Consider the following 57,671-nt stretch of genomic DNA (forward strand, 5'->3'; position numbering starts at 1 on the left):
TGGCTGGTTCAGAGTTTCCTCCATTGACCAATATTCCTTACTGCTGCCTCCCGTAGGAGTCGGGCCCGTGTCTCAGTGCCCGTGTGACTGGTCGTGCTCTCACACCAGTTAATGATCGAAGGCTTGGTGGGCCATTACCCCGCCAACTACCTAATCATACGCACACCCGTCTTCTAGCGTGTTGCCACTATAATATCAGTGAGATGCCTCACCAACATGTTACGGGGTATTAATCCAAATTTCTCTGGGCTATCCCCCACTAAAAGGAAGGTTGTGTACGTGTTCCGCACCCGTTTGCCGGTCGCCGGCGGACCGAAGTCCCCGCTGCCCCTCGACTTGCATGTATTAAGCCTGCCGCTAGCGTTCATCCTGAGCCAGGATCAAACTCTCCGTTGTAAATGAGTTTGATTGCTGACTATTAAAAATTCTCAAGAAGAAAAATTAACGTGTCAAAAATCGAATGTTATTTGCTTTTTGACTTACCTTTCGTGTCACTCTATTTAATAGAGTAAATTGATTGTGCTATTGTTTCCAAACTTTCAAAGAACTTTAATCAATTTGCTAACCAGCTAATATGCCAATATGCCAATGATTGAAGCGATAATTATGGTTATGAACCACCAGACCTAATGTCATTATCAAATATCTAAAGAACTAATTTCTAAACTTAATGAGCGTAAAATACCATCCCGATCTCTCATCATCCGCGGGCCAATCACTCAAATTACTATAAACTTTCTGAAGAGCTAAACAACTTCCGTAACCGTTGTTTTTAATTGGGATTGCAAAGCTAGTATCTTTATTTCAATCTGCCAAATTTTTTCGAAACTTTTTTGAATTTATTTTTGAAGAACTACACTCAAAAAACATCACTCAAAACCTCTCTAAGAACTAACCGATTCAGTATTTTCGGACGGCAAAGATAAGGAAATCTTTTCGAAACTTAACCAACTTTTTTCAATCTTTTTTTTCAAGACGCAGACTCAACTGCAAGGTGGGAAATAAGCGGAATGCTTAAAACTTAAGACATTCATTATTAATTTGTTATTCAGTACCCTAAGGGTTTTTCTAAGAACTGCTTCCGTTAACCAACTCCCAAACGGGATGCAAATGTAAAAGCTTTATTTTAATTCACCAAATTTATTTTTAATAAATCTCCCCAACCTACTCATTACCAAACTCCTACAAACACTTTAAGAACTGCATTACTCACTAACGGGGTGCAAATATAGAACTCTTTATCACAACACAAAACTTTTTACCAAATTTATTTAAAAAAATATTCTCAGATCATTAACCATTTACTATTCACCGTCACCCTCCAAACACCTCGTTATGCTGCTCTGCCACTCTTATAAAAGTGGTTCGTTTAGTTAATTCTTTTAGACGGCCCGCCCCTACATAGGTACAGGTAGAACGAATGCCACCCAGCAGGTCTTTTAGCGTATCAGCCACCGCCCCCCGGTACGGGATCTTCACTGTTTTACCTTCCGATGCCCTGTAGTTGGCTACTCCGCCAGCGTGCTTGTCCATTGCAGTTTTTGAGCTCATCCCATAAAATAACTTATACTTTTCATTGTTCTCCTCAATCATTTCTCCCCCGCTTTCGTCATGTCCGGCCAGCATACCGCCCAGCATCACAAAATCAGCTCCTGCACCAAAGGCTTTGGCTACATCGCCCGGCACTTTGCAACCACCGTCAGAAATGATCTGTCCACCGAGGCCATGCGCCGCATCTGCACATTCTATAATAGCCGACAACTGGGGATACCCCACCCCCGTTTTAACCCTGGTGGTACATACCGAACCAGGACCTATACCCACTTTAACGATATCGGCACCGGCTAACAGCAACTCTTCAACCATCTCTCCTGTTACCACATTACCGGCGATGATCGTTTTATCAGGATACAGGCTGCGCGTTTGTTTTACAAATTGTACAAAATGTTCTGAGTAGCCGTTGGCTACATCGATACAGATAAAGCTAAGTTGCGGATACCGGCCCATTAATATTTGCAGCTTGTCCGCATCAGACTTACCAGTGCCGGAGCTTACGGCGATATACTGGCAGAGCTCTTTACCACTGCCATCTAAAAAAGCACCCCACTCTTCTGTAGAATAATGCTTATGAATAGCAGTAATCATTTTTTCGGCAGACAGTGCCCGGGCCATATCGAAAGTTCCCACAGTATCCATGTTGGCTGCGATAACCGGTACTCCGTTCCAGGCTTTCCCTGAATGTAAAAACGTAAAACCACGTTTCAGTTCTACATCGGCCCTTGTTTTTAACGTAGATCTTTTAGGGCGTATCATTACATCTTTAAAACCTAATTTAAGTTCATACTCTATTCTCATATCACGCTGATTTATTGAAATAACAGAAAAGATATTCAAATTATCTGACTTAACCGGTTCATGATCCTTTAACAAAATGCAAAAGCCGGGCAAAAAAAACAGGCCGCCTCTGACGAGACAGCCTGTTTCACAGCTTTTGCTATAATTATTTCTTACCAGCTGCTGCTTCTTCCTGTTTTAATTGTCTTGTCATTACAACAGAAGCAACAGGAATACGAGGAGAGTTCAGTATTTCCATATCCGGAGCTACGATGTCCTCTACTCTTATATTTTCGTTGATCTCAAGATTATCAATAGGAACTTCAATTGTTTCAGTTAAATGCTTTGGTAAAGCTTTCACTTTAACCGATTTAATTTTAGAAACAAATCTACCACCGGCTCTTACACCTTTAGAGGTACCTGTGTATTTAAGAGGTACAGTAGCTATAACCTTCTTATCTTCTACCAGTTCTAATAAATCTACGTGAATTAACGCATCTGTTACTTTGTCAAACTGAAGATCTTTCAAAATACATCTGTAAGTTGCTCCATCCACTTTAACTTCTGCTATCTGGAAGTTAGGTGTATACACTAAAGGCTTAAACGCTGCAGCAGACGCACTGAAGTTTACTTCTTTAGCACCCCCGTAAATTACAGCAGGCACATTTCCCTGAGAGCGAACCTGGCGGGTGGCTGACTTGCCGAATTCGGTCCTCAGTTGTCCTTCGATTGTAATTGTTTTCATTTGTTTTTATTTTGTTTTAATATTTACTAACTCGTTCTAAGGTTGGAGTGCACAAATAAGCTTGTGATACTCTTGTTTTCGAAAGCATGCTTAATAGCTACAGCGAATAATTCTGCTACCGAAATTACTTTTATTTTAGGGCTTTCCTTTTTCAACGGGATGGTATTACAAACTACCAATTCCTCTAACACACTGCTCTCTATATTCTCGTAAGCCTTACCGCTCAACAAAGGATGCGTTATCATGGCTCTTACACTGTTAGCTCCCTTTTCTTTAATAAGTGATGCACATTTGGCCAATGTACCTCCCGTATCGCAGATATCATCAATGATCACCACATCTTTTCCTTCAACATCACCAATCAACCGCATGCTTGCTATCTCGTTGGCACGCTTCCGGTGCTTGTCACAAATCACCATATCAGCGTTAAAATAACTTGCAATTTCCCTGATCCTATTGGTTGCTCCCACGTCAGGGGCCGCAAAGGTAAGGTTTTTTAATTGTAACTTTTCAATATAGGGAATGAACACCGCATGGCTGTCCAGGTGATCCACCGGAATATCAAAATAGCCCTGTATCTGCGGAGCGTGCAAATCCATAGTTACAATACGATCGGCTCCTGCTGCGGTAAGCATATTTGCTACCAGTTTACTACCAATTGCTACCCTTGGGCGATCTTTCCGATCCTGCCGGGCATAACCATAGTAAGGCAAAACAGCTATTACTTTATAAGCCGAAGCCCTTTTGGCAGCATCAATCATCAGCAGTAATTCCATCAGGTTATCAGCCGGAGAATAAGTGCTTTGTACCAGAAAAATATAGTCTCCTCTTACACTTTCCAGGTAATTGGGGGAAATCTCACCGTCGGCAAAGCGTTGAATGCTAAGCTTTCCGGGGTCGCAGCCAAAATGTTTTGCTATTTCTACTGCCAGTGCTTCGGATGCTGTTCCCGAAAATATTTTAGCAGCATGGGGAATCGATTGAGCTTTATGCATTGTATTCGTGGATGAGCGGCGAAGATATTTTTTTTATTCAACTTATGAGGTTGAATCACATTTTTTTTTGAATGCCCGATATACAGGGTCCTTATATTTCAGGAGAAAACCTGTTACCTGCTTTTTCAAAACCAGCCATCGCCACTACATACAGCTTACTCTTTACCTGAAAAGTACGCTAACTAAAATATTCGTATTTTTAGGATAATTTATGAAATTGAAGAACACCATTAAAGAATGGCCAAGGGATGATCAGCCAAGGGAAAAGCTAATAGCCATTGGCGCCAATAACCTGAGTAATTCGGAGTTGCTGGCGATACTGATTCATAATGGAACCCGTGAAAGATCTGCCTTAACCCTGGCCAAAGATATCCTGAAGTTAGGTAATGACGACCTGAATGAGTTAGGCACCATCAGTATAAAACAGCTTACATCTGTGAAAGGTATCGGGGCAGCGAAAGCCATTACAATAATGGCAGCTATGGAGCTCGGCAGAAGACGCCAGATGGGGCGCATGCCCCATAAGCAGCGGTTCACCACTTCTAAAGAGATGGCAGATTTCCTGAAAGAACGGCTCAAAGACTACCAGCACGAAGTTTTTGCCGTCATTTACCTTAACCGGTCCTGCAAAATTTTAAGCTTTGATATTATCAGCACCGGAGGCATCACCGGAACGGTTGCCGATCCCCGGGTTATCTTAAAACACGCCCTCGAAAAAAATGCGGTCGGTCTTATTTTAAGTCATAACCACCCTTCAGGAAGCCTGAAGCCCAGTAAAGCTGATGAATACCTGACTGAAAAGATCAAACAGGCAGCTGCCTTTCTTGACATTAAAGTGCTGGATCATGTTATCGTAAGTGATGCCGGGTACTACAGTTTTGCCGATGACGGGCTGCTATAATTAACGGCTAAAAGACATTTTATAGTCTACTTTTATTTTACCCGAAGAAATATCATTGAGCTTTCTTTTGAGCAACTGCCTTTTTAACGCCGGTAAATGGTCGATAAACAATTTACCTTCAATATGGTCGTATTCGTGTAAAATCACCCTGGCTGTAATACCCGTATAGGTATCTGTATGTGTTTGAAAGTTTTCGTCTTCGTACTCAATAGTAACCGATTCCGCTCGGGTAATATCTTCTCTTATCTTAGGTATACTTAAACAACCTTCGTTATAGGCCCATGGTTTCCCATTCAATTCTTTTACGTAGGCATTAATGAATACTTTCTTTGCGCCCTCATCGCCCGGGTATTCCTGCTTTTCTTCCTCATCTTCCATTGCTTCAAAGATCTGCACAGAATCAACCACAAACAATCTTATTGATTTATTGATCTGAGGTGCAGCCAAACCCACGCCATTACTGGCATACATGGTTTCCCACATATTGGCAATTAATTCTTTTAAGCCGGGATAATCAGGCCCTATCTCTTCTGCTACTTTTCTTAAAACGGGATTGCCGTAAGCTACTATTGGGAGAATCATGGCGGCAAAGGTACTGATTATTGTGAATAGGTAGCAATGAGTGATGAGTAATGAGTTCCAGACAACCAAGTCGCCAGGTAGCAGCGCCATCGTACGATCACCTGTTTAAATATTCCTGGAGCATAATGGTGGCGGCGATTTCATCTACCAGGGCTTTATTACGCCTCTGCATTTTTTTCAACCCCATCTCCAGCATTGCATCTTTAGCCATTTTGGAAGTGTAACGCTCATCCACCATTTCGAGCGGCATTTGAGGAAAATGTTTTTTCAGGTTTTTGATCGCTTTCTCAACCAACGGCGTGGCATGGGTATCCGTATCGTCCCAGTTTTTGGGCATACCAATAATAATTTTTTCTACCGGTTCTTTGACAAAGTAGTCCTTCAAAAAAGATATCAACTGTTTCGATTCAATAGTGGTCAACCCGGTTGCAATGATCTTCAACGGATCCGTAACGGCTATCCCGGTTCTTTTCAGACCGTAATCTATACAAAGCAATCTTGCCATTATTTAGGGATTTATAGTCTGGTAATGATGTACAAACAAATCTACAACAACAAACACCGCAAAAACTACTGAAGCAATTCCGTTAGCGGTCATAAATGCCAGGTTTACCCTGCGCAGGTCGTTAGGCTTTACAATGCTATGCTGGTAAAAAAGCATGCCGGCAAAAACAGCAATCCCCCCCCAATATAACCATCCAAACTGTCCGATAAAACCGGCAATGATCACGCAGGTGGCGCTTAACACGTGCAACAACTCTGAAACACGCAAAGCTTTCTTTTTACCCAACACAGAAGGGATGGAATACAGATCGTTGTTTTTGTCAAACTCCTCGTCCTGCAACGCATAAATGATATCGAAGCCACTAACCCAAAAGATAACGGCAAAAGAAAAAAGTATGGGCAACAGATCGAAGCGCCCCGTTACCGCCAGGTAAGCGCCTATTGGCGCTAAAGACAACCCCAAACCCAACACCAGGTGACAAAGAGGTGTGAACCGTTTGGTATAGCTATAACCCAGCACCACTGCCAGGGCGATGGGTGAAAGATAAAAACAAATGGAATTGATAAAATACGTACAGACCACAAATAGCAGCGAGTTGATAATGGTAAACCATAAAACCCTGTCGGCCTTTAATATACCGGCAGGAATTTCCCTTACGGCCGTGCGTGGATTCCTCGCATCAAAGCTCCTGTCGAGATAACGATTAAAGGCCATGGCTGCACTGCGGGCAAATATCATACACAATATAACCAGTAAAAAGAGATACCATTTTTCCTTAAAAAAAAGACCAACTGAAGCCTGTTCTCCCGGCCCCTGTAGCCACATCACCCCAAGAAAAAAACCAATAATAGCAAAGGGCATTGCAAAAATGGTATGCGAAAATTTGATAAGGCTTAAATACTTTTTAGCGGTTGACATCTGTTTCTTTTTTTAATATTCTGCTTACCAGTTCCCATAATACAACACCCGCTGCGGTGGCTATGTTCAGTGAGTGCTTCATACCCAGCTGCGGAATCTCAATACAGCCGTCACATAAGCCGATGGTAGTTTGGTCTACACCTGTAACCTCGTTACCCAAAACTATTGCTATCGGTTCATGGGTTTCCCAGGCTAAATCGTGAAGATGCGTACTTTTTTCTACCTGTTCGATAGCATATACCTTGTATTTTTTTTCTCGTAAATTGGCTATTGCTTCAGCAGCACTGGCAAAATGGGTCCAGCTTACTGAATCTTCAGCACCCAGGGCTGTTTTTTTTATTTCTTTATGTGGTGGTTTTGCAGAATAGCCGGTTATATAAATGGCTTCCACCAGAAAAGCATCACTTGTTCTGAATACGCTTCCTACATTATAGGCGCTGCGTATATTCTCAAGGACTACGATAATCGGAATTTTGGCAGATGCTTTGACCTCATCCACTGATTTGCGGCCTAATTCCTCCATACTTAACTTTCGCATCGCGCAAAAGTAGTAATGAAAATTGAAAAAGTTAAAGGTTTAAAGTTTAAGAGGGTAAGCGTCTTACAAACTCAAAAAAAATCCGGCTGCGGTTAACAGCCGGACTAAGGATAAGATATGGGTTTGGTTAGTGTAAAACTCTTTTATCTGCCGGTGCCGAGGCCGATATTATAAGCTAATCCTACGCCAATAATACCGGTATTGTATTTTTGGGACGCGTTGCCTACGTTTATCGTGCCCTTGTCTCCTGTAAATACTTTTGAATAATGGGCAAAAATGTTCCAGTTGCGGTTATGGTAACCTACTTCGGGCTTTAAATAAAAGCCTCCGTCAGGACGGGCAACTGAATAATTTGGCTCTACTCTTTTATCACCCGTAATAACACCATAACCTAAATCAGTGCCGATATAAATACCTTCAGCCTTAGGGTAGTATCTTACTAAAGCTGCTACTGGTACTACGCCGAAACTGTTGTTATCTAATTTGGCGCCGTTAACATCATTTTCCTTTCCGAAATGATGCTGATATCCTGTAGCCACACCTAAACCGAAATGAGGTGTTACCAGGTTTTGATAAGCTACATCCAGGCCAGCGGCTGCCGCCGAATTATTGGATGGAACTGACGCACCAGCCAACGCGCCTATTTTGATCATATTCTTCATGCTTTGTGCGTGTACCGCTGCTGTTGTAAATAATAAGGCCGCTCCGATTAAAATTGCTTTTCCTGTTTTCATCAGTATACTTTTTAGTTTTCAAATATTGTGTAACGATGTGTCTGAAGTTTTCTTAAAAGAAAATAATCATCTGTTCACCGTCACTACAGATTTTCGCATACTTAGACAAACGACGTGCCAATATGGTTGCATCACCGTCAAAACAAATATGAATCAGGCCTTTATAATATGCAAGCAATTTTTTATCATGAGGTTTGATGTTCCCGGCTATTTATTCTTTATTACAGCGTTTCCAATGGCACAATTGAGGCATTTTCTCAGGCTGCAATACTGTGCCTTCAATTCAACTAACGCCTGTGAGTCATACGCATTCTTATTTAGAACTCCTAATTGTTGAAAACCTCTTGTTATTGAATTTTTCTCCGCCCCTACCGCTTCCAGCCATTGCAGCGCTTTCTCTTTTGTATCCCCCTTGTGATGTTTGTTGCCGTAAGCAAACAACATGGGCACTACCGTATTAATGATAAGGTTATTGACCATGTCCTCTCCTATTGCCTTTTTCAGGAACTTAGGATCATCAATTAAAGTGTAATGATAGTTCCAGAAATCATTAGGAGCAACCTCAAACCATTTTTTTACCACCGCAAGTTCGGGCTCTTCTACAATACGGGAAAAAAGATGGGCCGAATTATGTATCAAAGCGGCTAATTGAGCCAGACGGATCGTTGGAAAATTACCGGGCCGCATCCTGAGAAAATGTATTGGGAAGACAACCGGCCGAAGTTTGTATTTTATTTTTAAGAAATTATATTCCTTGTCCAGTAATAATACATATTTATCCTGGTACTTTGCCCTGTTTAAAAGCCCGGCCTGTCCCAGCAATATAGCCTCTAATTGTATCAGATTGGTTTTATGCCGCGCCAGCAATTTTACAGAAATACTTTTTGCAATAGCTTCAAAAGTCTCTGCATTGGTTTTTGTTCCGAAATTACGGGCCAGCAGCCACCAGAAGCTTTCCTCCCAGTGCTGTTTATTGCGGGACAAATAATCGTCTATCAGTGTTGCTTTACGATGGAGTCTTTCGGCTACCAACCTATCTTTCCAACTGCTTATGATCAGCCTATCTACTTTATGTATAAGTCCTTCACAGGCAATAAACCGTTGAGACATCATCAGGCTGTTGTAACGTCTTATAAGGATGCCCGGTATCAACCCCGAAAGTTCCAGCACCGGCAGGTTATTGCCGGTCACATCGTCTTCATACACTACATGAAGGATAACATTTTTATAATTATCATCCCGGCTATGCCCATGCTTTAACCAGTCGGAAGTTTTGATATGTAACTCAACAGTTCCCGCCCAAAGGGTACGTCCTATTTTAACTTTGGCATTACTGAAATCGGGCCCCTGATTGGTATTGAGGGTGCCGGGATGAATAACCTCTACAGGATCGCCCTGTACAGTAAACAGGTTTAGTTTATTGAAGTATTGAAATCTCCATATAAACTGCAGCAGGTTTTCGTTCATAGGTATCTTTTATAGGTGATTGATCTCCCTATAAAGATACTAAATATTAGCCAATGCCTGAACAACCCTGTTAACAGGCAGCCCCATTACATTATAAAAATCTCCTTTTATTGACTGGATACCTACCACACCGATCCATTCCTGGATGGCGTAGGCACCTGCTTTATCATAGGGTTGATACTTCTCTACGTAGAACAATATCTGTTCGGGCGTCAGCGGGTTAAATGTAACTTCCGTTACATCTGCAAAAAGCAATTGTTTTGCTCCTTTTAGAATAGCAACTCCGGTTACCACCTGGTGCATCTTTCCCTGTAATTGAGTCAGGGTATGAACAGCTTCCTGTTGGTCAGCAGGCTTGCCTATAACTTCCCCGTTCAGTACCACTACCGTATCTGCTGCAATAATTATTCTGTCCTTACCAACTTCCTCCTGTACAGCTTTTGCCTTCTTCAATGCAATATTTATTGCGGCTTCGGTACTTTTTACACCAACAGGAAAAGTTTCATCCACAGGTTTTACTATTACTTCGAAAGCTATTTCAGCCCACTCCAGCAATTGCTTTCTGCGGGGCGATGAGGATGCCAGTACAATTGAATTAGCCATAAAAAACTACAAATAAATATAAAAAAGCAACATCGATAAAATACCGGTGAGCATCGCCATTTTGGTATAGCGGCTTAGTTGGTGGTAATCGGATGTTGATTGCGCGCTAAGCAGCTTTTTAAAAATGTATAATAGCGGCAAAACAATAGCTGCAAAACAATACACTACTGCCCACCACCATCTGAATTGTAAAACATAGAACTGTATAACCAGTAACATGATGATCAGGATGGTCAGCCATACCGTAACATACACCTTGGTAGCGTTAATACCCCAAACGATCGGCATAGTCTTGCAGCCAAACTTCTGATCGCCCGGCATATCCTCTATATCTTTCACCGCCTCTCTTATAAGTGAAATAATAAATGCGAACCCCGCATATAGAATTGCAAACCTGAATAACCTTATCTGCCCGGGGTCATTGTGACTAAAGGCATGCTGAAAGGAATACTTCGAAAGAAAAATGATGATGATCGTCCAGGCTGTTAGCAAGGAAACAATGATATTCCCTATCAACAGGTCTTTTTTAAATCTCGCAGAATAAAACCATAATAAAATTACACAAACCAGGTTGGCGATCACCAGGTACCACCGTGCAAAAACATTTACAGCGACGGCTGTACAAATAATGCCTGCGGCGCTCAAAGCCAGATGCCAGGCCAATGCCCAGCGGCGACTCAGTTTTCTATCCAAAATCATTTTGTCCGGCTTATTTACCAGGTCTATATTGATATCAAAATAGTCGTTGATAATATACCCTGCCGCCGCTATAAAAACAGAAGCTGCCACCAGCAAAACAAACTGGAAAGTATTGTGTTCCGGAATCGTTCCCGCATAAACGGGCCGGTAAATACAAAACTCAAAGACCACTTGTGTCAAAATAATGAACACGAGGTTAGGCCACCTGATGAGTTTTAAAAATGGCTTTATAAGCGCCATAAATAATTGTTGATTATCCGGAAATTCATGACTGTATCATCAGGTTGAAGCAACTGAAGGTACAGTGTCCCAATGCCCGTTTATTTTTAATACCTTTTCAATAACATCCCTCACGCAGCCATCTCCTCCTTTTTTCAAAGAAATATACCGGGCTACTGCTTTAATATCAGCAACTGCATCTGCAGGACAGCAACCTACTCCGACCTTATCAAATACAGGCAAATCCGGCATATCATCTCCCATGAACAAACAGCGGTCCAAATCTAAGCCTTGTTCAACTGCCAGTTCTTCCACAAACGTCCCCTTATCTTTTACACTAAAGAAAATATGTTGTATACCGAGGTAGTTCATTCTTTTTTCAACCGCACTTCGGGAGGAACCACTCACAATAAAAATTTTATACCCTTTTTTTATTGCCAACTGTAAAGCATAACCATCTTTTACATTCATAGTACGCGCCATTTCCCCGCTTTCCAGTACCAATACCCTTCCATCGGTAAGTACACCATCTACATCAAAAATAAAAGTAGTCACCTTTTTAAAACTGCTTAAAACATTCATGCATACCTGTTTTGTTCATTTTTCCGAGAAAGGTCTCTTTAAATACGCTCTTTCTTTTCCACAAAAAACCTTCGAGCATGCAAATGTAGGCCAATGACTAATGCCAAACATTAATCCAATTGGTTCAGTGGCCGGCCTAAAATGCTTTCGGTTAAAAACTCGTATAGTTTTAGTAATTGCGGATGCTTCTCCAGCAAAGCCCGGTGTTTATTAATGGTTTGCATATCCCCCCTCACTGCCGGACCTGTTTGCAGGTTTGAAGGGGCAGCATCATGAAGCCTGTAAAATGTATTGTCAATTAATGGCAGCAGCTCTGTAAATTCAATACCTTCTTTTTTACAATAAGCTTCAGCCAAAGAGAATATGTGATTAGAAAAATTATTCACCAGTACGGCACCGATATGCAGCTTGGTTCGCTTATCGAAATCGGCGCTAAAGGAGGCTTCTTTGTATACCGACCGGGCCAGTTTATTTAATACATTTTTTGTTTGTTCATTTGCCGCTTCAATATATATAGGTATCTCTGGTATCTGCTCCTGCTCCTTACGTAAACTTTGTAAAGGATAGAAAACACCGTAATTATCCGTTATCTCTTTTAACACATCCATTTTTACAGCGCCGGCCGTATGCGCTACTACTTTTCCGGGCAGTCTCAGGTCATTGGCTACATTTTCGAGCGCATCATCAGCCACTGCAATAATATATACATCTGCATCTTTATTAATAAGGCTCGAATAGTTGGCCGATTCCGTGTTCCACTCATAGGCTAACTCTGAAGCAGCGCTGGCATTCCGGCTCAATATCTGTACAATATGATGGCCGGCTGCAACGAATTTTCTTCCCAATACGGCAGCTACATTACCCGACCCGATAATTATGATATTCATTATATAAAGATACCAATTAGAAAAGCAAACCCTGTGATTTACAACAACTCTTATACTAATAATCATGACCGGAAGAACAACAACAGGCTTTTATTTGACCCGTATCAATTTTAAATCGTCAATTCACCAGCGAGATACTCTAACTATTAACTTCGTAGCGGCATGAATGTACAAGGAATTATCATTAAGATCTTCCGCGCAAGATTACAGTTATTGGCTGCTGTTTCTAAGAAAAGAGCAGGTAACGAGGCTTTTCGCATTTTTTGTACGCCTTATTTCCGGATGGCTTATAAAGGAAACCAGTTCGAAAATGCCGAACGATTGTCTTTCAAATCCGGTACTATTAATACAGTAGGTTATCGCTGGAATAAAGGCGGAGATAAAAAACTGCTTATTGTACATGGTTTCCGATCTGCCGCAGCTAATTTCCTTCATTTTGTAGACCCGTTGATTGAAAAGGGGTATGAAATTGTAGCTTTTGACGCTCCTGCGCATGGATTAAGTGAGGGTAAAAGCCTTAATGCTATAGAGTATAAAGACTTTATTGCCTCATTACACCAGCAATTTGGTCCTTTCGATGCCTTTCTTTGTCATTCATTCGGCGGACTGGCAGTAAGTATGAACCTGGCGGAACTGCCGGAAAACTCCAATATTAAAACCGTACTCATCGCCCCCGCTGCTAACTCCAGGCAGTTAATTGAATTCTTTTTTAAAGAAATGCATATTAAGGATAAATTGGTAAAGGAACACTTTTATGCAAATATTCAGCGGCTTAGTGGTAAAAACATTGAATGGTTTTCAATCGCCAGGTGCGCCGGTAGCATTCAAGGACCTGTTCTTTGGATTCACGATAAAGATGATGCTGTTACTCCTGTTCAGGACGCTTTTGACATTCAGCAAACCCAACCAACGAACTTCCATTTCCTCTTCACTTCTAACCTTGGTCATCGCCGCATTTACCGGGACAAAGAGGTGGTTGTAGCCCTTATTAATTTTCTGTAAAAAAAGGGCGAAAACCTGCATATATTTATAAATAAGTGTGCATTTATAAAAAATGTACTAATCTTGTTCCCAAAAATCCGGCTGAAATACGTTTATTTTACCCGGATGCAGCACTTGCCGGTTCAAGGCTGAGGGGGAAAATGATCGACATGGGATCGGCTGTGTCCAAAAACTATAATTAAGAGAATTTAATAAATGGCTAAGAATTTACTGATAGTGGAGAGCCCTGCAAAGGCCAAAACAATTGAAAAGTTCCTGGGTAAAGATTTTCAGGTAAAAAGTTGCTTTGGGCATATACGCGATCTGGAGAAAGCAGGTATGGGGATAGATATAGAACACCAATTTAAGCCCCGTTACGTAGTTAGCGATGGTAAAGAAAAAGTAGTAAGGGAGTTGAAATCGCTGGCAGGTAAAAGTGAAGAAGTGTGGTTAGCAACGGATGAGGACCGTGAAGGAGAAGCCATTAGCTGGCACTTATGCGAAGTATTGGGCCTTAATCCTGATACCACCAAAAGGATTGTTTTTCACGAGATCACTAAACCAGCCATCAGGGCTGCGGTTGAAACACCGCGTAAGCTGGATATGAACCTGGTAAACGCGCAGCAGGCCCGCCGGGTACTGGACCGCATCGTGGGGTTCGAACTCAGTCCGGTATTGTGGCGTAAAATAAGCGTAAAAAATAATTTAAGTGCGGGACGTGTACAAAGTGTTGCGGTTAGGTTGATTGCCGAAAGGGAAAGAGAGATCAACTCTTTTGAAACGCAGAGCAGCTTTAAACTGGAAGCTGTTTTCACGGCTACAGACGCCACAGGTAAACAAATTAATTTCAAGGCTGAAGGGAAACGGTATGCTGATAATCAGAGTGCCGAACAGTTTTTACAGTCCTGTATTGGCGCCGGTTATACAGTGAGCGATATACAGGTAAAACCCGGCAAACGCACACCTGCAGCACCTTTTACTACATCTACCCTTCAGCAGGAGGCCAGCCGGAAGCTTGGCTACAGTGTTAGTAAAACGATGCTGGTGGCCCAACAGTTATATGAGAACGGACATATCACTTACATGCGTACTGATAGTGTTAATTTAAGTGACACGGCATTAGGCGATATCACGAATACGGTGAAAGGAATGTATGGTGAAAATTATCACCAGTTTCGTCGCTATAAAAACAAGAACCAGAGTGCACAGGAAGCGCACGAAGCCATTCGCCCTACCTATATGAACAATACAACCGTTGAAAACCCCGAGTGGAAACGGCTGTACGAGCTCATATGGAAAAGAACCATGGCCAGCCAGATGGCTGATGCCCAGCTGGAGAAAACGACCGCATCTATCGATATTTCTACCAATAAGGAGCAATTGACTGCTTCAGGCGAAGTGATCAAATTTGAAGGGTTCCTGAAAGTTTACAGGGAGGACAGAGATGAGGAAGACATCAATGAAGATGAATCTGCGGAAGGCATGTTACCGCCTTTGCAGGTAAAACAAAACCTGCCATTGGTACAAATGACGGCCACAGAAAGATTCACACGTCCTTCTCCGAGATATACAGAAGCTTCGCTGGTAAAAAAACTGGAGGAGCTGGGTATTGGAAGACCTTCTACCTATGCGCCGACTATTTCTACTATTATCAAAAGAGAATATGTAGAAAAAAGAGATAAAGAAGGGACAGCGCGTAATTACCAGTTGCTCACGCTAAAAAATGAGCAGATAGCAAAAGCAACGCTGACCGAGAATACCGGTGCAGAAAAGGCCAAGCTGTTCCCCACTGACCTTGGGTTGGTGGTGACGGACTTTTTAAAGCAATACTTCGATGATATCATGGATTATGGGTTTACCGCCCGCATTGAGAATGAATTTGATGATGTAGCAGAAGGAAAACTACAGTGGAACAAAATGATCGATGATTTCTATAGTCCTTTCAAGGAGGACGTAGATAAAACCATCGAAACTGCAGAACGTATCAAAGGGGAAAGAGAACTTGGTGCTGATCCGCAAAGCGGCAAGCCTGTTATTGCCCGTATGGGACGATTTGGCCCTATGGTACAGATAGGAAGTGCAGAGGAAGAAGAAACACCCCGCTTCGCGTCATTGCAGAAAGGACAGAGCATTGAAACCATTACGCTGGATGAAGCGTTAGACCTCTTTAAGTTACCTGCTGTACTGGGTGAATATGAAGGAAAAGAAGTTTCGGTAAATATTGGCAGGTTTGGGCCTTATGTTAAACTCGGAGAAGATTTCATCTCTATTCCTAAAGGAGAAGATCCGTTTAGTGTAAACCTAGACAGGGCTATTAGCCTCATCAAAGAAAAACAACAGGCAGATGCGCCTATTGCAGAATTTGAAGGAAAGCCGGTAACAAAAGGAAAAGGGCGTTTTGGGCCATTTATTAAATGGAACGACATGTTTATTAATGTGCCCCGCCGTTACAATTTTGATCATCTTTCTGCACAGGACATTAAAGAGCTGATCGAAACCAAGGTAGAAAAGGAAGCCAACCGTTTTATACAACAATGGCCCGAAGAAAAAATTGCGTTGGAGAACGGCCGATGGGGACCTTTTATCCGCTTTGGTAAGAAAATGATCAAGCTGGGTAGAAAGGAAGATGGAGAAAAGTATACTGCAGAAGAGCTTACCGGTGTGCCGTTAGAAGACGTTAAAAAAATGATTCTCGCAGACGACCCCAAAGCTTTTGATAAACCGGTAAAACCTGCCCGTCCGGCAGGCGGGGCTGCTGCCAAGAAGAAGACAGCCGCTAAGAAAAAGGCTGCTCCTAAAAAGAAATAAGGAATTACAGTAAATCAATCGTAATCCTGTCAATTGCGCCGCGTTGTTATGTATCTTTACAAGGTATAACAACGCGTTTTGTATTATTCCCAACATTAAACCATCACAAATGAAACAGTTATTTTTCATCGCTGCACTCGTAACGCTTTTCAGTTTTACCATTGCAGACCCTATATCCGATAAAGACCGAAAGGATTTGCTTTCATACCGAAAATCGGCAGCAACTTCTTTACTTTCTGCCGTTAAAGATCTTAGCGAAGCTCAACGCAACTGGAAAGCCAACGATTCGAGCTGGAGCATTGCCAATTGTATCGAACATATTACACTTACCGAAAAATCAATCTTCGACTGGGCTATGGCTACGTTAAAAGAGCCAGCTGATGCATCAAAAAGCGCTGAAATAAAAAATACGGACGAGCAGATTAAAGCGATGATTGAAAGCCGTGATCACAAAGCTAAAGCTCCCGAGCCTCTGAAGCCAATCGGCAAACTGGGCAACACGGAAAAGGCCTTAAAAACATTTGAAAAGCAAAGTTCAGGTCTAAGCGAATACATACAAAATACCAGTGATGATCTACGCCATCATTACGCGCAAACCCCGGTTGGCACTGTAGACGCGTATCAGCTGCTGTTGTTTTTAACGGCGCATACCAAAAGACACACGGCCCAGATCCTGGCTATAAAAGCTGATCCGGCTTTTCCGAAATAATTAAATCAGTTACGCAAAAAGAGATGCCATCCGGGATTTCCGGATGGCATCTCCTATATAGAACCTTGCTATAATTGCTGAGCTAACAATACCTGGTCGATGCGCTGAATGACACCATTGATATGATTAATATCGTTTGTAGCGCCTGGCAACGGACTCAGAACAACCTTGGAAGCAGTGGCATTGCCTACGCCTTTTACAGTAGCTTCAGTAACCCCCGCCGGACCTAAAACTCCTTTAAATATAAGACCAGGATGCGTTTCAAGCGCTGCATTGACCAATGTTGGCTGACTGGCGCCTGCAACAGGAAAGTTAAACGTAAAATTTCGGTACCCGATTGTAGGAGTCTCGGCAGTGGTAGCAGTTTTAGGCTTTCCAGGCTTTCCTACAATATGATAGGCCACCACTCCCTGTAATAACTGTGGCGTAATTTCTGCTGCCAATAGCGCTCCGTATGTTTCGATTGAGGCAGGATTCGAAATTATTGTAACGCCATAGGTAGTAACCAGCCCCTGTGCAAATAGTGATGCAATAGCTGGCTGTGTGCCTTGATCAATAAGCGCCTGTGCGATTAATTTAACAAGTATTTCTTCGAAAGCCGCATTCGTAGGAGCCAGAACCGTAAAATTAGCATTAGGTATAGCCAGAATACTTTGAAATTGTCTGGCAGGCTCAACACCCATATCAGCCCTTAAAATCGCAGCCCTGAAATAAGTATAACTACCTCCGCTATTCATTGCTATCGTTTGCCAAAGCACCTGCGTTGGTGGTAATAGTGCTGCATACATTTTATGCATAATACCATTTGCGGTAGCGATATCTGGAGTAACTACGGGTATATTATTTACAAATGCCGCTGTTCCCTGTTTACCCATAAAAATGGGCATCCTGTAACCCGGGGGCAGGTCGGCGGAAGGCGGCGCCAGAACGAGAGCACTTTGGAGGTACATATTAAAAGCCGGTGTTAACGGTGCAATTCTACTGGACGTAAGCGCTTCGCCTCCTACCATATGATATTTCAGCATCGTATCCAGCTGTCCTGCTCTGAAAAAACTTAATGAAGACGGGTCTGCAGGTAATCCTAATGCCTGGAAAGATCGCAAAAGCGCAGGGTTATCCGGTGCAAAAAAAGTTACTGTTCCCTTTGGATTACCGAGGATATCAGAAAGCTTCCCGGTTGTACTATTGAAGGTACTGGCCTTTTCTACTGCCGCTTTCAAAATAGAGTATTCGGAAGCATTCAATTTCTGCAGTATCGTTTCGCCATCCGTTGGTGGTGTTGGTTCCAATGGTACCGCCTGGGGCAATTCTTTATTGCAAGCCTGTACCAATAATAGTCCCAGTAGCATTTGCAGGCCTCTTCTGTTCAGGAATTTATTAACAACGATCATGATGATTATTTTTAGAGTAAGTGCTGATTTCACAGCAAATTAAAGGTATATGCTACATAGTACAATCCGCCAATACTCGGATTACCAATGGCATTGGTGTAATATTGGTTAAACAAATTATTTGCACCCAGTTTTAATTGGGATTTGATAGATGGCAGCCTGTAAAGCAATGCAAAATCAACCGTATGGATGGGATTTAATGTACCAGAAGCAAAATCGCCTTCGAAATCAACTTTATCTTGCCATCTCCAGTTAATGTTAAAGCCCATCAGGTTTTTAGGACCAAAGCCAGAATTGCTTAAACCCAGTACCGTTCTGTATTTGGGCGCATTAAAAGAGGAGCGGAAATTATTGGGCACATCCCGAATTTCGTCGGAAGATACGCTTCCGTTCACTGAAAAGTTAGCAGGCAGCCTCCAATCCAGGCCAATAGCCCAACCAAAAGTTTTCACTTTAACGTCGGAATTTACTACTACAGATATTCCTCTGTAAGAGGTTGGATTAGCAGGATCATTAAACTGTACTACGTCGCGCCTGCCAATAAAGTTCTCATATTCCCCGGTATAAACATAAGCATCCACGAAAAGTTTTTTTGCGATCAACGCCTTATATCCCAGTTCATAGCTTACTACGCTTTCGGGTTTTACTTCTTTGTAAGTAACGGGTATACGATTGGCGGGGTTAGCGATAAATTCCGGAGCAGATAAACCAGGGTTATTAATAAGGTCATAAGCTTCCCATATTACTTTATTCCCCCCAATTAATGTTCCGCTCCCTACCGTTAGGTCGATCCACTGTTGCTGGGTACTGGGAAAACGATAAGCGGTCTGGTAAGACAGGCGGATATTATGATCTTCAGCAGCTTTAATAACCGCTGTAACCCTGGGGGTAAATTTTCCTTTGAAATATTCATTTTTATCGTATCGGCCCGAAGCGGTCAATTTCAACCGGTTCCTGATAATTTCCCTTCCTACCTGAACATAAGCTCCCACCTCATTTATTTTTATAGGTCCATTTACTTCATGAAAAAGCGTGTTTTCACTGTTCAATACAAACTGCCTCCAGTTTCCTCCGGCTAATAATTCTACCGCATTATTGATCAAAGGTGAGAGATTGTATTGACCTTCTGCTACGTATAAATCAGATTTATCCAGAAATAGGCCCCCATTTTGATAAATGGGTTTTAAACGTACTTCATCCCACAATTTATTAAACTCTGCTGAACCTGCCTGCGGACGGCCTACATCGGCAACTACCCTGGCATTGTTATGCGCTTCCATGTCGCCCATACCCGCCATCTTTGCATTCAGGTAAGCAAAACCATATTGCTGAAACCATTGTGCGCTGGGCTTCCACAATTCATTGAATTGGCGGGCTGTAGCTGTTAAATTGTGTGACTCACCTGCATTTTCCTGCGTGGTGTAAGCCCGCAAAAACCAGTCGTCTGATTTAAATTCCAGTTTGTACTGGCCGATCCTCAGATCTTTTAAAGAGTAACGATCACTTCCTGTATAAATAGTATTACCTGTACCAAACTGCCCCATCAACGAAGCTTCCACTTTGGGTGTAATTTTATAATGCAAGGCGGCTCCTACTTTAAAATTTACCGTGTTAGGATCGGCTAATTCGTCTTCTGTATACCCCGTTCTTGAAACGGGTATATTTTCTGGCATCTGGTTTATGTAAGACTGCCAGAAGGGGACCTGGGCCCCAATAGCATTTAGTACAAGGGAACGCAGGTTAATAGTTGTTTCGTCACCATATACGTTGATACCATCATAGTTAGGATCGGTTTCGCGGGTTCCGTCTTTTATGACACCATTGGTACCCACTCTTCCATAATTACGGTAGTCGCGGGCTAACCAGTCTCTTGCATGTATATATTCTGATGTGATCTTATAGGCAAACTTATCGGATACCTTCTGTGCCCATCGCGCAGCAAAATTATAGTAAGGTGAAGTACCCCTGTAATCATTACCCACGTTCATTACCCCGCTTTTAGCCTGAAAAGAAAGGCCTGTATAGTTAAATGGATTTTTACTATTGATCAGCAAGGTGCCGTTCATACCGCCCGAGCCGTACAGCGCAGAAGACGCACCCGGCAGTAATTCCATACTTTCAACATCTAATTCAGACAAACCCACCACGCTTCCTACAGCAAAATTCAACGCTGGAGCCTGGTTGTCGATACCATCCACCTGTTGATTGAACCGGGTATTACCACTACCTGCAAACCCACGTGTGGTAGGTGAAGTAAAGGTTAGTGATGCGTTCACTATATCCACGCCTTTCAGTTTACCTATTATATCATAGTAGCTGGCCGCCGGTGTATTTTTAATAGCTGCAGCACTTACCCGTTCTACTGTAACAGGCGATTCCAGCAAACGCTCGCTAAACCGGGATGCCGACACTACAATCTCCTGTCCCAACATTGGTTTCAGAGATACTATCAGGAACGAACTACCCGTTACCGATATATCTTGTGTTTCAAAATTTACCGAACTGATCGTTAAGGTAACCGGTAAAGAAGAAACAGTAATCTGGAATTCTCCCTGTTCATTGGCAACCGCCCCCTGTGTGCTGCCTTTTAGTATAATGGAGGCGGCAGAAATGCCCTCACCATTCTCAAGGTTTTTTACTACTCCCTTAATAGTTTGAGCAAAGGAAATGGTTGCAACAAGACATAGGAAGCCGGTTATGGCAGGCAATCGTAATGCAATTCTCATAAAATACTGATTTGTTTGGACAATTGTTCTGTTAAAGTAACACTTGTTAGTTTAATTTCAAAAAAATTATATGGACGGATACCGGGATGGGGATTCTGGTTTCGTGACGCGGGTGGTGGATGCTTGGATACTACGGGATGCCGGATACTGGTTAAATGGTTAACTTGTTAACTAATGGCTGTATGCCCGATAGTGTGGACATGATGTTTGATATTTGTTATAGGGTTTCTGTTATTTTTGCGCAATGTCTGAATTAAACTTTCCCCAACAAACTAATTTCTACCGCGGTAAGGTTAGAGATGTATATACCATAGATAACCGCTTGCTGGTGATGATCGCCTCTGATCGTATTTCGGCATTTGATGTCATATTACCCGAACCTATTCCCTTTAAAGGACAGGTATTAAACCAGATCGCTGCATACATGCTGAATGCAACCAAAGACATTTGCAAGAACTGGCTGCTGGAAACGCCTACGGTGAATAGCTCTGTGGGACAAAAATGCGATCCATTTAAGATTGAGATGGTAGTGCGCGGCCATTTAACAGGACACGCCTGGAGAACTTACAACAGTGGTAAAAGGATCTTGTGTGGCGTTGCCCTGCCGGAGGGACTGAAAGAAAATGACGCCTTTCCAACCCCTATCATCACACCAAGTACCAAGGCCAGTGAAGGACATGATGAAGACATCAGTAAGGAAGAAATTATCGCGCAGGGACTGGCAACTGCCGGTGAATGGCAGCAACTGGAAGAGCTGGCATTGTCTTTATTTAAACGCGGCCAGGAGCTGGCATTAAAACAGGGATTGATACTGGTGGACACCAAATATGAGTTTGGCAAACTGCAGGATGAAATTGTATTGATGGATGAGATACATACACCTGACAGCTCCCGCTATTTTTATGCAAATGGCTTTGAAGAACGCCAGCAGGCAGGAGAAAAACAAAAACAGTTAAGCAAGGAATTTGTAAGAGAGTGGCTGATTGAAAATAATTTTATGGGTAAGGAAGGACAACAGGTTCCGGAGATGAAAGAAGACTGGATCAATACCATTTCCAAACGCTATATAGAGCTATACGAAAAAGTAATTGGCGAAGCATTTCAACCTCAGAAAGTAAGCCAGGAAGAGCAGCTAGAAAAAATATCAAATGCATTGAGTAAATACTAACGAACAAGGGCCGCAAAATTTGCGGCCCTGTTTTATAGAGAACGGATAAACTACTTATTTGATCACGGGCGAACGTCTTTGCATCTGGATAGCATTTTTCTTAAAGGAAGCAACATAACCCTCGCTATCTTCTTTACGTATTACAGAGTTAATAGCATCATTCCGATATCTGAAAAACTCATCAACTTCCAGCCTGATGTTTCTGCCAAATGTCTTATTGTATACAGAACGGCTTCCTCCGGCTTCAAAATCGCCGATAAGAACGTCATTAACTTCCGGCCATAACCCCGCATCGCTATCCACACTATACACTACTGCATATTGCCCATCGTAATCCATCTTAACCACCGAGTAAGGAGAGTTCACCTCCGAAATATAGGTTACTATTCCTGACTCATCATTGTTACGGGGATTATCATCATAATAATCTCTTTTTGTACAACTTGCCAATAACACGATTCCGGCAAAAAGCACCAGCGATATAGAAATAAATCTTTTCATTTTTATAAGTTTAGTAGTTTTAATTAATATTGTTTGCTTCTTTGTTATATAGAGTATTAAAAAAGTCCCGGGGTTTGTCGTGCATTGTTAAAAAACTTATAATAAATATTCATGCCAACAGCCCCAATTTGTAAACTTGATTCGGTTATATGAAAAAAGTAATTCTATCCATCATTTGTACCAGCTTTATGCTTTCAGCCCATAATTTATTAGCGCAGCGCCTGATTATCGGAACCTATACAAATAATAATGCAAGCAAAGGCATCTATGTATTTGATTTTAATGCAGCTACAGGAGAAGGCGAAGAAATAAATGCTGCTCAAGCGGGCAACCCTTCCTACCAGGCCGTAGATAAAAAGGGCAATTTCATATACAGTGTTAATGAAAGCAATGAAGGCAAGATATCTGCTTATAAATATGATAGGTCTGCCGGGTCTCTATCGCTGGTCAATCAGCAGTCCAATAATGGCAGCGCTCCCTGTTATGTAAGCATTGACAAAACAGGCAAATGGTTGTTTGCAGGTAACTACAGCAGCGGTAATTTAACGGTGCATCCTATAAAACCAGACGGAAGCATTGGTCCCATTCAGCAGGTGGTACAACACAATGGAAGCGGCCCAAACAAAGGCCGCCAGCAATCACCACATGTGCATTGCACCTACCTGTCGCCTGACAACCGTTTTTTATATGTACCCGACCTGGGTATTGATAAAGTAATGATCTATCCTTTTAATGCGCAAACGGGTAGGTTAGATACAGCGCAAAGCAGTGCGATTGCCATTGCGGCAGGGGGTGGTCCCCGGCATATTGTATTTACTACAAACGGGAAATTCGGCTATATCATTGAAGAGTTGTCGGGCGCTATTACCGTTGTTACACGCAAGGGCAACCAGCACTCTATTCTTCAACAAATTAACAACCTGCCTGCCCAATTTAATGGCGCCAGTGCTGATATTCATTTATCACCCGATGAGCGCTTTCTATATACATCGCACCGCGGAAACAGCACGATACAAATACATAAAATAGATACCAAAACAGGGCGTCTCAGTTTTATAGCCGAGCAATCTACCAACGGCAATTTCCCGCGTAATTTCACCATTCACCCTTCAGGCAAATGGCTGTTGGCCGCCAATCAAAAATCAAACGATATCACGATCTTTAAAAGAAATGTTCAAACGGGTTTGCTTACTGATACTCAACAGAGTATTTTAGTACCGGCGCCGGTTTGCCTGCAGTGGATTAATTAAGGTGCATTCCAATTTGTCGCATTCATTTTTTACCGAAGAGTGCATGAGTTTATTGAGTTTACGCGGAGAAATCTCTGCGTAAGCTCTTGCGTCTCCCTTCTCCGTAGTTAAATTTATTTATACTTTTTTGCTTAGTTGCAACAAATTGGAATGCGCCCATCGATTAAATCGCAGAGATCTACATTTATGGAGTTCGTAACTTTGTAGCTTGTCACAACAATCGGCTCATACATCGTTCGTTAAACAAACCGCTGCGCAACTGGGGTTTGATTATTGTGGTATTGCTAAAGCAATGCCTTTGGATGAGGATGCCCGCAAGCTGGAAGCCTGGCTGAGTAAGGGTATGCATGGTCAGATGAAATACATGGAGAATCATTTTGAGCTGCGGGTAGATCCGACCAAACTGGTGCCGGGCGCCCGCTCTGTCATTACCCTTTTATTCAACTATTTTCCCGACCAGCAACAAAACGGCAATGCGCCTAAAATAGCGAAATATGCTTACGGCAATGATTACCACGAAGTGATCAGGGCTAAACTTAATGAGTTCCTTTTTATCATTCGTGAGAAGACCGGCGACATACAGGGCCGTGGATTCGTTGATTCGGCCCCCGTACTGGAGCGTAGCTGGGCCAGGAGGAGCGGCATTGGATGGATAGGAAAAAACGGCAACCTGATCACCAAACAAAATGGCTCTTTCTTTTTTATAGCTACGCTGATCACCGACCTGGAGCTGGATTACGATGATCCCTTTGCCAAAGACTTTTGCGGCTCCTGCACCCGCTGTATTGAAGCCTGTCCTACAGATGCGATCCTTCCCAATAAAGTAGTGGATGGCAGCCGCTGTATTTCTTATTTTACCATTGAACTAAAAGAAATGCTGCTACCGCAGGAAATGAGCAAGCAATTTGACAACTGGATGTTCGGTTGCGATACCTGCCAGGACGTTTGTCCCTGGAACCGGTTTAGCAAGCCACATTCAGAGTCTGCCTTTACACCCATACCTGAGATACTAAATTTATCAAATAGCGAGTGGCAGGCAATGACTGAAGAAAGCTTTCGTAAAATATTTAAACATTCTCCTTTAAAAAGAAGCAAGTTTAAAGGTATCCAGAGAAACCTGAATTTTATAAAGCAGGAATAACAAAGCGTGGCTGAGGTCACACAGAGCGCGCAAAAAACTGAACTTTCGCATAATTGCCGGATGCTAATCTTTACAGGGCTTTTATTTCACACAGAGCCCGTAGAGAAAAAGAGGTACAGAGAGATGAACTAAATACTGTATTTTATCTCTAATCGCTGGTCTCTGTTCTTTACATAGTTTTTATTTCACGCAGAGAGCGCAGAGAAATATTGAACTGTAAATCTTAAACGTTCTCCTGCACACCCCTAATCATTTCTTCAGATCACGCAACCCGCGGGTAATCAGGTCTCCATAACTTTTATCCAGCATTAAACTTGAAAATTTTTCCCAGGGATACCATTTCAGTTGAAAATCCATATATCCCTGCAGGGCCAGCGAGTCGTTGCGTTCATCCTTATTGATCTGCCAGCCACTGATGATGGGACTCGAACCTTTTTGCATGGAGACTACCACGCTACTATCGGTAGATTCATTAACGACCAGGCTGATGCCATTTGCGGTAGCCTTCACCACTCTCCCGTTCTTTACCAACTCATCGCTTAAAACCACATTTTCGAAACCAGGATACCATTTTTTCCATTGAGCGAGATCACGCACCTGGTTTAACACGCTATCGCGGTCATTGGCGAGACTGGTCATTCTAAAAACCCGTATACGGGATGGAATAAAAAACGCCACTATACAAGCCATTGCAAAAAAAACAACAGCGCTGATTATTATCAATTTAATATATCGCATAATTCTAAAAACAATTCAATACATCCAGTATCCATATACGGAATACGATCTACGCCCTTGCATCCAGCATCAGGCATCCCACATTCAGCATCCAATAGCCAGTATCGAGTAACCCGCACCGGTCCCTATTCCCATTTCATCACTTTCATCACGATCAGGTAGACAATGACGATCCAGATACCGAGTATCCCTATTTCTTTCCAGCAGTCGAATAAGTGTAATCCCTCAAAAGATATTTTACGCATGGCATTGTTGAACTGCGTCAGTGGCAAAGCCTGGCAAAGGTTTTGGAGCCATGGAGGAAAAACATTGATAGAAAAGAAAGTCCCGGATAATAATATTTGCGGGAACCCAAAAAGGTTGATTAGTAACGGTATGCTCGTATCGGTTTTTGCCAGGCTGGCAAAGATCAAACCCACACCCATAAGCAAAAATAACATATACACAGTGAGCAGAATCATTTCAAAGAACGTGAGCGCTCCGTTGATCAATGTAAACTTCAAAAAGAAATGACCAAAAAGAATTAACACAATAACGTTGATCAGCTGGAAAACAAGGCGACTGGCGCCAATACCAATCAGGATGTTGATCTTTCTGACGGGCGATGCATAAAACCTTTTCAACACCAATTGTTCCCGCAGGTTAAAGAAAACAAAGGCGATCCCAAACATAGTGGCGAATAAAATAGAAAAACCTAACTGTCCGGGTAATACAAAATCAATTTGCCTGTACTTTTTACCGGGAACGATTTGCGGGATAAACGCATATTCCCGCTGTAATTTATGTGCGTCATCCAACTCTATTTTCAAGGCCTGGTAATCGAGTGTACGCATCAAATTATATACTGCTCCACCACTGGCTTCGCTCGACAATAACTTAACCTTATAGTATTTGGAAGAGTCCATATTATAGGGCGCTATATTCAGCACTGCAGCAATATTGCCTTTGATTAAATCTTCATGTTGCTTTGCGGTATCGGCATAGGGAACGATTTTAATCCTGGGATTCAGCCTGAGGCTGTCAAATAAAACGCTTGCAGTATCGCTATAGGGGCTTATTGCTACTTTATACGCTTCCGGCGGGCGCTCACTCAATGCACCAAAGATGAGGATAAAAATGATGGGGAAAAGGAAACTGAAAAACAAAGAAGAAGGCTGACTAAAAATGGCTTTAAAACTCGCTTTGGTAATCGCCCACAATGCTCTTGACTGACTATAAGACATTTAATGATTCTAAATTTGACAAAATTTTTAAGAGCCCACGATGAGACTAGTTGATAGTAAAATCAAAAGGTAATTTAGCCTGTGCGCCCTGAGTCATAGCTTTTACCTCTATCAATTGCCTGTATACATTATAGTATTCTAAACCTAATTCTTTTCTCATTCTCGTGCCGGCCATTTCCGTTTTATCCATACCCAGTATCCTTTCTATCATTCCCCCCTGTTTCGGAAATTCTTTAATTTCATAGCTATCCAGCTTTGCCTTTTTTGCAGCCGCTGCAATAGCAGTTTTTAATCCTCCATAAGCATCAATTAGCCCAACATCTTTTGCCTTCAAACCAGTCCAGACCCGCCCCTGGGCAATGGTTTCAACATAAGCGGTATCCTTTTTACGTCCCTGGGCGACACGGTGTTTAAAATCCGCATATATTTTTTCAATACTCGCCTGTACTAACTGCCTCTCCTGTTCAGTCATTGGATGATCTACGCTACCTGCATTTGCTAAAGGACCGGTTTTCACACCATCAAATGTAACACCCAGTTTATTTTTAAAGAAGGTACTCATATCCGGCACAATACCAAATACTCCGATAGAGCCGGTAATAGTATTTTTAGAAGCGAAAATACTGTCGGCCGGGGCCGCTATATAATAACCACCCGAAGCAGCTACATCTCCAAAACTCACCATCAATGGTTTTGCCTGTTTCGCTAATGACATTTCCCTCCATATATTTTCACTGGCCAATGCGCTACCACCCCCGGAGTTAATTCTAACCACAATTGCTTTAATAGATTTATCTAACCTTGCTTTACGCAACAGGTCAATATAATCGGCACTACCAATATTATCTTCGCCGCCCTTACCATCAATAATATTACCGGTAGCATATATAACTGCAATATTGTCCCCTTTACCTCCCAGGTCGCTATTGGAAGACGCATACTTTTCAACACTTAAAAAGTTGATCTTCTTATCTGCATCAATTTTTAAACGTTTTTTGATCTCATCCTTTATTTCATCGTCGTATTTTACACCGTCAATCAACTTATGAGCAGCAGCATCTTCAGGCGTTTTAATCGTTCCGGCATCAGCCAGCTGATGTAGTGTGGCAGTGTCCGTTTTACGGGCTTCCGCTGTTTTTACCAGGAAATCATTGTAAATATCATTGAGCCAAACCGTTGTCTGCAGCCTGTTTTCGTCTGTCATTTTTTCGGCCCTCAAAGGTTCGGTAGCGCTCTTGAATTTACCAGCATAAAATATCTGTGGTTTAATCTCCAGCTTTTCGAGCGTGCCTTTCAAAAACATATAATTGACACTAAACCCCATCCATTCAAAAAAACCTTTTGGGGTTACATATATCTTATCAGCTACATTGGCGATGCTGTAAGCATTCTGAGACATTACATCTGCATGCGCTATGATAAATTTTTTAGACGATTTAAAATCGATCAGTGCATTCCTGATCTCATCGCTGTTACCAAAGCCGTTGGCGTTACCATTTGCTTTTAAAAGAATACCTTCTATATTGTTATCCTCCTTTGCTTTTTCAATCAAACGGATCAGGTCGTAAAAAGAAGGGGTTTCCTCCAGCGACCGGGCTTGCAGCACTGATTGAAAATCTGTCATAGGTCTTTCATCGAATTTCTTGCTTAAATCGATCTCCAATACCGATTTTTCGGCCACTACAGGAGCTGACCTGGACAAGGCGCTTCCGGCCAGGCCGGCAAAAAAGAAAAATATTACAAAACAAAATACTACCAGCGCTAAAAAAGAAGCCAGAAAGATCTTAAAAAAGGATTTCATAAGAAAAAAAATTGATACATGCCGGGCTTTGATGACTGGCCCTTTAATACCGTCAAAATTAAAGATATTTCGGATGCAAACTTTCCGTCAGCCATTGGATGCAGGGTTCCGTCTATATTTCTTTCCCTTTTAGTAAAGGCTTCTGTAAATTTACCGCCCTAAATAAATGTGTACAGCGTGTTTATCAATCAAAAAATAAAAGAGACTTTTTTAATTATAGGTACCAATTTAGGTGACCGGCCAGCTCATTTGCAACAGGCTATTGCCCAAATTGAAGAAAATGTTGGTAAGATCCTCCATCGCTCATCTGTTTATGAAACCGAACCCTGGGGTATAACCGATCAACCCAGTTTCTATAACCAGGTGTTGAAAGTTGCCACAACCCTTAACCCATTACAACTGCTTACCGCAACGCTGGCTATTGAAAAAGAGATGGGCAGGGTAAGGGCTGAGCGATATGGGGCACGGATCATAGATATCGATATCCTGTTTTTTGATGATTTAGTGATAAATACAGGCGAATTAACCATTCCTCATCCGCGAATTACTGAAAGGAATTTTGTGTTGGCGCCGCTGGCTGAAATAGCACCCCACCTGGTTCACCCCGTGTTGCATCAAACTATTTCGGAAATCTGGAGTGCCGGCAATGATCAGTTGGGTGTAAAAAAAATAGCTTCCAACGAACGGTAGAATTATATTTGCCCGGCATGGTCATTATCGGGCCCATATTATTTTAATTTGATTTGCGTTACGAATTTATCACCATAGAGGGAAATATCGGAGCCGGTAAAACTACATTGGCTACATTGCTCAGCAAGCATTATAATGCCAAGCTGGTATTGGAAGCTTTTGCAGACAATCCTTTCCTGCCCCGGTTCTATGAAAATCCCAAACAGTTTGCCTTCCCGCTGGAATTGTTTTTTATGGCCGAACGTTATAAACAATTACAGGAGATGCTGGTGCAGAAAAATATGTTCCACCAATTAACCATCAGCGATTACCTGTTTACAAAATCTCTGTTATTTGCCAAAGTAACTTTAAGCGAGGATGAGTATAAGCTGTACCAACGGCTGTTTGACATTGTGCAGCAACAGCTTATTCACCCGCAGCTACTGGTTTATCTTCATGCGCCTGTATCCAAGCTGCAGCAAAATATAAAGAAGCGGCAAAGAGCCTATGAGCAAAAAATACCTGACGAGTACCTGCAAAGCATCCAGGAAACCTACCTGCAATATATCAGGCAGCTAAAGTTGCCGGTGTTATTTGTAGATGCGTCTAATGCAGATTTTCTATCTAATGATCAACACCTGCAGGTAATTCTTGATGCACTCGATCATGATTATGAGGCAGGGCTTCACCCGATTGCATTGCCTTAAAAGGTTTGCAGATGATAGCTGACCGATGATAGATAATAGTTCAGAGACAATAGCGCTGTACGTTTGATTAAAAGATTCCATCACCATGGGAAGCGCACTTATTACTCACCATTGATCACTCATCCTTACCTTTGCATACCTAATGGCAAGCGCAAATACCCCCGAAGTACAATTAATTAATGACCCTTTTGCAGCAGTTCGAATTCCTGAATACCGAAACCTGATGATTGGCCGATTTACATTCGTAATGGCTATGCGCATGATTACCACAGTAGTAGGTTGGTGGATCTACCAAATAACCAAAGACCCATTGGCAATAGGTATGATCGGGCTTTCAGAAGTAATACCCGCGCTAACCCTTGCCCTGTATTCCGGCCATATGGTGGATACTAATGACAAGAGAAAACTCATTTTAACAGGCATTGCCGGATATTGTATTGCAGCCCTAGTATTATTTACGCTATCTACTTCAAAAACGCAACAGCTCCTGCACACTACGCATATTTCCTGGTTTATTTATAGCGTCTTCTTCTTTACCGGTATATTACGATCTTTTGTGGGACCGTGTTTTAGCGCCATGATCGCTACTATCGTTCCCAAAAACCTGTTGCAAAATGCTACTACCTGGAACCAGGGAACCTGGCTTTCTGCTTCGGTAACCGGCCATGCTACAGGAGGCTTCCTGATTGCCTTCATCGGTATTTCTTCAACACTGATTGTGATCAGTTGTCTTGTTTTCCTAAGCCTGCTGTTTCTTTATCAACTGAAACCCAAACCGCCCATAAAAATTGAGATAGCAGGCGATGATAGCAGCCTCACCCAGGCTCCCGAAAAAAAGACCTGGGCCAGTATTAAAGAAGGCCTGTCTTTTGTATTTCAAACAAAAGCTTTATTAGCTGCCATGGCACTGGATATGTTCGCCGTTTTGTTTGGTGGAGCGGTGGCTATGATTCCTGTGTTTGCGAGCGATATACTAAAAATAGGGCCCAAAGGCTTTGGCTGGCTGAATGCAGCAACTGATATCGGCGCTATTTTTATTGTTATTATTCTTACTTTATGGCCTATGAAAAGAGGCCAGGGACGCAAAATGTTGATTGCCGTGGCCGGTTTTGGCACCTGTATTATTTTGTTTGGCTTGTCCAAATGGTTCTGGCTCTCGTTTTCTGTGTTAGTTGTAGCAGGCATACTGGATGGCGTAAGTGTTGTGGTCCGCGGCACCGTAATGCAACTATTAACACCCGATCATATGCGTGGCCGGGTTAGCAGTGTGAGTGGCATGTTTGTACTAAGCAGTAACGAACTGGGGCAATTTGAAAGTGGCGTCATGTCGCGTGCTTTTGGTGTAATTCCGTCGGTAATTATTGGCGGATGTATGACTGTAGCAGTTGTTGTTACCACCTGGCTAAAAGCGCCCACTTTGAGGAAGTTTGAGTATTAGTTGATCATTCTCTCCCCTATACTTTATGACTATACAAAGAATTACTGCTGACCAGGTATTGCTGGTAGCCGACTTATTCAATCAATACCGGATCTTTTATAAACAAGCTTCGGACATAGCACTGGCTGAAAAATTTCTTACGGAAAGGCTGGCGAATAATGAATCCGTAATTTTCGTAGCTATGATAAACGAACAACCGGCAGGCTTCACGCAGCTCTACCCTACTTATTCTTCCATGCGTGTTTCAAAAAACTGGATCTTAAATGATCTGTATGTAGAAGCCGGTCAAAGGAAACAGGGCATTGGAGGCAATCTTATCAAAACAGCTATGAACTTTGCCCGTGAAGACGGCGCTACTTACCTGGCACTTTCCACTGCTGTCGACAATTATACCGCGCAGGCATTATATGAATCGATCGGTTTTATAAAGCAGGAGCCGGATACCGCTTTTTTTGACTATCGAATCGCATTAAAATAAGAAAGCCGGTACTTTCGCACCGGCTTCCAACAACTTAAAAACAAGACCAGTTATATCACTCTCACGCGTAAAACGCCTTCTATCGCTTTTATTTTAGCGATGCTTTCTTCGCTGCTTACGCTTTCCAGATCCAAAATAGTATAAGCATAATCGCCACGGCTTTTGTTGATCATATCCTTGATATTGATCTGCGCATCGGCCAAAGCTGTTGATATTTGCCCTACCATGTTTGGAATATTTTTATGAGCTACCGTAATACGCTGAACACCCGATAAAGGCATTTCGCAATTCGGGAAATTTACCGAGTTCCTGATATTACCCGTTTCGAGATACACTTTCGTTTGCATAGCGGCCATATGGGCACAATTATCTTCAGATTCGGGTGTAGATGCGCCCAGGTGCGGGATAGTAATCACACCAGGCTTATTGATCATTTTCTCATTCGGAAAATCTGTAACATAGCCACCAACTGTTCCAGCTTCGATAGCAGCGAGTATATCATCATCATTTACCAGTTCGCCACGGGATAAATTGATCACGCGTACGCCTTTTTTCATTTGAGCAAAGGCTTCTGCGTTTAACGTGCCCTTTGTTTGGGCATTGTATGGAATATGCAGGGTGATATAATCTGCTTTCTCAAATATCGTTTTCAGATCAGTAGCTTTCTTAACCGCTCTTGATAATCCCCATGCAGCATCTACCGAAATAAACGGATCATAACCTAATACTTCCATACCCAGGTTAACCGCTGCGTTAGCGATCAACACACCAATAGCACCCAAACCAATTACACCCAGCACCTTTCCTTCGATCTCTGGTCCGACAAACTGCGCTTTTCCTTTTTCTACTTCTTTGGCAACATCCTGCGTAAGACCATTGGCCCAATTGATCCCATCTACAATTTTGCGGGAAGAGATCAACATAGAAGTGATCGCCAGTTCTTTTACCGCGTTGGCATTAGCACCCGGTGTATTGAACACCACAATGCCTTTTTCAGCACATTTATCCGTAGGGATATTATTCACCCCTGCGCCGGCACGTGCGATGCTTAACAGCGATTCAGGGAATTCCATTTCATGCATCGACGCGCTTCTTAAAAGAATTCCGTCGGGGTTAGCGGCATCATCCGCAATGGTGTAACCTTCACCAAATTTATCTAAACCGGTTTTGGCTATTTTATTTAAAGTCTTAATTGTGTAACTCATTTTTAAAAAAGTTTTTTTTATGCTGGATACATGTTTCTCGATACCGGATGCTTGAGGTTCAGAGTTCGAACATTTTTTACACCCATTCACTACTTACCATTAGCTACTCACGATTTACACGCCCGGCTTATTTATTCGCCACTTCAAATTGTTTCATAAAGTCAACCAGCTTCTGCACGCCTTCCAGAGAGATGGCATTGTAGATACTGGCACGCATACCCCCTACAGATCTATGCCCTTTTAATTGAACAAAACCTGCTGCTGTAGCTTCTTTAATAAACTTAGCGTCTATTTCTTCATTGCCTGTAACAAAAGGAATATTCATTACAGAACGGTCCTTACCCGCCACAGTACTTTTGAATAATGACGATTCATCCAGGAAGTTATATAAAGTGTTTGCCTTATCGATATTGGTTTTTTCGATTGCGGCAACACCACCCTGCTCTTTCAGCCAGTTTAATACCAACCCAATCAGGTAAATACCAAAAGTAGGAGGTGTATTGTACATGCTTCCATTTTCGATATGTTCCTTATAGTTGAACATCGTTGGGGTAAAGTCCATTGCGTTGCCTGCGAGGTCTTCGCGAATGATCACCACTGTTACACCTGCGGGTCCAAGGTTTTTCTGAGCGCCTGCATATATTAAACCAAACTTAGAAACATCATAATGCTTGGAAAGGATATCAGAAGACATATCGCCTACTAAAGGCACATTACCCGTATCAGGCAATTCAGCAAACCGGGTACCATAAATAGTGTTATTGGTAGTGATATGGAAATAGTCTGCATCCTTATCAAATGTAGCCGGATCCAGTTCAGGAATATAGCTAAAAGTTTTATCTTCAGAAGAGGCTATAACATTTACAGTACCGTAACGTTTGGCTTCTTTGATCGCTTTTTTTGACCAGGCGCCGGTATTTACATAATCAGCTTTTTTACTTTTGTTCATCAGGTTCAAAGGCACCATCGCAAACTGAGATGAAGCTCCTCCCTGCAAAAACAAAACCTTATAGTTATCAGGCACCTGCATTAATTCGCGCAATGAACTTTCTGCCGAATCAAGAATGGACATGAAATCTTTGGAGCGGTGGCTCATTTCCATTACGCTCATTCCACTTGTTCCATAGCACAGCATTTCGCTTTGTGCTTTCTTTAAAACCTCTTCCGGTAAAGCAGAAGGGCCGGCCGAAAAATTGTAAACTCTTTGCATTGCCTATTAATTATTGTTTAAAATATTGAGGCGCGAATTTAAACTTATCTAACGTAATTACAATCCTGCACTGTCGATTTTTAACAGTTATGCACATTTAGTGAATAAAGAGAGGTTATCAAACGGTCTCATAGCTAATAAAAAACGGGCATTCAGCAGGAGTTTTACTCAATAATGATGGACTTTATCAGCCAATTCCTGAAGCCTCTTAATTATTACTTAAAGGTATATTGAGACTAAAAGGCGGAAAATTGATGGATAATGCGCGGTATAAAAATGATACCGCCCGTAATTAAAGCTCCTATAGAAACGATCAGAACTGCGGCAGCAGCCAGATCCTTTACGATCTTTATTTTCTCGTGATATTGAGGAGATACTACGTCGCAGAGCTTTTCGATAGCCGTATTCATAGTTTCTGCGCCCATTACCGCCGCAATACAGGCAATAATTAACGCCCACTCTACGGTAGATATAGTCAGCAAAAAACCCATCAGAACGGCAAGCCCGGCAAATAGTACATGAATACGGAAGTTCTGTTCCGAACGAATCACTGCCTTCAGCCCGTTAACTGCATACCCAAAGCTCTTCAGGATTTTTTTTATTGAAAATTGTTGCGTCATCAGCAACAAATCTAAACATTTAAGGCCATAGACCTGTTCTCCGGCAGGAACGGGTTATCATCATTTTTCAAAATGGAACCTAAGTTTAAAAGTATTGAAAGGGAGTAATTCATGAATAATGATTTATTTTGACCACAAATGGCCGATCTGATCAACCGCTGCGTACTCGCTCTAGCCCTAAGTTTCTGGACAATTGGAGGGATATGCCAGTCAAACGAAGTAGTATTAACCGGCAGGGTAACGGACAAAGAATCCGGCGCTGCGCTGCAGGGCATTTCAGTATATATCAATAATACAACCTACAGTACTCAAACCCAAAAAGATGGAAGCTTCAGATTATCCAATATTCCTTTATCTAATTTTGAGCTCGTTTTTTCATCTGTAAACTACGAAACCCAAACTCTTGGTATTGACATTCGCACTCCTATTGCTCCCTTAAACATTCAGATGCAGAAAAGCACCGCTTTGCTTAACGAAGTGGTGGTAACAGCCAATGTTGATAAAAACGGCTGGGCTCAATATGGCACCACGTTCAGCAAAGATTTCCTCAGTTATTCATCATTTGCCCAACAATGCAAAATTGTCAACTATCCCTCAATACGCTTCAGACGAATAAAAAAAGATAATATTCTGAAAGCTTACTCGAAAGAACCACTGAAAATAAAAAATAATGCCCTGGGCTACGAACTTACTTACTGGTTGAATGAATATGAACACCAGTTTGCAACTCAATTAGTACTCTATCAAGGCAATACTCAATTTAATGAGATGAGGGGCAGCAAAAGAAAAATGCAGCATTGGGATAAAAACCGGCAGATTGCCTACCGCGGCTCCCTTACGCATTTTATCCGGTCTGTTTACGAGGGTAATACAAAAGAAGAAGGATTTGTGGTTAATCTTATAAAAACCATTCCCTATAAAGACATCAATTTTTACATACCGGCTTTTACGGACACAACCAGCATTCACAGCTCCGCCGCACTGACGAATTTTATAGCTGGTATATATACTTCCAAAGACAACGTGCTGGCAGCATCACGAGCTAATGACGCGCTTCAATGGCTGGGCAGCAAACGGGACCAAATGCCCTTTGTTATTTCACTTGCTGTTCCCGACCGAACCGTACAAGCCTATTTCTTTGTAAAAAAGTCCCTGGTATCAGACCAGGTTGCTGTTTACAGGTTCGATGTAAAAGATACAACGGCCATAAGGCATATTCAATGGGAAACCGCCGGCACCATCATCCCGGATCAAAAATCCCTGAACCGCATCAGCGGTTACCAAAGTACGACTCAAGATCAACGCGGATATTTAAAAGTAAAACTGTTTTATTCCCGCCCCCTAAATCCTAATCATTTTATTAGCAAGGTTGATGATCAATTATTCCTTCACTTTAACGACACCTGGCAAATCACCTATACCAGAGAAGGTAAGGATAAAGCGTATATTGAAGAAAATGCCTTGCAAAATAATGATTCGGGTTACCAGGAATCTACGCTTAGCATGACGGGGTCACAACCCGTGATGATCTTACCTAATGGATATTACACCGGCACATACAGTTTTATTACCGGTGCTTACTGGTCTTATGAAAAAGTAGATAAAATGCTACCTTTAGATTTTAAGCTATCAAAATAGCCGGCAGTACTTATTTGGTTTTGGCTGCTGATTTTTTAGCAGGGGCTGTCTTATTTTTCTTTTCCAGCTTCATGGCTTCTGCTTCCAGCTCCATACTAAACAAAGCCATAGCACACTTGCCGCAGCCTACTTCCTGGCCTGCTTCCAAAGACTCACGGGCCGCTTGAATATCTCCTATTGCCGCGTAATAGCCGCCTAACACTTCATAACCGTTCGTATCTCCCAGGTCAATAGCCCGATATATAATATCTAAAATCTCCTGATTGGGCGCACGTTTCTTAATTTGTTTTTCGGAACTATACAATGCGGCAATGCCACCCATGTCTTCCAGGGTTTTCAAGCCTGCATAATCCAAACAAGCTTTTGACAGGCCGCTATCACACAAATTCTTCAGTGTACTTGCATAAGTGCTATCAGGACCTTCAAAAAGCAGGGAAAGCTCACTACTTCTTCTTTTGATACTATAGTATTGGTATAGCAAACCGGCGATCCTGTCAGACGCTACGGGATCGGTACGTAAAGTTTCAACGGTGGTATCTTTTACCTTTTCCCAAACACAGCCATCCACCCAGTCTGAAGCACCGTATAATTTATCGCCTTTAATCACAAATTTGAAGATGCTCTTATCCGGATACACAATAAGGCTATCGTCTTTTTGAAAATAATAACCATTGCCGATGCCCATAATATCTACCCTGCCATTACCATCAAAAGTAAAATATTCGTACATCGCGGTATCGGAACTGGCTTTAAAATATCCTTGCAGCTCATTGGTGATCTTTTGCGCAGAAAGTACCTGTATACCGCCAATTATCAAAAGGCAAAGCACATAAAAAAACTTACGATTCACTGATTCCATTTTAAGCGGCAAATATATACAAACAAAAAAATGCGAAGCACTTTGCCCCGCATTTTACAATAATTATTACCGGTATTTTACGCTTCGTTTACTGCTGCAATACCCGGAAGTGTTTTGCCTTCAAAAAACTCAAGCATAGCACCGCCACCGGTGGACACATAGCTTACTTTCTCTGCATATCCGAATTTGTTAACTGCCGCCACACTATCGCCGCCCCCTACTAAGGAGAAAGCACCGTTCTCTGTAGCTTCAGCCACCGCATCTGCTATTGCCTTGGTACCGCCCTGGAACTTCTCCATTTCAAAAACACCCATTGGACCGTTCCATAAGATAGTTTTTGATTTTTTGATCACATTGGCAAATTGCCCTCTCGACTCGCCTGCGATATCCAGTCCCATCCAGCCTTCCGGTATGTTGTTGCTGGGCGCTTCTGATGTATCAGCGTCAGCCGCAAATTTATCAGCGATCAGGCTTTCACCCGGCAGGTGAATACACACATTCTTCTCTTTTGCCTTCTCTAAAATCTCTTTAGCAGTGTCCAAACGCTCTTCTTCACAAAGAGAAGAACCTATATTACCACCCATCGCCTTAAAGAAAGTATAAGCCATACCACCACCGATGATGATGTCAGTAGCTTTATCCATCAGGTTTTCGATGATCAGGATTTTGTCGGACACTTTGGCTCCCCCTAAAATAGCTGTAAATGGCTTTTGAGAGTCGCTCAATACTTTTTGTGCGCTGTTCACTTCTGCTTCCATTAGCAAACCAAACATTCTTTTTTCTGAAGGGAAGAATTTTGCGATCACAGCAGTAGATGCATGCGCACGGTGAGCTGTACCAAACGCATCGTTTACATATACATCGCCCAGTTTGCTTAATTGTTCAGCAAAAGCTTCATCACCTTTTTCTTCTTCTTTATAAAAGCGAAGATTTTCCAGCAACAGCACTTCACCTTCGCGCATCATATCGGCAGTAAGATAAGCCTGCTCACCAATACAATCATTGGCAAATAATACCGGCGCCCCTTCCAACAGATCGCTTAAATGTTTTACCAGGTGCTTTAATGAAAATTTATCTTCCGGACCGGTTTTAGGACGCCCCAGGTGAGACATTAATATTACTTTACCGCCATCAGCCAATATTTTTTTGATGGTGGGTACAACTGCTTTCATACGTGCATCAGAAGTAATCTCCAGATTCTCGTTCAACGGAACATTGAAATCTACACGTATCAGGGCTTTTTGCCCTTTAAAATTATATTCTGAAAACTTTGACATATAAATATGTTTAGGGTTTTAAATAATATGGAATACATCCAACAACAGTGCCTATATTTTTCGGCATACGAATTATATAAGACGGTCATTAGTTCTATAAAAATAAAAAGCGGAACGCTTGTTCCGCCTTTCAATTTGTTATCGCAATTACTTGCTGATTAAGCCTGCAAAATATTTCACAGTACGAACCAGCTGAGAAACATAGCTCATTTCGTTATCATACCATGATACAGTACGAGCAATATGCTTGTCGCCCACGTTCATTACTTTAGTTAAAGTAGCGTCAAACAGAGAACCGTAGCTGGTTCCGATTACGTCGCTGCTTACGATCTCGTCTTCGTTATAACCAAAGCTTTCGTTAGCTGCTGCTTTCATTGCTGCATTGATTTCTGCTGCGGTAGTTGGTTTACCCAGGATCACGTTCAATTCAGTGATAGAACCAGTGATAGTTGGTACACGCTGAGCGCTACCGTCTAATTTACCTTTTAAGTTAGGTAATACCAGGCCAATTGCTTTAGCAGCACCAGTGCTGTTAGGAACGATATTAGCAGAAGCTGCACGTGCACGACGAAGATCTCCTTTAGGATGTGGCGCATCCAGAGTGTTCTGGTCGTTAGTGTATGCGTGGATGGTAGTCATGATACCGATTTCGATACCATAAGTATCATCTAATACTTTAGCCATTGGCGCTAAACAGTTAGTAGTACAAGATGCACAGCTAATGATTGTTTCGCTACCGTCTAAGATATCGTGGTTTACGTTAAATACAACTGTTTTCAGATCACCTGTAGCAGGAGCTGAAATTACAACGCGTTTTGCGCCTGCAGTAATGTGTGCCTGAGCTTTATCTTTATCTGTAAAGAAACCGGTGCACTCTAATACTACATCCACATCATGCTCACCCCATGGAATTTGAGCAGGATCTTTTTGTGCATAGATCTTAATTTCTTCACCTTCTACTATAATAGAGTTTTCTGTATGAGATACATTTTTATTGAAAGGGCCCTGTGCAGAGTCGTACTTTAATAAGTGTGCCAATGTGGCGGGGCTTGTAAGATCATTAATGGCTACTACATCAATGCCTTGTTGATTGTAGATCTGACGGTAAACTAAACGTCCGATTCTACCGAAACCATTGATGGCTACTTTTACTGTGCTCATGATTTTTTAGTAATTTAATTTATAAGTACTTTTTTTGGAGGCGTGAAGTTAACGATTTTATGGGATTTAGTGTACCGGATACATCTTATTTTTTGTTCACGTATAAAAGTGGAAAAACATTTTTGAAAAAAAGTTTTGGCTGTTACAAAACCGCAACCTATATTTGCACTCCCAAAACGGATATGCCGCGTTGGTCAAGGGGTTAAGACGCATCCCTTTCACGGATGAATCACGGGTTCGATTCCCGTACGCGGTACGAAGGCCAGCTTTTAAGCTGGCTTTTTTAATGCCCTGAATTGCAACATTGATGCAGGCCGATCTAGAATCAGGTTGAAAGTTGAAGGACTGGTGAGCTCAAGCATAAATTTTGGCTAATCGAAAAGGAAGAAGTTGCTATTCCTGATATTTCTTGCAGCGCTATATTAACGATTTGCGTGGAAAAAGATCTCCCTACAATAGAAACCAGCTCAACGACATTAAGATAACGTTCGGCAAAAAACACTCCCCGCTTCAAACCGGCTAATAGCCAATATTTTTATCATACAGGTGGCTGGGGGCGTACCCAAATCGTTTTTTAAAAGCAAAGGAAAAATGAGAGAGGTTCTCAAATCCCACTTCATAGCAAACGTCCAGCGGCTTTTTCTTCTTTTCTGCAAGTTGATAGTGTGCCAGCTCCAGCCGCTTTTGAATTAACCAGCGTTGTGGTGTGGTGCTGAAGGCTTTTTTAAAATCACGTTTAAAAGTGGTGAGGCTCCTGCCCGTGAGGTAACCGAATTGCTCCATAGGCAGGTTGAACATGAAATGCTTTTCCATATAGTCTACCAGGCTGATCTTTCCCGGCTCTTCAAAATTAGCCAGCACCTGATCTATCTCCTGGTCCAGGGTTCTGAGAATACTTATAGCTTCGGTGATCTTAATAGAGGCAATATCTCCCGGTATATCCTTCATGTCGAAATATGGGATAAGCGAGGCCAGGCAGCTTTCCAGCAAGGGATGATTACTGAAATGATAGATCTTCTGACACTTAGGGGATTGGGGTTTTATATTTTTGCCGGCATAAAAATCCCTGAGCCGCTCTACTGATAAATGCATCACCACCGTTTTATGCGGCTGCCCCTCTTTGGGGTAGTTAATAATAGTGGCCAGCTGATTTCTTGGGATCAGAAAAATGTCACCTTCCCTGAAAAAATAAGTTGCATCGGCCTGCACGATCTTGGTTTCGCCGGAGAGAAACCATACCAGCATATGCTGGTCGAACATAATATCCGACTTAAAGAACTTGTCCTCGTAACTGGAAAGCTTTATGTCTTCAGTAATATACCGTGCGCTGTATTCCATGTTCCTGTATTTTTAAAGAAAGAAATCACTAATTACAAAAATATCAAATAGATTGCCCCTATCCCCTAAAAGGGGTGTAATTCAAATTTTCGCTTCATGCTATACTTCTTTTTGCAGGTTCTTTCAAGCCCGTCTGGAAATTTCCGGTGATCGCATCAATTCCTTTGTGCTTGAAATAAAATATATCACTGCTACGCAGCTCCGGCAACTAAAGAATTATTATGACTTCTATCAATATGATGCCGTTATGCGGCAATGATCACTATCAATAAAGCAGCGTAGCTGCGACATATTAGTAAAAAAACAGCCATCAAGGCAACAGAGCTGCATCGCAGCGATATATGAATGATTTGATGCGTCTGTCCTGAAGAAATCTCCACTATTAAGGAGATGTTTTTCACTTCCGCTGGCATGACTTTAACGAAAAATTGAATGGCATCACTAAAAGTTGATGCCTGTGATAAAGGCAATTTTATTTTTAAGATGCTCCATCTTGTTTTGTTAGCGGTTAAAACTTTGAGCCAATCTTATACATCAAACTTTAAATCCGTCATTTCCTCGGTAAGCGCCCATAGCTTTTTGGCAGCGGCTTCATCCAGGGAATAAGGATTCACCCCTTTTTGATTAGAAATGTCTGAAGACAATACGGCGATATCCCCGTCTTCGCAGTACACCCCGCCTATATTGTTCAATAAGGGACTGGTAGCGCACCAAACCGTTGTAGCTGCTCCCTGGGGAATTGTTTTTAATGCCGCAGCCACTTCAGGCAGCATATTACCGGCTGCATTTACAAAACCCATTTTCTGAAACAGCTCTAAGGGGGCTTCTCTTCCTAACTCGGTGCCGCCAATAGATCCTGGATGCACAGCATACACCCTGACATTAGATGCGCGGGCACGATGGTCCAGTTCCATAGAAAAAAGATTAACTGCCGTTTTCGACTGCCCGTAACCTTGTAAGGTTTCGTATTCCCTGTGCAGAAAATTAGGATCGTCAAAGTTGAACAGGGCGAAATGATGCCCTTGGGAAGAGACATTGACTACCCTGGCGCCGTTTGCTTTTTTCAATGACGGCCATAATTTTAAGGTAAGCCGGAAGAGCGCCAGGTAGTTAGTAGCCAGCTGCGATTCTATACCATTTTCATCCCGGCGTAGCGGTACCCACATAATACCTGCATTATTGATCAGTATATGTAACGGTCTTCCGGAAGCAAGAAAATGGTTGGCAAATGCGTTAATAGATGACGGCGACATCAGGTCCATTGCTACTATTTCTACATTTGGAATGTCCTGCAGGTTTCTGCCGGCCTTCTCTACATCCCGCGCGGGTACAATAACAGTTGCACCGGCTGCAGCAAGAGTGCGGGTGGTTTCCAGGCCGATACCTGTATTACCGCCGGTTACTATGGCTATCTTGCCGGTAAGATCAATACCTTTTATTACATCAGTGGTGGTTGATCTTGCATCGAAGCCGGAACCGATTGGATGTTGCAATGCTCCCTGGTAATTGTTTTGTTTCATTTTTAATTTGTTTTGTTGAAACAAAAGTAGAACGCTTTACACCCGGCCACTTTGTTGAAAAGGCCTAATTTACTTTGTTTAAAAGACCGGCCTGCCTGGTAGCGCTACACCGGCTACAACCCCAAACCTGTTATCGGCAAAGAACAGGATCTTGATGAGATTGCAAGACCCATAGCCTGAAACCTGCACCTATCCTTACAATTACTTTTTTATTAAAAATTTACCCGTTTAGTTACACTCTTCAACACAGCTCCCTATATTTGCACTCCCCAAACCAAGAAGCCGCGTTGGTCAAGGGGTTAAGACGCATCCCTTTCACGGATGAATCACGGGTTCGATTCCCGTACGCGGTACCAAAATGGGAGTTTTCAGTAGAATATTGAAAACTCCCATTTTTATTTTCAACGTATTTCCTTGAAAATTCGCAAGTTACCAAAACAAAACCATTGATTTTTTTGGTTAGATATTCGTGATTTTCGACATCATAATAAAAGCCTTCAGGAAACAGTATTTTTTGTATTTTTCGCTTATTTTCTAAACCGCTAAAACCACATAAAACACTAAGTTTTTTAAGTTTCTCAAGGGATTTTTCAAGCAAATTTTCGAGGTTAGATATTTTTCCCGAACAGGTATTGATTTCCTTATAAATTATTTGAATTTCACTGGTCAGGTGATCTAAAGTCAGTTCGCAAGTTTCCTTATCGATCTCTCCCAAACCCAGACGAATTGTCAGATCTCGCTTCTTTTTTTCAAAATCATTTAGACGTAATTCCAAGGAGCGTTCAGCTTCTATAACTTCATGTTGGAAATGTTCAAACAATTTCACCAATTGCATTTTAATTAACGGCTCCATTGCTCCAGGCAAAGTATACTTTTGCAACAGATCGAAAAACAAACCTTCGCCACCTCTTCTTTTAGATCTGGTAGTGGTATGGGCATTCAGGCTAACACCGGCGCATTTTAGGCACCTATAGTAACGGAGATTCTTTTTATGTACTAAATATCCAACAAGAAAATTCCCGATGGATAAAATTAATAGTGCTGTTGATGCATTAGTTAATGAAACAAATAAATTACCGGCTGACCAGCTAGTTTTAAGATTAGGGCTTGGTGTGATAAATATACCAGAGGACCTTTTTAAAAAACAAATAGAAAATATGGCAGAAGGAACCTTTTATCAGAACTTTTTTAAAGATAGAGTTTCTAAACTATGATTGGAAGAATATAAGCTATGAAAACGAACCTGATATTTATTTGAAAAAAATGAATAAGCTATTTATTGATAAAATTGGTATTCTTCCTTATTTTATTCAACAGCTAAAAGGAGAGCAATTTGGCTTCACTGTGTACAGAGTTCTCACATCCACCTCGTAATATGGCAACAAAGATGATGCGAGCCAATTTACCTCTATATCCAGTCTTTTATTGCTTGCCAAGTGCTAGCGTTGCAATGCTCGAAACCTTCCAAGACAATTATAATAAAGATAATGACAATAGGTATTTTATTTCCGAATGGAAGTTCAGAAAGGAGTACAATTACAATGTTGTTCCTTTTGTATATAAAAACACAAGCGAAAAAAATTTTTTTAGAAAGCTCGGAGAAAATGTATTGGTTCAACTTAAAAAACAATCCCCAGAGCTAACTTCCGAGGAACTTGAAGTCATACATGAATCTCTAAAGCTTCTATCATAGACGAAGATATGGTAGAACAGTGGATTCTACCTCATTTAAGCAAAGGAAAACGCGGCTTTAAAACAAGATGGGATTTAACCAAAGTGATTAAATTAATTTTAAAACGCATGAAGACAGGCTGCCGGTGGCGGGAGCTGAGTGTGAAAGAATATTTTGGGGATGATGGCCCCGGTTGGCAAACGGTGTATTATTATTTTCACAAGTGGAGTAATGACGGTTCATTTAAAGCAGCCTGGGTTCATTTACTGTCATTAAACAAAGGGCATATAGACTTTCAAGTGCCCAATTAGATGGTAGTCATACGCCCGCCAAACGAGGTGGAGAAGCGGCAGGTTATCAAGCGAAAAAGCCACCAAAACCAGTAACAGTCTATATTTGAGCGACAATACGGGACAGATGTTGGTAGTAGGAGCACCGAAGCAAGGACAGCATAATGCTTGTATGATATCGAATCTATCCTCAAAGAAATGATATCAGTTTTAGAACAGGCAGGAATTGATATGAATGTTTTTTTTAAAATACAGATCCCGGATTTGATAGTGAATCAATGCGACAATTATGTGAGCAAAACGGCATAGAACTAAATGCAAAAACGAATAAGCGAAATATTAACAGGATGATTTGGAATAAGATACTTTGATGAAGTGCTTTACAAGCAAAGAACAAAAATTGAACATGCCAATGCATGGCTTGATGCTTATAAAGCCATGCTGGTGCGGTATGAGAGGAAAATTACTACATGGATGGCTTTACATTGGCTCGCTTTTACTACCCTATTATATTCAAAAATTAAAAGTTTAAACAACTTTTCTATAACTCCAAATTGCATGGTTATTCTTATGGGAAGTTGCTCCTAAAGATAATTCCAATACTTTATTAATAATTGCATTGAATACCTTGAAGTCGGATTTGTATAATGCAAAGTCGTTTTACTGTAAAAAAAAACGCTGTGTGCTGTTTTACATTTGCGCATATAAACAGATTGCATATAGGAAGCGATTGCTTGGATAAATTGGTATAAAAATACTTAGCTCTGTTCTATATCTATTTTGTCCGCTTTTGACATATACTCAAACGAGATAAACTTAATTAACTAAATTAAAATTGAAATGCTTGTAGAAAAAATGAAATGTCTACTCTGTGGCAGAGGGCTGCATGTTATGCTTTCTTCTGCGGTTAAAGTTCACAAACTGTTCCATACGCTGGTTCAGTCTTTTGACTGTAAGTTTTTGAAAAGAGATAGCATATTGGTGTTGATGTTTCTCTTTTTGTTGCCGGACAATACCTTTTCTCAAAGTCAAACAGTATTCTCTGGTAAAGTAGTTGACAGTTTGAGCGGTTTACAGTTGGCTGGGGTTACGATAAGTGTAGACGGATCATTACAGGGAACCAGTACTAATACAGAAGGTGAGTTCTCACTTGAACTTGCGCAGAATAAGGCGACACTGATATTTTCATATGTTGGGTATATTGATAAAAAGATTACCCTGGACAAAGGTGTTCCAGCGCTGGTTCAGTTGAATATGATTTCCAATTCTATGGAGGACGTTGCTGTCGTAGCTTATGGAAGTCAAAAGAAATCAAGTATGGTTAGCTCAATTACTTCAATAGATCCGAAAGAATTGAAAGTACCATCAAGTAATTTAACAACTGCCCTTGCCGGAAGGTTAGCAGGTGTTATAGCCTACCAGAGAACAGGAGAGCCTGGATTGGACAATGCATCTTTTTTTATAAGAGGAGTTACCACCTTCGGGTATAAAAAAGACCCTTTGATTATGGTTGATGGTGTTGAGGTTACTGCTACAGATCTGGCACGGCTTCAACCAGATGATATAGGAAGTTTTTCCATTATGAGGGATGCTACAGCTACAGCATTATATGGCGCAAGAGGTGCCAATGGAGTTATATTAGTAACGACCAAGGCTGGTGCGGAAGGCCCGGCAAGAATTACGATACGTATTGAAAATTCCCGTTCTTCAAATACGCGAGATATTGCAATGGCAGATCCGGTGACATATATGAAGCTGCATAATGAAGCTGTATTGACGAGAGACAGATTAGGCATTTTGCCATACTCCAGCAATAAAATTGATAACACCATTTCAAATGTCAATCCTTATGTTTTCCCGGCAAATGATTGGCTGGGCCAACTAATAAAAAGCAGTACCAATAACCAACGCATGAATTTTAATGCGAACGGAGGCGGTAAAATTGCGCGATACTATATAGCGGGTACTTATAATAAGGATAATGGAATTCTGCAAGTTGATAAGCGAAATAATTTCAACAGTAATATTGCTTTGAAATCATATCAGCTACGATCCAATATTAACATAGATATGACCAAAACTACAGAAGTGATCGTACGTTTGTCTGGTAGTTTTGATGACTATAGGGGCCCTTTGGATGGAGGTAGTGGCGTCTATTCCAAAATATTACGTTCTAATCCTGTATTGTTTCCTGCTTATTTTCCAAGCGACCTTCAACCCACTACAAAACATATACTTTTTGGAAACGCAGATCAGGGAACCTATATCAATCCCTATGCGGATATGGTAAAAGGATATAAAGATTATTCCCGATCTACTATGAATGCCCAGTTTGAGGTTAAGCAAGACCTGAATTTTATAACCAAAGGATTATCGGCCCGGATGCTCTTCAATACGTCTCGTTATTCATATTTTGATGTATCCCGGTTCTATAACCCTTTTTATTACCAAAGTTATGGGTATGACAGGATAACTAATACTTACAACATTGGTTTGTTAAATGAAAATACCGCTACAGAGTATTTAAATTATAATGAGGGAGCCCGTGATATAAATACTGCAACTTATCTGGAAGCAGCGGCTAATTATAACAAACGTATCGGACGCAAAGGTGAGTTTGCAGGTTTACTTGTTTATCAACGCAGGCAACAACTTTTTGCTAACCAGGGAACCTTGCAGAAATCTCTTCCATATCGGAATCAGGGCTTTTCGGGCAGATTCACTTATTCATTCGATACCCGTTATTTGGTGGAAGCCAATTTTGGTTATAATGGATCAGAAAGGTTCTATAAAACAGAACGATACGGATTCTTTCCTGCTGCTGGTATCGGATGGTTTATTTCAAACGAAAAATTTTGGGAAAATATCAAACCTGTTGTTAGCAAACTTAAGTTGAAAGCAACGTATGGTATTGTTGGGAACGATGCGATTGGAAGTGCTGATGATAGATTTTTCTATCTCAGTGATATTAATATGAATAACACAGGTGTTGGCGCAACATTTGGTGAAAACCTTAATACATTTATTCCTGGTATAACAGTTAATCGTTATGACAACCGAAATATAACCTGGGAACGTTCTTACAAAACTAACTATGGAATCGAGTTAGGGCTGTTTCAGGACTTAGAACTTCAGGTGGATTACTTTACCGAAAAGAGAGATAATATTTTGATGGATCGTTCAGCAATTCCCGTCTCTATGGGTCTGACCGCTCCTGTTCGCGCAAATGTGGGAGAAGCTAAGGCGTTTGGAGTTGACGCATCAGCCAGCTACAAAAAGAATTTTACAAATGACCTTTGGCTTCAATGCCAGGGCAATTTCACATTCGCCAGGAGTGAATTTACAAAATATGAAGAGCCCCAATATGCCGAATCGTATAAATATCATACAGGGCAATCGCTCAATCAGGTATATGGCCTTATAGCAGAACGGCTATTCATTGATCAATATGACGTTGAAAATGCACCTAAACAAAACTACGGCCTGTATCAGGCGGGAGATATTAAGTACAGAGATGTGAATGGAGATGGACAGATCACAGATTTGGACCAGGTGCCTATAGGCTTACCGACAGTTCCTGAAATAATTTATGGATTTGGTTTTTCGACCGGCTATAAAGGAGTTGATTTTTCAATGTTTTTTCAAGGATCAGCCCGTTCGTCCTTTTGGATTGATGCAAGAGCGACAAGTCCTTTTATTACAGAAAATGTGTCGGGAACTCTTGCTCAAAATGCACTTTTAAAGGTATATGCAGACAATCATTGGTCTGAGGATAATAATAACATTTATGCGCTTTGGCCGCGTTTGAGTGACAATTTGATCCAGAATAATATTCAAACAAATACCTGGTTTATGCGCAGGGGTGACTTTCTCCGGCTAAAATCCGCGGAATTAGGTTACTCCCTCAGTGATAAGACGATGCGAAAATTACATATGAATACCTGCCGGGTTTACTTAAGTGGAACCAATCTGTTAAATATAAGCGGATTTAAGTTGTGGGACATTGAAATGGGAGGCAATGGCCTGGCATATCCCGTACAACGAGTAATCAACATAGGTTTACAAGTAGGTTTTTAAAATTAAAAGCAAATCACTATATGAAATCATATATATTCTATACTTGGGTTATACTTTTAGCATGCATGAGTAGCTGCAAAAGAGATTATCTTGATATTGTTCCGGATAATGTTGCAACAATTGAAAACGCATTTGCGAACAGAAATGAAGCCCAGAAATATTTGGCAACTTTATATTCAAAGCTTCCGCAGGAAAGCTACATTTATGAAAATCCGGGTTTATTGGCCGGGGACGAATTTTGGACTTATTGGCCTATAACATCTCTAAGCAGATTACCATCAACGCCTCAAAATATTGCCCGGGGAAATCAAGGTGTTAACGATCCCTTATTGAGCTATTGGAGTGGAACCCAGAATGGAAAGCCGACATTTATAGGCATTCGTGATTGTAATATTTTTCTTGAAAATGTAAGTAATTCTGATAAAATATCAGATTTAACAGCAGATATGAGACAACGTTGGATTGGGGAAGCCCAGTTCTTAAAGGCATACTATCATTTCTATTTGCTACGGATGTATGGGCCGATACCAATTATAGACAAAAATCTGCCGATAGATGCGACTACAGAGGAGGTTCGGGTTGAAAGACAACCTATAGATGAAGTAGTGAATTATATTGTTAAATTACTTGATACCGCTGCTTCTAACTTACCGGTGGTAATTCAGAATCGCACAACTGAATTGGGTAGAATAACTAAACTAATAGCACTTTCCACCAAAGCCAGAGTTTTGACAACTGCCGCCAGTCCGCTTTTTAACGGGAATACAGACTATAGGTCTTTTACTACAGAAGACGGCACTTCTTACTTTTCGCAAACAATGGATATTTCTAAATGGGAAAGGGCAGCAAGAGCATGTAAAGAAGCGATAGAGGCTTGTGAAGCAGCAGGTTTAAAGCTTTATTATTTTAATGACCCATTGGTCAATGTTTCCTCACGTGTTCGAAAGGAAATGGACATAAGGAATGCTATTGGTGAAAAATGGAACCAGGAACTAATTTGGGGCTTTACAAACGGAACGGGATCTTCAATTCAGGAGCAATGTATGCCAAGGCTGGATCCGAACCGGTTGAGTAATGAAAGTAATTTTGGGCAGCTTGCTCCAAGCTTTAAAATGGCTGAGCTTTTTTACACCAAAAATGGTGTTCCCATAAATGAAGACAAAACCTGGGATTTTGGTAACAGGCTGGAGTTGAAAACTGCCGCTCCGGCGGACTCTCACTATATTCAGGATGGTTATGTAACTGCGGGCCTCAACTTTGAACGAGAACCACGGTTTTATGCAAACATGGCTTTTGATGGTTCCCTTTGGTATATGCAGAACGGAACCTTTAAGGTACAGGCAAAGGCAGGCCAACTACAGTCGAGAAAAGCTGCTTTTGGGTATTCAATAACCGGGTATTTTACTAAAAAGTTAGTAAGCTGGAAATACGTTATTCAGGATGGTCAGGCACATTCTACCGAACAGTACCCATGGCCAGTTATAAGATTGGCTGATTTATACCTGATGTATGCAGAATGCTTAAATGAGTGGCAAGGACCTGGTGCCGCTGATATTTTACTTTACCTGGACCGCGTAAGGCTCCGTGCTGGTTTACCGGGGGTAATTGAGTCCTGGACAAACTTTTCTACTGATCCTGCCAAGTATTTAAATAAACAAGGGCTTCGTTCCATTATACATCAGGAAACGCTGATAGAGTTTGCTTTTGAAGGCCACCGTTTTTGGGATCTGCGCCGATGGAAAGAAGCCGCAACAGTGTTAAATACACCACAGTATGGATGGGATATTGAGCAATCGGATGCGGCTTCCTATTATCGTAAAAAATTGCTATTTCAGCAAAAATTTCAGGCGCCAAGGGATTATTTCTGGCCTTTACGGCAGTATGATCTTATTGTAAATCCAAATCTAATTCAAAACCCAGGTTGGTAAAATCTAAAACTACAGATTATGCAGAAGATACAAATATTGGCACTTGCGGGTATACTTGTTTTTACAAGCTGCAAAAAAGATAAGCTCGGACCTATCGAAAATAATGAAGCTATGCCGCAACCGGTATCTAACGTAAGTTTTGAAAGTATGCCCGGTGCGATAAAACTAACATACGATCTTCCTTCTAACTCAGATATATTATATGTTGAAGGAGATTATACTAATAAACAGGGTGACACTAAAAGCGTGAAGGCATCCTATTATACCAACAATTTAATATTAGAGGGCTTTGCAGACACTGACGAATATGTAGTAAATATCCGTACAGTCAGCCGCAGTGAAGTTCGATCTGAACCTAAGACTATTAAAGTTAGGGCATTGACACCTCCTGTCTTATCGATCTTCCAAACGCTTGCGGCCAGAGAAGACTTTGGGGGAATCAATGTTACTTTTTCCAATCCTACAGCAGCTGATGTGGCTGTTGTCATTTGCTATAAAGATTCAACCGGCGAGTTTGTGAATAATGAAACATTTTACACGAAGGTCAGGAATGCAAATTTTACCTCAAGAGGGTTTGAATCAAAACAAACAACGTTTGGAGTTTATTTGAGAGACAGGTGGAATAATTTAAGCGATACACTTCAGACGACAGTTACGCCAATTTTTGAGAAGCAATTGGATAAAGGGTTGTTCAGGCAAGTCTTATTACCAACAGATATCGCGGATGGCTGGGGGTTACCTATTCCTAATCTTTGGGACGGTAAGGTAGCCCCAGATGGCGTAATGTGGCATTCTGCTGACGGACAAATGCCGATGCATATTACATTTGATCTGGGGGTACTTGCTAAATTGAGCCGTTTTACTTTATGGCAGCGCTCCGGTTCCTATTTATACAATCATGGTAATCCCAAAAGATATGAAATCTGGGGGTCAGATGCACCGCCTGCTGATGGCAGTTGGAATAACTGGACGCTTTTAGCTTCATGTGTATCTGTAAAACCCTCTGAAAATTCACTTGGAGATAATACTGCGGAAGATATTGCAGCCGCTGCTTTAGGCGAACAAACCAATATTCCTTTATCGGCGCCTAAAGTTCGGTATATAAGAGTAAAAATACTGGAAACCTGGAGTGGTGGTATTGCTAGTCATATTTCTGAAATGACTTTCTGGGGCAATGCTCAATAACTAGCAAGTACAATCTCGTTAATAACAATTAAATGACAGAAGAATGCTTATAATGAATCTTAAAAACTTAGGCGTATGTGCCTGCCTGGTTTGCTTTATGCTGGTTGGAGCGAATAGCTGCACTAAATATGACGCTTACAATCAGTATATGAACGGAAAAGATTTAGTATATACTGGAAAGGCTGATTCAGTACGTACATTTCCAGGCAGAAATCGTGTGTTAATGCAGTGGTTGATAACCGCAGATCCTAATGTTAAATCAGCACATGTGTACTGGAATGGTGGTGCAGATTCAGTGGTGGTGCCTATAAAGCGTACGGTGGGCGTTGACACAATTCGCACCATGATTTCAAATCTTCCTGAAGGCAATCTTAATTTTCAAATTATAACATTTGACGGGAATAGTAACCATTCTGTAAAAGTAAATCATCAGGCATCAGTTTATGGTAATACCTATGAGGAGGCCCTTTTAAATCGGCTGGTTAAGCGGGCAGAAAAAGTAGAGTCTGACGTGCTCATATCCTGGTACGCACCAGATCAATCTGCCCTGGCAACAGAAGTGACATACTTTTCTGCTGAAGGACAAACAGAAAAAGTGCTGGTACCACCTGATGAAATGTTTACTACTCTTGCTAATTATAAAAGCGGCAGTCAATTCTCAATGCGAACTTTATATAAGCCTGAGCCCTATTCCATTGATACTTTTTATTCAACCAGTCAAGTCAAAAGTGTGATAGCAGATGTTACGTCCATATATTTAAAAAATCCTGGATTTTCTTTTATTTCTTCAGAACTAAATCCTGGAGGGCGGTTTGGCAATCTTAAAGATTGGGTAACAAATGATGCGGTTAAAAATCAGGGAGGTTTTGGTGGATTCGATAATATTCCAGGATATGGCACATTGTCGCTGGAATACTGGGGTACACCTCCGATAAGCAATGGAAAAATTTATCAAACGGTTAACCTTCCACCTGGGAAGTATACTTTTTCTGCAACGGTGCAGAATATTGATTTTGAAATTTCTTCCAGCTATTTAACTGCCGCTATAGGAAACTCGTTGCCTGACGTTGCATATTTCCAATCGGGTTTAGGCTATGCAAAGTTTACCGATAACTCTTTGAACGGAAAGGATATTGGCTTTAGCTTTACAATTAATAACGAAACCGAGGTGTCGTTAGGCGTAATTTCTACTATGAACTCAGGAACTCAAAGTCTGCGCCTAAAAGGTTTTAAGTTAGTATTTGAACCCCTTTAAATCCGGTCAGCTATTAAATCCATGATATGTTCCTTGGTTAGAAAAGAAGTTATATAACGAAACAATTCATGTTGAATTGATCAAAACGTTCATGCCCTTATTAAGTTAAAATAATTCGTCAATAATAATTTGCGTATGCCCAGATTCTCAAATAACACGGCCCTGGTATGTATTGTATTTCCAATCTTATTCCAGATTTCTGCAATAAAAAGTATAAAGCATAAAGTTCCGGAAAATCCAAATTTTATTTGTGAAAAATCATTTTGGGGGAGTTCTGATTCAGGCTACCTTTTTACTTATTTTACAGGTAACAGTAAAGAGGATGAAGCCATCCGTTTTGCGATCAGTACCGATGGCTACCATTTCCAGGCACTCAATAATAACCAGCCGGTAATAGCATCTTCAGCTATCAGCGCTACGGGAGGCGTACGTGATCCGCATATTTTGAGAGGCGCAGATGGTAAGACCTTTTATATGGTTGCTACCGATATGGTGTCTGCCAATGGCTGGGATTCTAACCGGGCGATGGTATTGCTTAAATCAACCAACCTGGTAAACTGGACCTCAGCAATAATTAATATTCCGCAGACCTTCAAGGCTTTTGAAAAAGTAAACAGGGTCTGGGCGCCTCAAACTATTTACGATGCTCAAAAGGGTAAATACATGGTTTATTGGTCGATGCGGGCTGGTAATGATCCTGATGTGATTTACTACGCGTATACTAATAAAGAATTTACAGCATTAGAAACAGAACCTAAACAGTTATTTTTTAGTCCGAACAACGGCGCCTGCATTGACGGAGATATTGTAGAGAAAAACGGCAGGTTCCACCTGTTCTTTAAAACTGAAGGCCAGGGCGCTGGTATAAAAGTGGCCGTTTCGGACAAACTAACGGAAGGATATACGCTGCGCGACTCCTATGTACAGCAAACCAAAGACCCGGTTGAAGGGGCTGGTGTGTTTAAGCTCAATGATGGCAGCGGGTATATTTTAATGTATGATGTGTATACCAAAGGGCGTTACCAGTTTACTAAAACAACAGATCTTGAAAATTTTAAAGTGGTGGATGAGCAGGTATCTATGAACTTTCATCCGCGGCACGGAACAGTGTTGCCCATTACCCGGCAGGAAATGGAGCGTTTAACGGCGAAATGGTTGAGTGTTGCGGATGTGTTAGGCTCCGCGCAATCCAAACAAATTAAAAAGAACAACATCGTGCTGGACACGGTGGCTAAGAAATTATGGTTGCCTGTTTTGGATAATACCGCACTCAACCCATTCGATCCGCAGTTCAAGAATTTCCCGGGGGTAAAGATCTCGGCGTCTGGCTCAGATTTTTCCAAAAAACCGGTGGCTTATACTGTTTCGATAACAGGCCGCAAGCCCGAGACCTGGCAGGTACAGGTATTACAGAACGGGAATCCGGTATTAGCCGGTTACTATGCTGATCCCGAGATCCTGTATTCCGAAAAAACCAAAAGGTATTATATCTATCCTACCAGTGATGGTTTTACGGGGTGGGCAGGCAATTATTTTAAAGTATTTTCATCAGCTGATCTCACTAACTGGAAAGATGAAGGCGTGATGTTGGATCTGCCCAAACAGGTGAGCTGGGCCAACCGCAATGCCTGGGCGCCCTGTATTATTGAAAAGAAGATTAATGGTCAATATAAATACTTCTATTATTTCACAGCAGCCCAGAAAATAGGCGTTGCCGTGGCGGATGAGCCAACGGGACCATTTGTTGATTCAGGCAAGCCACTGGTGGCAGCCAAGCCCGCCGGAATAAAAGGGGGGCAGGAAATTGACCCGGATGTTTTTACAGACCCTCAAACCGGCAAAAGCTACCTCTACTGGGGGAATGGCTATATGGCGGTAGCGGAGCTGAATGAGGATATGACCTCATTTAAAACGGACGCCCCTCAAATTATTAAGGTAGATAAAACCTACCGCGAAGGAACTTATGTTTTCTACAGGAAGGGAACTTATTACTTCATGTGGAGCGAAGATGATACCCGTAGCCCTAATTACCGGGTACGATACGGCACGGCTACCTCACCAACCGGCCCGCTGACGATACCTGCTGATAATATCGTGATACAAAAAAATGAAGCGGAGGGTATTTATGGAGCCGGTCATAACTCGGTAATACAAATTCCAGGAACGGACGACTGGTATATCGTCTATCATCGCTTTACTTATCCTAACGGTATAAAAATGGGCAGTGCTGCCGGGTATAACCGCGAGGTATGCATCGATAAGCTGGTATTTAATGCAGATGGCTCTATACGGCAAACGATTCCTACACATAAAGGAGTAACTGCCATAAAATAAAAATCAACAACTAGTTTCATTCATTCAATCAAAACCTTACAATGGCCCGCTTTCTTTTTCTCTTTACGCTCCTCGTTGCAACAAACTGCTTCGCTCAACCCGGATTTGGCGATGCTCATAAGATCAACAACGGTTGGCAATTTACTTTGAATAGTACAGACTCTGTAGCTGAAAAGCCCGCTCAGTCTGCGTCCTGGCAAACTGTAGACCTGCCTCATGACTGGAGTGTACGGCAGAAGCTGGACCCCAAAAATGCCAGCAGCATGGGCTACCTGCCCGGAGGCATCGGCTGGTATAAAAAAGACGTAGTAATACCCACATCGGATAAAAAGGTATACCTCTATTTCGAAGGAGTGTATAATCGCAGCGAGGTTTTGGTGAACGGGCAATCGGTAGGTAAACGGCCTAATGGCTATATCTCTTTTATGTATGATATTACTCCGTTTATAAAAGCAGGCAAGACTAATGAAATATTGGTGAAAGCTGATCATCACCGCGATGCGGATTCGCGCTGGTATACGGGATCCGGTATTTACCGGGATGTGTGGCTGGTATATGCCAACCCGGTACATATAGCGCAGTGGGGCGTTTACGCTTACCCGCAGGTAGCAGATGCGTCCGCTGTGTTGAATATTGAAACGGCTATTGAAAATAAAGATGCTAAAGAACAACAACTAACAGTAGTGCAGGAACTGGTAGGACCTGATAAAAAAGTGGTTGGCAAAAGCAGTACTGCTGTTACAGTGGCGGCTAATAGTTTGGGTAAAGCTGTTGCGGCAATAAAAGTGGCAAATCCCAAACTTTGGAGTTTAAACAACCCCACATTATATACACTGCGCACCAAAGTGCTTCAAGCCGGTAAGCAAATAGATGCATCGGTAACTACTACCGGTTTCAGAAAGCTCAGCTTTGATGCCAATAAAGGGTTTGCCTTGAACGATAAATGGATGAAAGTAAAGGGTGTTTGCCTGCATCACGATGCCGGTGTTTTGGGCGCGGCTATGTACAAAGAGGTTTGGCGCCGCCGTTTATTTAATTTAAAGGAAGTAGGGGTAAACGCTATCAGAACCAGTCATAATCCGCAGGCAACGGTGGTTTATGAATTATGCGATGAGCTGGGTTTACTGGTAATGGATGAGGCTTTTGATGAGTGGGAGTTTCCGAAACGTAAATGGCTGGAGGGCTGGAACGCGGGTACACCGGGCTACCAGGGTAATTATGATTTTTTCCCGGAGTGGGGCGAAAAAGACCTGGCGGATATGGTGCGCAGGGACAGGAACCATATTTCCATATTTGCCTGGAGCATTGGTAATGAGGTAGACTATCCCAACGATCCTTATTCTCACCCCGTTTTGGATGGCGGTGCGCAAACGGGGTTCACACAAAAAATATTCGGCGGCTATAAGAAAGATGCACCGGACGCGATGCGCCTGGGTGTGATTGCCAAAAAGCTGGCAGCTGTGGTAAAACAGTACGACCGGTCCCGCCCGGTAACTGCAGGCCTGGCCGGTGTTGCTATGTCCAACGAAACGGAATACCCGTCGGCATTGGATATAGCGGGTTATAACTATACGGAAAACCGTTATACCAGCGATCATAAAAAATACCCCAACCGCGTCATATTTGGTAGCGAAAACCGGCACGACCTGAGCGCCTGGAAAGCC

47 protein-coding genes, 2 tRNA genes and 1 rRNA gene (2 of these 50 only partly in view) are annotated in these 57,671 nt (G+C 41.8%); 22 read left to right on the top strand and 28 right to left on the bottom strand.

Going from position 1 to position 57,671, the window contains the following annotated elements; translation table 11 throughout:
- The 4 genes from U0035_RS04060 to U0035_RS04075 all read right to left on the bottom strand — a co-directional run.
- Positions 1-396, bottom strand: a 16S ribosomal RNA gene (locus U0035_RS04060); it reaches 1,130 nt to the left of the window's first position.
- A gap of 918 nt (positions 397-1,314) precedes the next feature.
- The gene (locus U0035_RS04065) at positions 1,315-2,355 is read right to left on the bottom strand and encodes a GMP reductase (protein WP_114793325.1); all 1,041 of its coding nucleotides are present in this window, start codon (positions 2,353-2,355) and stop codon (positions 1,315-1,317) included.
- Between the two features lie 145 nt (positions 2,356-2,500).
- On the bottom strand, positions 2,501-3,079 hold the full coding sequence (locus U0035_RS04070; RefSeq protein ID WP_114793324.1) for a 50S ribosomal protein L25: 579 nt from the start codon (positions 3,077-3,079) through the stop codon (positions 2,501-2,503).
- Positions 3,080-3,105: 26 nt separating this feature from the next.
- Positions 3,106-4,074 (bottom strand): ribose-phosphate diphosphokinase, encoded by a 969-nt coding sequence (locus U0035_RS04075; RefSeq protein WP_114793323.1) that lies wholly within the window; start codon positions 4,072-4,074, stop codon positions 3,106-3,108.
- A 211-nt stretch (positions 4,075-4,285) separates the two neighbouring features.
- Between U0035_RS04075 and radC the strand changes: the two genes are divergently transcribed.
- Positions 4,286-4,975 (top strand): RadC family protein, encoded by a 690-nt coding sequence (gene radC / locus U0035_RS04080; RefSeq protein WP_114793322.1) that lies wholly within the window; start codon positions 4,286-4,288, stop codon positions 4,973-4,975.
- Here the strand turns inward: radC and def are convergent, their stop codons facing one another.
- The 10 genes from def to U0035_RS04130 all read right to left on the bottom strand — a co-directional run bounded on the left by def (position 4,976) and on the right by U0035_RS04130 (position 12,709).
- The gene (gene def, locus U0035_RS04085; RefSeq protein ID WP_211316567.1) at positions 4,976-5,557 is read right to left on the bottom strand and encodes a peptide deformylase; all 582 of its coding nucleotides are present in this window, start codon (positions 5,555-5,557) and stop codon (positions 4,976-4,978) included.
- 97 nt (positions 5,558-5,654) lie between these two features.
- Positions 5,655-6,062 carry a Holliday junction resolvase RuvX gene (gene ruvX, locus U0035_RS04090; protein WP_114793320.1) on the bottom strand — a complete coding sequence of 136 codons (408 nt, stop codon included), beginning with the start codon at positions 6,060-6,062 and terminating at the stop codon, positions 5,655-5,657.
- Between the two features lie 3 nt (positions 6,063-6,065).
- Positions 6,066-6,980, bottom strand: coding sequence for a UbiA-like polyprenyltransferase (locus U0035_RS04095; RefSeq protein WP_114793319.1), 915 nt, complete (start codon positions 6,978-6,980; stop codon positions 6,066-6,068).
- The gene (locus tag U0035_RS04100; RefSeq protein ID WP_170138323.1) at positions 6,967-7,518 is read right to left on the bottom strand and encodes an RNA methyltransferase; all 552 of its coding nucleotides are present in this window, start codon (positions 7,516-7,518) and stop codon (positions 6,967-6,969) included. The genes U0035_RS04095 and U0035_RS04100 overlap by 14 nt, the downstream gene beginning before the upstream one ends.
- A 143-nt stretch (positions 7,519-7,661) precedes the next feature.
- Positions 7,662-8,252: a hypothetical protein gene (locus U0035_RS04105; protein WP_114793318.1), complete on the bottom strand. Its 591-nt coding sequence runs from the start codon at positions 8,250-8,252 to the stop codon at positions 7,662-7,664.
- 207 nt (positions 8,253-8,459) lie between these two features.
- The gene (locus U0035_RS04110; protein ID WP_114793317.1) at positions 8,460-9,719 is read right to left on the bottom strand and encodes a DUF2851 family protein; all 1,260 of its coding nucleotides are present in this window, start codon (positions 9,717-9,719) and stop codon (positions 8,460-8,462) included.
- Between the two features lie 39 nt (positions 9,720-9,758).
- The gene (locus U0035_RS04115; protein WP_114793316.1) at positions 9,759-10,322 is read right to left on the bottom strand and encodes a Maf family nucleotide pyrophosphatase; all 564 of its coding nucleotides are present in this window, start codon (positions 10,320-10,322) and stop codon (positions 9,759-9,761) included.
- A 6-nt stretch (positions 10,323-10,328) separates the two neighbouring features.
- Positions 10,329-11,261, bottom strand: a complete 933-nt coding sequence (locus U0035_RS04120) for a geranylgeranylglycerol-phosphate geranylgeranyltransferase (RefSeq protein WP_114793315.1) — start codon at positions 11,259-11,261, stop codon at positions 10,329-10,331.
- 39 nt (positions 11,262-11,300) lie between these two features.
- Entirely contained in the window at positions 11,301-11,822 is a 522-nt protein-coding gene (locus U0035_RS04125; protein WP_114793314.1) for a KdsC family phosphatase, read from the bottom strand.
- A 110-nt stretch (positions 11,823-11,932) separates the two neighbouring features.
- Positions 11,933-12,709 (bottom strand): Rossmann-like and DUF2520 domain-containing protein, encoded by a 777-nt coding sequence (locus U0035_RS04130; RefSeq protein ID WP_114793313.1) that lies wholly within the window; start codon positions 12,707-12,709, stop codon positions 11,933-11,935.
- Positions 12,710-12,871: 162 nt separating this feature from the next.
- Here U0035_RS04130 and U0035_RS04135 point away from each other — a divergent pair, with 162 nt between their 5' ends.
- The 3 genes from U0035_RS04135 to U0035_RS04145 all read left to right on the top strand — a co-directional run bounded on the left by U0035_RS04135 (position 12,872) and on the right by U0035_RS04145 (position 17,207).
- Positions 12,872-13,711, top strand: coding sequence for an alpha/beta hydrolase (locus tag U0035_RS04135; RefSeq protein WP_114793312.1), 840 nt, complete (start codon positions 12,872-12,874; stop codon positions 13,709-13,711).
- Between the two features lie 195 nt (positions 13,712-13,906).
- Positions 13,907-16,498: a type I DNA topoisomerase gene (gene topA / locus U0035_RS04140; RefSeq protein WP_114793311.1), complete on the top strand. Its 2,592-nt coding sequence runs from the start codon at positions 13,907-13,909 to the stop codon at positions 16,496-16,498.
- A 109-nt stretch (positions 16,499-16,607) separates the two neighbouring features.
- On the top strand, positions 16,608-17,207 hold the full coding sequence (locus U0035_RS04145; RefSeq protein ID WP_114793310.1) for a DinB family protein: 600 nt from the start codon (positions 16,608-16,610) through the stop codon (positions 17,205-17,207).
- A gap of 68 nt (positions 17,208-17,275) precedes the next feature.
- Here U0035_RS04145 and U0035_RS04150 read toward each other — a convergent pair whose 3' ends face one another.
- A complete protein-coding gene (locus U0035_RS04150) occupies positions 17,276-18,598 on the bottom strand; it encodes a fasciclin domain-containing protein (protein ID WP_114793309.1) in 1,323 nt (440 codons plus the stop codon).
- A gap of 29 nt (positions 18,599-18,627) precedes the next feature.
- Positions 18,628-21,324: a TonB-dependent receptor gene (locus tag U0035_RS04155; protein ID WP_114793308.1), complete on the bottom strand. Its 2,697-nt coding sequence runs from the start codon at positions 21,322-21,324 to the stop codon at positions 18,628-18,630.
- Between the two features lie 244 nt (positions 21,325-21,568).
- Here U0035_RS04155 and U0035_RS04160 point away from each other — a divergent pair, with 244 nt between their 5' ends.
- Positions 21,569-22,492, top strand: coding sequence for a phosphoribosylaminoimidazolesuccinocarboxamide synthase (locus tag U0035_RS04160; protein WP_114793307.1), 924 nt, complete (start codon positions 21,569-21,571; stop codon positions 22,490-22,492).
- Between the two features lie 54 nt (positions 22,493-22,546).
- Here the strand turns inward: U0035_RS04160 and U0035_RS04165 are convergent, their stop codons facing one another.
- Complete coding sequence (locus tag U0035_RS04165) at positions 22,547-22,993, bottom strand: hypothetical protein (protein WP_114793306.1); 447 nt, start codon at positions 22,991-22,993, stop codon at positions 22,547-22,549.
- A gap of 149 nt (positions 22,994-23,142) precedes the next feature.
- On the opposite strand from U0035_RS04165, the gene U0035_RS04170 reads away from it, so the two are divergent.
- Together U0035_RS04170 and queG are read left to right on the top strand one after the other, a co-directional pair.
- Positions 23,143-24,243 (top strand): lactonase family protein, encoded by a 1,101-nt coding sequence (locus U0035_RS04170; RefSeq protein ID WP_114793305.1) that lies wholly within the window; start codon positions 23,143-23,145, stop codon positions 24,241-24,243.
- A 208-nt stretch (positions 24,244-24,451) separates the two neighbouring features.
- Entirely contained in the window at positions 24,452-25,384 is a 933-nt protein-coding gene (gene queG / locus U0035_RS04175; RefSeq protein ID WP_114793304.1) for a tRNA epoxyqueuosine(34) reductase QueG, read from the top strand.
- A gap of 249 nt (positions 25,385-25,633) precedes the next feature.
- Here queG and U0035_RS04180 read toward each other — a convergent pair whose 3' ends face one another.
- The 3 genes from U0035_RS04180 to sppA form a co-directional block, all read right to left on the bottom strand.
- On the bottom strand, positions 25,634-26,122 hold the full coding sequence (locus tag U0035_RS04180) for a hypothetical protein (RefSeq protein WP_114793303.1): 489 nt from the start codon (positions 26,120-26,122) through the stop codon (positions 25,634-25,636).
- Between the two features lie 125 nt (positions 26,123-26,247).
- Positions 26,248-27,345, bottom strand: a complete 1,098-nt coding sequence (locus tag U0035_RS04185; RefSeq protein WP_114793302.1) for an ABC transporter permease — start codon at positions 27,343-27,345, stop codon at positions 26,248-26,250.
- A gap of 46 nt (positions 27,346-27,391) precedes the next feature.
- Positions 27,392-29,146: a signal peptide peptidase SppA gene (sppA, locus tag U0035_RS04190; protein WP_114793301.1), complete on the bottom strand. Its 1,755-nt coding sequence runs from the start codon at positions 29,144-29,146 to the stop codon at positions 27,392-27,394.
- A 177-nt stretch (positions 29,147-29,323) separates the two neighbouring features.
- Between sppA and folK the strand changes: the two genes are divergently transcribed.
- From folK to U0035_RS04210, 4 genes are all read left to right on the top strand, one after another.
- Positions 29,324-29,836, top strand: a complete 513-nt coding sequence (folK, locus tag U0035_RS04195) for a 2-amino-4-hydroxy-6-hydroxymethyldihydropteridine diphosphokinase (RefSeq protein WP_245957856.1) — start codon at positions 29,324-29,326, stop codon at positions 29,834-29,836.
- A 53-nt stretch (positions 29,837-29,889) separates the two neighbouring features.
- Positions 29,890-30,522 (top strand): deoxynucleoside kinase, encoded by a 633-nt coding sequence (locus U0035_RS04200; protein ID WP_114793300.1) that lies wholly within the window; start codon positions 29,890-29,892, stop codon positions 30,520-30,522.
- A gap of 142 nt (positions 30,523-30,664) precedes the next feature.
- On the top strand, positions 30,665-31,960 hold the full coding sequence (locus tag U0035_RS04205) for an MFS transporter (protein WP_114793299.1): 1,296 nt from the start codon (positions 30,665-30,667) through the stop codon (positions 31,958-31,960).
- 25 nt (positions 31,961-31,985) lie between these two features.
- Positions 31,986-32,438 (top strand): GNAT family N-acetyltransferase, encoded by a 453-nt coding sequence (locus tag U0035_RS04210; RefSeq protein WP_114793298.1) that lies wholly within the window; start codon positions 31,986-31,988, stop codon positions 32,436-32,438.
- Positions 32,439-32,488: 50 nt separating this feature from the next.
- Here the strand turns inward: U0035_RS04210 and U0035_RS04215 are convergent, their stop codons facing one another.
- The 3 genes from U0035_RS04215 to U0035_RS04225 all read right to left on the bottom strand — a co-directional run bounded on the left by U0035_RS04215 (position 32,489) and on the right by U0035_RS04225 (position 35,473).
- Positions 32,489-33,643: a phosphoglycerate dehydrogenase gene (locus U0035_RS04215; protein WP_114793297.1), complete on the bottom strand. Its 1,155-nt coding sequence runs from the start codon at positions 33,641-33,643 to the stop codon at positions 32,489-32,491.
- A gap of 127 nt (positions 33,644-33,770) precedes the next feature.
- Positions 33,771-34,853, bottom strand: coding sequence for a 3-phosphoserine/phosphohydroxythreonine transaminase (gene serC, locus U0035_RS04220; RefSeq protein ID WP_114793296.1), 1,083 nt, complete (start codon positions 34,851-34,853; stop codon positions 33,771-33,773).
- Positions 34,854-35,089: 236 nt separating this feature from the next.
- The gene (locus tag U0035_RS04225; protein ID WP_114793327.1) at positions 35,090-35,473 is read right to left on the bottom strand and encodes a diacylglycerol kinase; all 384 of its coding nucleotides are present in this window, start codon (positions 35,471-35,473) and stop codon (positions 35,090-35,092) included.
- 138 nt (positions 35,474-35,611) lie between these two features.
- On the opposite strand from U0035_RS04225, the gene U0035_RS04230 reads away from it, so the two are divergent.
- Positions 35,612-37,111, top strand: a complete 1,500-nt coding sequence (locus U0035_RS04230; RefSeq protein ID WP_114793295.1) for a carboxypeptidase-like regulatory domain-containing protein — start codon at positions 35,612-35,614, stop codon at positions 37,109-37,111.
- Positions 37,112-37,121: 10 nt separating this feature from the next.
- Here the strand turns inward: U0035_RS04230 and U0035_RS04235 are convergent, their stop codons facing one another.
- The 3 genes from U0035_RS04235 to gap all read right to left on the bottom strand — a co-directional run bounded on the left by U0035_RS04235 (position 37,122) and on the right by gap (position 40,408).
- Positions 37,122-37,961, bottom strand: a complete 840-nt coding sequence (locus U0035_RS04235) for a hypothetical protein (protein ID WP_114793294.1) — start codon at positions 37,959-37,961, stop codon at positions 37,122-37,124.
- An 86-nt stretch (positions 37,962-38,047) separates the two neighbouring features.
- A complete protein-coding gene (locus U0035_RS04240) occupies positions 38,048-39,247 on the bottom strand; it encodes a phosphoglycerate kinase (protein ID WP_114793293.1) in 1,200 nt (399 codons plus the stop codon).
- Positions 39,248-39,394: 147 nt separating this feature from the next.
- Complete coding sequence (gene gap / locus U0035_RS04245) at positions 39,395-40,408, bottom strand: type I glyceraldehyde-3-phosphate dehydrogenase (protein ID WP_114793292.1); 1,014 nt, start codon at positions 40,406-40,408, stop codon at positions 39,395-39,397.
- Positions 40,409-40,592: 184 nt separating this feature from the next.
- Between gap and U0035_RS04250 the strand changes: the two genes are divergently transcribed.
- A tRNA-Glu gene (locus tag U0035_RS04250) sits at positions 40,593-40,664 on the top strand.
- A gap of 263 nt (positions 40,665-40,927) precedes the next feature.
- On the opposite strand, the gene U0035_RS04255 is transcribed toward U0035_RS04250, so the two are convergent.
- Both U0035_RS04255 and U0035_RS04260 read right to left on the bottom strand, forming a co-directional pair.
- Positions 40,928-41,746: a helix-turn-helix domain-containing protein gene (locus U0035_RS04255; RefSeq protein WP_114793291.1), complete on the bottom strand. Its 819-nt coding sequence runs from the start codon at positions 41,744-41,746 to the stop codon at positions 40,928-40,930.
- 527 nt (positions 41,747-42,273) lie between these two features.
- On the bottom strand, positions 42,274-43,266 hold the full coding sequence (locus tag U0035_RS04260) for an SDR family NAD(P)-dependent oxidoreductase (RefSeq protein WP_114793290.1): 993 nt from the start codon (positions 43,264-43,266) through the stop codon (positions 42,274-42,276).
- 281 nt (positions 43,267-43,547) lie between these two features.
- Between U0035_RS04260 and U0035_RS04265 the strand changes: the two genes are divergently transcribed.
- The 9 genes from U0035_RS04265 to U0035_RS04305 form a co-directional block, all read left to right on the top strand.
- Positions 43,548-43,622 (top strand) — tRNA-Glu (locus U0035_RS04265).
- A gap of 666 nt (positions 43,623-44,288) precedes the next feature.
- A complete protein-coding gene (locus tag U0035_RS04270; RefSeq protein ID WP_114793289.1) occupies positions 44,289-44,480 on the top strand; it encodes a hypothetical protein in 192 nt (63 codons plus the stop codon).
- Positions 44,481-44,967: 487 nt separating this feature from the next.
- Positions 44,968-45,249 carry a transposase gene (locus U0035_RS04275; protein ID WP_114793287.1) on the top strand — a complete coding sequence of 94 codons (282 nt, stop codon included), beginning with the start codon at positions 44,968-44,970 and terminating at the stop codon, positions 45,247-45,249.
- An 819-nt stretch (positions 45,250-46,068) separates the two neighbouring features.
- Positions 46,069-49,305, top strand: a complete 3,237-nt coding sequence (locus tag U0035_RS04280; RefSeq protein ID WP_245957855.1) for a SusC/RagA family TonB-linked outer membrane protein — start codon at positions 46,069-46,071, stop codon at positions 49,303-49,305.
- A 65-nt stretch (positions 49,306-49,370) separates the two neighbouring features.
- Positions 49,371-51,233, top strand: coding sequence for a RagB/SusD family nutrient uptake outer membrane protein (locus U0035_RS04285; RefSeq protein ID WP_245957854.1), 1,863 nt, complete (start codon positions 49,371-49,373; stop codon positions 51,231-51,233).
- Positions 51,234-51,251: 18 nt separating this feature from the next.
- Entirely contained in the window at positions 51,252-52,418 is a 1,167-nt protein-coding gene (locus U0035_RS04290; protein WP_114793285.1) for a DUF5000 domain-containing lipoprotein, read from the top strand.
- A gap of 97 nt (positions 52,419-52,515) precedes the next feature.
- Positions 52,516-53,673: a DUF4998 domain-containing protein gene (locus U0035_RS04295; RefSeq protein WP_262510962.1), complete on the top strand. Its 1,158-nt coding sequence runs from the start codon at positions 52,516-52,518 to the stop codon at positions 53,671-53,673.
- 135 nt (positions 53,674-53,808) lie between these two features.
- Complete coding sequence (locus U0035_RS04300) at positions 53,809-56,007, top strand: glycoside hydrolase family 43 protein (protein WP_327138724.1); 2,199 nt, start codon at positions 53,809-53,811, stop codon at positions 56,005-56,007.
- 41 nt (positions 56,008-56,048) lie between these two features.
- Positions 56,049-57,671: the 5' portion of a glycoside hydrolase family 2 TIM barrel-domain containing protein gene (locus tag U0035_RS04305; protein ID WP_327138725.1), read on the top strand. 813 nt of this gene lie beyond the right edge of the window; only the first 1,623 of its 2,436 coding nucleotides appear in the window; the start codon lies at positions 56,049-56,051; the stop codon falls past the right edge of the window.

Source organism: Niabella yanshanensis (assembly GCF_034424215.1).
Taxonomy (GTDB): domain Bacteria; phylum Bacteroidota; class Bacteroidia; order Chitinophagales; family Chitinophagaceae; genus Niabella; species Niabella yanshanensis.

What these genes read in the sequence shown, in the direction of transcription:
- radC (WP_114793322.1), top strand. Translation starts at nt 4,286, where the DNA reads ATGAAATTGAAGAACACCATTAAAGAATGGCCAAGGGATGATCAGCCA.
- U0035_RS04110 (WP_114793317.1), bottom strand. Translation starts at nt 9,719, where the DNA reads ATGAACGAAAACCTGCTGCAGTTTATATGGAGATTTCAATACTTCAAT.
- U0035_RS04260 (WP_114793290.1), bottom strand. Translation starts at nt 43,266, where the DNA reads ATGAAACAAAACAATTACCAGGGAGCATTGCAACATCCAATCGGTTCC.
- gap (WP_114793292.1), bottom strand. Translation starts at nt 40,408, where the DNA reads ATGAGCACAGTAAAAGTAGCCATCAATGGTTTCGGTAGAATCGGACGT.
- sppA (WP_114793301.1), bottom strand. Translation starts at nt 29,146, where the DNA reads ATGAAATCCTTTTTTAAGATCTTTCTGGCTTCTTTTTTAGCGCTGGTA.
- U0035_RS04185 (WP_114793302.1), bottom strand. Translation starts at nt 27,345, where the DNA reads ATGTCTTATAGTCAGTCAAGAGCATTGTGGGCGATTACCAAAGCGAGT.
- U0035_RS04295 (WP_262510962.1), top strand. Translation starts at nt 52,516, where the DNA reads ATGCTGGTTGGAGCGAATAGCTGCACTAAATATGACGCTTACAATCAG.
- U0035_RS04275 (WP_114793287.1), top strand. Translation starts at nt 44,968, where the DNA reads ATGGTAGAACAGTGGATTCTACCTCATTTAAGCAAAGGAAAACGCGGC.
- U0035_RS04300 (WP_327138724.1), top strand. Translation starts at nt 53,809, where the DNA reads ATGCCCAGATTCTCAAATAACACGGCCCTGGTATGTATTGTATTTCCA.
- U0035_RS04130 (WP_114793313.1), bottom strand. Translation starts at nt 12,709, where the DNA reads ATGAATATCATAATTATCGGGTCGGGTAATGTAGCTGCCGTATTGGGA.
- U0035_RS04290 (WP_114793285.1), top strand. Translation starts at nt 51,252, where the DNA reads ATGCAGAAGATACAAATATTGGCACTTGCGGGTATACTTGTTTTTACA.
- U0035_RS04105 (WP_114793318.1), bottom strand. Translation starts at nt 8,252, where the DNA reads ATGAAAACAGGAAAAGCAATTTTAATCGGAGCGGCCTTATTATTTACA.
- U0035_RS04125 (WP_114793314.1), bottom strand. Translation starts at nt 11,822, where the DNA reads ATGAATGTTTTAAGCAGTTTTAAAAAGGTGACTACTTTTATTTTTGAT.
- U0035_RS04070 (WP_114793324.1), bottom strand. Translation starts at nt 3,079, where the DNA reads ATGAAAACAATTACAATCGAAGGACAACTGAGGACCGAATTCGGCAAG.
- ruvX (WP_114793320.1), bottom strand. Translation starts at nt 6,062, where the DNA reads ATGGCAAGATTGCTTTGTATAGATTACGGTCTGAAAAGAACCGGGATA.
- U0035_RS04215 (WP_114793297.1), bottom strand. Translation starts at nt 33,643, where the DNA reads ATGAGTTACACAATTAAGACTTTAAATAAAATAGCCAAAACCGGTTTA.
- topA (WP_114793311.1), top strand. Translation starts at nt 13,907, where the DNA reads ATGGCTAAGAATTTACTGATAGTGGAGAGCCCTGCAAAGGCCAAAACA.
- U0035_RS04270 (WP_114793289.1), top strand. Translation starts at nt 44,289, where the DNA reads ATGGATAAAATTAATAGTGCTGTTGATGCATTAGTTAATGAAACAAAT.
- U0035_RS04225 (WP_114793327.1), bottom strand. Translation starts at nt 35,473, where the DNA reads ATGACGCAACAATTTTCAATAAAAAAAATCCTGAAGAGCTTTGGGTAT.
- U0035_RS04075 (WP_114793323.1), bottom strand. Translation starts at nt 4,074, where the DNA reads ATGCATAAAGCTCAATCGATTCCCCATGCTGCTAAAATATTTTCGGGA.
- U0035_RS04120 (WP_114793315.1), bottom strand. Translation starts at nt 11,261, where the DNA reads ATGGCGCTTATAAAGCCATTTTTAAAACTCATCAGGTGGCCTAACCTC.
- U0035_RS04240 (WP_114793293.1), bottom strand. Translation starts at nt 39,247, where the DNA reads ATGTCAAAGTTTTCAGAATATAATTTTAAAGGGCAAAAAGCCCTGATA.
- U0035_RS04210 (WP_114793298.1), top strand. Translation starts at nt 31,986, where the DNA reads ATGACTATACAAAGAATTACTGCTGACCAGGTATTGCTGGTAGCCGAC.
- U0035_RS04160 (WP_114793307.1), top strand. Translation starts at nt 21,569, where the DNA reads ATGTCTGAATTAAACTTTCCCCAACAAACTAATTTCTACCGCGGTAAG.
- U0035_RS04205 (WP_114793299.1), top strand. Translation starts at nt 30,665, where the DNA reads ATGGCAAGCGCAAATACCCCCGAAGTACAATTAATTAATGACCCTTTT.
- serC (WP_114793296.1), bottom strand. Translation starts at nt 34,853, where the DNA reads ATGCAAAGAGTTTACAATTTTTCGGCCGGCCCTTCTGCTTTACCGGAA.
- U0035_RS04145 (WP_114793310.1), top strand. Translation starts at nt 16,608, where the DNA reads ATGAAACAGTTATTTTTCATCGCTGCACTCGTAACGCTTTTCAGTTTT.
- U0035_RS04135 (WP_114793312.1), top strand. Translation starts at nt 12,872, where the DNA reads ATGAATGTACAAGGAATTATCATTAAGATCTTCCGCGCAAGATTACAG.
- def (WP_211316567.1), bottom strand. Translation starts at nt 5,557, where the DNA reads ATGATTCTCCCAATAGTAGCTTACGGCAATCCCGTTTTAAGAAAAGTA.
- U0035_RS04095 (WP_114793319.1), bottom strand. Translation starts at nt 6,980, where the DNA reads ATGTCAACCGCTAAAAAGTATTTAAGCCTTATCAAATTTTCGCATACC.
- U0035_RS04100 (WP_170138323.1), bottom strand. Translation starts at nt 7,518, where the DNA reads ATGCGAAAGTTAAGTATGGAGGAATTAGGCCGCAAATCAGTGGATGAG.
- U0035_RS04065 (WP_114793325.1), bottom strand. Translation starts at nt 2,355, where the DNA reads ATGAGAATAGAGTATGAACTTAAATTAGGTTTTAAAGATGTAATGATA.
- U0035_RS04180 (WP_114793303.1), bottom strand. Translation starts at nt 26,122, where the DNA reads ATGCGATATATTAAATTGATAATAATCAGCGCTGTTGTTTTTTTTGCA.
- U0035_RS04230 (WP_114793295.1), top strand. Translation starts at nt 35,612, where the DNA reads ATGGCCGATCTGATCAACCGCTGCGTACTCGCTCTAGCCCTAAGTTTC.
- U0035_RS04255 (WP_114793291.1), bottom strand. Translation starts at nt 41,746, where the DNA reads ATGGAATACAGCGCACGGTATATTACTGAAGACATAAAGCTTTCCAGT.
- U0035_RS04165 (WP_114793306.1), bottom strand. Translation starts at nt 22,993, where the DNA reads ATGAAAAGATTTATTTCTATATCGCTGGTGCTTTTTGCCGGAATCGTG.
- U0035_RS04115 (WP_114793316.1), bottom strand. Translation starts at nt 10,322, where the DNA reads ATGGCTAATTCAATTGTACTGGCATCCTCATCGCCCCGCAGAAAGCAA.
- U0035_RS04280 (WP_245957855.1), top strand. Translation starts at nt 46,069, where the DNA reads ATGCTTGTAGAAAAAATGAAATGTCTACTCTGTGGCAGAGGGCTGCAT.
- U0035_RS04155 (WP_114793308.1), bottom strand. Translation starts at nt 21,324, where the DNA reads ATGAGAATTGCATTACGATTGCCTGCCATAACCGGCTTCCTATGTCTT.
- U0035_RS04150 (WP_114793309.1), bottom strand. Translation starts at nt 18,598, where the DNA reads ATGATCGTTGTTAATAAATTCCTGAACAGAAGAGGCCTGCAAATGCTA.
- U0035_RS04170 (WP_114793305.1), top strand. Translation starts at nt 23,143, where the DNA reads ATGAAAAAAGTAATTCTATCCATCATTTGTACCAGCTTTATGCTTTCA.
- U0035_RS04285 (WP_245957854.1), top strand. Translation starts at nt 49,371, where the DNA reads ATGAGTAGCTGCAAAAGAGATTATCTTGATATTGTTCCGGATAATGTT.